The organism is Paenibacillus germinis (assembly GCF_013141785.1).
Classification (GTDB): Bacteria; Bacillota; Bacilli; order Paenibacillales; family NBRC-103111; genus Paenibacillus_E; species Paenibacillus_E phytorum.
This window is the reverse complement of the sequence record NZ_WHOC01000198.1, coordinates 172,104-218,880: the sequence shown is the minus strand read 5'-3', so window position 1 is coordinate 218,880 and position 46,777 is coordinate 172,104. Positions and strand designations below refer to the sequence as shown.

Annotated in this window: 46 protein-coding genes; 36 read left to right on the top strand and 10 right to left on the bottom strand. The window is 46.3% G+C overall.

All coding sequences use genetic code 11. From position 1 onward, the window contains the following. Positions 1 to 69: 69 nt before the first annotated feature. The 6 genes from GC102_RS38885 (at position 70) to GC102_RS38860 (ending at position 5,296) form a co-directional block, all read left to right on the top strand. The gene (locus GC102_RS38885; protein ID WP_216628308.1) at positions 70 to 318 is read left to right on the top strand and encodes an NUDIX hydrolase; all 249 of its coding nucleotides are present in this window, start codon (positions 70 to 72) and stop codon (positions 316 to 318) included. 179 nt (positions 319 to 497) lie between these two features. Then, on the top strand, positions 498 to 1,031 hold the full coding sequence (locus GC102_RS38880; RefSeq protein ID WP_171694260.1) for an NUDIX hydrolase: 534 nt from the start codon (positions 498 to 500) through the stop codon (positions 1,029 to 1,031). 329 nt (positions 1,032 to 1,360) lie between these two features. Then, entirely contained in the window at positions 1,361 to 2,209 is an 849-nt protein-coding gene (locus GC102_RS38875; RefSeq protein WP_171694259.1) for a GNAT family N-acetyltransferase, read from the top strand. 104 nt (positions 2,210 to 2,313) lie between these two features. Further along, complete coding sequence (locus GC102_RS38870; protein ID WP_171694258.1) at positions 2,314 to 2,778, top strand: HAD family hydrolase; 465 nt, start codon at positions 2,314 to 2,316, stop codon at positions 2,776 to 2,778. 461 nt (positions 2,779 to 3,239) lie between these two features. Beyond that, complete coding sequence (locus GC102_RS38865; protein WP_171694257.1) at positions 3,240 to 4,685, top strand: FAD-dependent oxidoreductase; 1,446 nt, start codon at positions 3,240 to 3,242, stop codon at positions 4,683 to 4,685. 14 nt (positions 4,686 to 4,699) lie between these two features. Beyond that, the gene (locus tag GC102_RS38860) at positions 4,700 to 5,296 is read left to right on the top strand and encodes a TetR/AcrR family transcriptional regulator (protein WP_171694256.1); all 597 of its coding nucleotides are present in this window, start codon (positions 4,700 to 4,702) and stop codon (positions 5,294 to 5,296) included. Between the two features lie 283 nt (positions 5,297 to 5,579). On the opposite strand, the gene hmpA is transcribed toward GC102_RS38860, so the two are convergent. Together hmpA and GC102_RS39920 are read right to left on the bottom strand one after the other, a co-directional pair. Then, positions 5,580 to 6,794, bottom strand: coding sequence for an NO-inducible flavohemoprotein (hmpA, locus tag GC102_RS38855; RefSeq protein WP_171694255.1), 1,215 nt, complete (start codon positions 6,792 to 6,794; stop codon positions 5,580 to 5,582). Between the two features lie 540 nt (positions 6,795 to 7,334). Beyond that, entirely contained in the window at positions 7,335 to 7,622 is a 288-nt protein-coding gene (locus GC102_RS39920) for a hypothetical protein (RefSeq protein WP_246321371.1), read from the bottom strand. A gap of 11 nt (positions 7,623 to 7,633) precedes the next feature. Between GC102_RS39920 and GC102_RS38850 the strand changes: the two genes are divergently transcribed. Both GC102_RS38850 and GC102_RS38845 read left to right on the top strand, forming a co-directional pair. Next, positions 7,634 to 8,902, top strand: a complete 1,269-nt coding sequence (locus tag GC102_RS38850; protein ID WP_246321370.1) for a hypothetical protein — start codon at positions 7,634 to 7,636, stop codon at positions 8,900 to 8,902. A gap of 41 nt (positions 8,903 to 8,943) precedes the next feature. Continuing rightward, positions 8,944 to 9,681 (top strand): metallophosphoesterase family protein, encoded by a 738-nt coding sequence (locus GC102_RS38845; protein WP_171694253.1) that lies wholly within the window; start codon positions 8,944 to 8,946, stop codon positions 9,679 to 9,681. 49 nt (positions 9,682 to 9,730) lie between these two features. On the opposite strand, the gene GC102_RS38840 is transcribed toward GC102_RS38845, so the two are convergent. Further along, entirely contained in the window at positions 9,731 to 10,366 is a 636-nt protein-coding gene (locus GC102_RS38840) for an FMN-dependent NADH-azoreductase (protein ID WP_171694252.1), read from the bottom strand. A gap of 226 nt (positions 10,367 to 10,592) precedes the next feature. On the opposite strand from GC102_RS38840, the gene GC102_RS38835 reads away from it, so the two are divergent. The 4 genes from GC102_RS38835 (at position 10,593) to GC102_RS38820 (ending at position 13,647) form a co-directional block, all read left to right on the top strand. After that, positions 10,593 to 11,627 carry an agmatine deiminase family protein gene (locus GC102_RS38835; RefSeq protein ID WP_171694251.1) on the top strand — a complete coding sequence of 345 codons (1,035 nt, stop codon included), beginning with the start codon at positions 10,593 to 10,595 and terminating at the stop codon, positions 11,625 to 11,627. Positions 11,628 to 11,632: 5 nt separating this feature from the next. After that, positions 11,633 to 12,508: an N-carbamoylputrescine amidase gene (gene aguB / locus GC102_RS38830; protein ID WP_171694250.1), complete on the top strand. Its 876-nt coding sequence runs from the start codon at positions 11,633 to 11,635 to the stop codon at positions 12,506 to 12,508. 79 nt (positions 12,509 to 12,587) lie between these two features. After that, on the top strand, positions 12,588 to 12,818 hold the full coding sequence (locus tag GC102_RS38825) for a LysE family transporter (protein ID WP_246321364.1): 231 nt from the start codon (positions 12,588 to 12,590) through the stop codon (positions 12,816 to 12,818). Positions 12,819 to 13,212: 394 nt separating this feature from the next. Beyond that, positions 13,213 to 13,647, top strand: coding sequence for a YkvA family protein (locus tag GC102_RS38820; protein WP_171694249.1), 435 nt, complete (start codon positions 13,213 to 13,215; stop codon positions 13,645 to 13,647). A 279-nt stretch (positions 13,648 to 13,926) separates the two neighbouring features. Here the strand turns inward: GC102_RS38820 and GC102_RS38815 are convergent, their stop codons facing one another. Then, positions 13,927 to 14,997: a branched-chain amino acid aminotransferase gene (locus GC102_RS38815; protein ID WP_171694248.1), complete on the bottom strand. Its 1,071-nt coding sequence runs from the start codon at positions 14,995 to 14,997 to the stop codon at positions 13,927 to 13,929. A 126-nt stretch (positions 14,998 to 15,123) separates the two neighbouring features. Here GC102_RS38815 and GC102_RS38810 point away from each other — a divergent pair, with 126 nt between their 5' ends. Together GC102_RS38810 and GC102_RS38805 are read left to right on the top strand one after the other, a co-directional pair. After that, complete coding sequence (locus GC102_RS38810) at positions 15,124 to 15,999, top strand: LysR family transcriptional regulator (protein ID WP_171694247.1); 876 nt, start codon at positions 15,124 to 15,126, stop codon at positions 15,997 to 15,999. 102 nt (positions 16,000 to 16,101) lie between these two features. Further along, positions 16,102 to 17,106 carry a TRM11 family SAM-dependent methyltransferase gene (locus tag GC102_RS38805; RefSeq protein ID WP_171694246.1) on the top strand — a complete coding sequence of 335 codons (1,005 nt, stop codon included), beginning with the start codon at positions 16,102 to 16,104 and terminating at the stop codon, positions 17,104 to 17,106. A 2-nt stretch (positions 17,107 to 17,108) separates the two neighbouring features. Here the strand turns inward: GC102_RS38805 and GC102_RS38800 are convergent, their stop codons facing one another. Together GC102_RS38800 and GC102_RS38795 are read right to left on the bottom strand one after the other, a co-directional pair. Next, positions 17,109 to 17,717 (bottom strand): PdaC/RsiV family protein, encoded by a 609-nt coding sequence (locus GC102_RS38800; RefSeq protein ID WP_171694245.1) that lies wholly within the window; start codon positions 17,715 to 17,717, stop codon positions 17,109 to 17,111. Positions 17,718 to 18,474: 757 nt separating this feature from the next. Further along, positions 18,475 to 18,642: a hypothetical protein gene (locus tag GC102_RS38795; protein ID WP_171694244.1), complete on the bottom strand. Its 168-nt coding sequence runs from the start codon at positions 18,640 to 18,642 to the stop codon at positions 18,475 to 18,477. Between the two features lie 297 nt (positions 18,643 to 18,939). On the opposite strand from GC102_RS38795, the gene GC102_RS38790 reads away from it, so the two are divergent. Further along, entirely contained in the window at positions 18,940 to 19,509 is a 570-nt protein-coding gene (locus GC102_RS38790; RefSeq protein WP_057304454.1) for a pyridoxamine 5'-phosphate oxidase family protein, read from the top strand. 12 nt (positions 19,510 to 19,521) lie between these two features. On the opposite strand, the gene GC102_RS38785 is transcribed toward GC102_RS38790, so the two are convergent. Continuing rightward, positions 19,522 to 19,914, bottom strand: coding sequence for an acyl-CoA thioesterase (locus tag GC102_RS38785; protein WP_171694243.1), 393 nt, complete (start codon positions 19,912 to 19,914; stop codon positions 19,522 to 19,524). A 199-nt stretch (positions 19,915 to 20,113) separates the two neighbouring features. On the opposite strand from GC102_RS38785, the gene fumC reads away from it, so the two are divergent. From fumC to dgoD, 7 genes are all read left to right on the top strand, one after another. Next, a complete protein-coding gene (fumC, locus tag GC102_RS38780) occupies positions 20,114 to 21,505 on the top strand; it encodes a class II fumarate hydratase (protein ID WP_171694242.1) in 1,392 nt (463 codons plus the stop codon). A gap of 666 nt (positions 21,506 to 22,171) precedes the next feature. Then, positions 22,172 to 23,515, top strand: coding sequence for an ABC transporter substrate-binding protein (locus tag GC102_RS38775; protein ID WP_376769443.1), 1,344 nt, complete (start codon positions 22,172 to 22,174; stop codon positions 23,513 to 23,515). Between the two features lie 95 nt (positions 23,516 to 23,610). Beyond that, complete coding sequence (locus tag GC102_RS38770; protein ID WP_171644436.1) at positions 23,611 to 24,495, top strand: carbohydrate ABC transporter permease; 885 nt, start codon at positions 23,611 to 23,613, stop codon at positions 24,493 to 24,495. Next, a complete protein-coding gene (locus GC102_RS38765) occupies positions 24,492 to 25,307 on the top strand; it encodes a carbohydrate ABC transporter permease (protein WP_171694241.1) in 816 nt (271 codons plus the stop codon). Before GC102_RS38770 ends, GC102_RS38765 begins: the two co-directional genes overlap by 4 nt. A gap of 113 nt (positions 25,308 to 25,420) precedes the next feature. Continuing rightward, entirely contained in the window at positions 25,421 to 27,175 is a 1,755-nt protein-coding gene (locus GC102_RS38760; RefSeq protein WP_312883505.1) for a sensor histidine kinase, read from the top strand. Beyond that, the gene (locus GC102_RS38755) at positions 27,172 to 28,788 is read left to right on the top strand and encodes a response regulator (RefSeq protein WP_171694239.1); all 1,617 of its coding nucleotides are present in this window, start codon (positions 27,172 to 27,174) and stop codon (positions 28,786 to 28,788) included. The genes GC102_RS38760 and GC102_RS38755 overlap by 4 nt, the downstream gene beginning before the upstream one ends. Positions 28,789 to 28,867: 79 nt before the next feature. Next, entirely contained in the window at positions 28,868 to 30,016 is a 1,149-nt protein-coding gene (gene dgoD / locus GC102_RS38750) for a galactonate dehydratase (RefSeq protein ID WP_171694238.1), read from the top strand. Between the two features lie 263 nt (positions 30,017 to 30,279). On the opposite strand, the gene GC102_RS38745 is transcribed toward dgoD, so the two are convergent. Then, the gene (locus GC102_RS38745) at positions 30,280 to 30,693 is read right to left on the bottom strand and encodes a hypothetical protein (RefSeq protein WP_171694106.1); all 414 of its coding nucleotides are present in this window, start codon (positions 30,691 to 30,693) and stop codon (positions 30,280 to 30,282) included. Positions 30,694 to 30,758: 65 nt separating this feature from the next. Continuing rightward, positions 30,759 to 31,175 carry a YtxH domain-containing protein gene (locus GC102_RS38740; protein ID WP_171694237.1) on the bottom strand — a complete coding sequence of 139 codons (417 nt, stop codon included), beginning with the start codon at positions 31,173 to 31,175 and terminating at the stop codon, positions 30,759 to 30,761. A gap of 261 nt (positions 31,176 to 31,436) precedes the next feature. Here GC102_RS38740 and GC102_RS38735 point away from each other — a divergent pair, with 261 nt between their 5' ends. The 7 genes from GC102_RS38735 (at position 31,437) to rsbW (GC102_RS38705) (ending at position 38,900) form a co-directional block, all read left to right on the top strand. Continuing rightward, positions 31,437 to 32,570: a PP2C family protein-serine/threonine phosphatase gene (locus GC102_RS38735; protein WP_171694236.1), complete on the top strand. Its 1,134-nt coding sequence runs from the start codon at positions 31,437 to 31,439 to the stop codon at positions 32,568 to 32,570. A 403-nt stretch (positions 32,571 to 32,973) separates the two neighbouring features. Beyond that, the gene (glgB, locus tag GC102_RS38730; RefSeq protein WP_171694235.1) at positions 32,974 to 34,878 is read left to right on the top strand and encodes a 1,4-alpha-glucan branching protein GlgB; all 1,905 of its coding nucleotides are present in this window, start codon (positions 32,974 to 32,976) and stop codon (positions 34,876 to 34,878) included. 7 nt (positions 34,879 to 34,885) lie between these two features. Continuing rightward, positions 34,886 to 36,070, top strand: coding sequence for a glucose-1-phosphate adenylyltransferase (locus GC102_RS38725; RefSeq protein WP_216628307.1), 1,185 nt, complete (start codon positions 34,886 to 34,888; stop codon positions 36,068 to 36,070). 61 nt (positions 36,071 to 36,131) lie between these two features. Further along, a complete protein-coding gene (glgD, locus tag GC102_RS38720) occupies positions 36,132 to 37,286 on the top strand; it encodes a glucose-1-phosphate adenylyltransferase subunit GlgD (RefSeq protein WP_171694234.1) in 1,155 nt (384 codons plus the stop codon). A 30-nt stretch (positions 37,287 to 37,316) separates the two neighbouring features. Then, positions 37,317 to 38,006, top strand: coding sequence for a hypothetical protein (locus GC102_RS38715; RefSeq protein ID WP_171694233.1), 690 nt, complete (start codon positions 37,317 to 37,319; stop codon positions 38,004 to 38,006). A 130-nt stretch (positions 38,007 to 38,136) separates the two neighbouring features. Further along, positions 38,137 to 38,469 carry an STAS domain-containing protein gene (locus GC102_RS38710; RefSeq protein WP_171644424.1) on the top strand — a complete coding sequence of 111 codons (333 nt, stop codon included), beginning with the start codon at positions 38,137 to 38,139 and terminating at the stop codon, positions 38,467 to 38,469. After that, positions 38,466 to 38,900, top strand: coding sequence for an anti-sigma B factor RsbW (gene rsbW, locus GC102_RS38705; protein ID WP_171694232.1), 435 nt, complete (start codon positions 38,466 to 38,468; stop codon positions 38,898 to 38,900). Before GC102_RS38710 ends, rsbW (GC102_RS38705) begins: the two co-directional genes overlap by 4 nt. 485 nt (positions 38,901 to 39,385) lie before the next feature. Here rsbW (GC102_RS38705) and GC102_RS38700 read toward each other — a convergent pair whose 3' ends face one another. Further along, complete coding sequence (locus tag GC102_RS38700) at positions 39,386 to 39,844, bottom strand: Dps family protein (protein WP_171694231.1); 459 nt, start codon at positions 39,842 to 39,844, stop codon at positions 39,386 to 39,388. 167 nt (positions 39,845 to 40,011) lie between these two features. Here GC102_RS38700 and GC102_RS38695 point away from each other — a divergent pair, with 167 nt between their 5' ends. The 7 genes from GC102_RS38695 to GC102_RS38665 all read left to right on the top strand — a co-directional run bounded on the left by GC102_RS38695 (position 40,012) and on the right by GC102_RS38665 (position 46,638). Further along, positions 40,012 to 40,467: a DUF948 domain-containing protein gene (locus tag GC102_RS38695; protein WP_171694230.1), complete on the top strand. Its 456-nt coding sequence runs from the start codon at positions 40,012 to 40,014 to the stop codon at positions 40,465 to 40,467. 14 nt (positions 40,468 to 40,481) lie between these two features. Next, positions 40,482 to 40,853 (top strand): STAS domain-containing protein, encoded by a 372-nt coding sequence (locus tag GC102_RS38690; protein ID WP_171694229.1) that lies wholly within the window; start codon positions 40,482 to 40,484, stop codon positions 40,851 to 40,853. Beyond that, the gene (gene rsbW, locus GC102_RS38685) at positions 40,850 to 41,308 is read left to right on the top strand and encodes an anti-sigma B factor RsbW (RefSeq protein WP_171644419.1); all 459 of its coding nucleotides are present in this window, start codon (positions 40,850 to 40,852) and stop codon (positions 41,306 to 41,308) included. The genes GC102_RS38690 and rsbW (GC102_RS38685) overlap by 4 nt, the downstream gene beginning before the upstream one ends. After that, complete coding sequence (locus GC102_RS38680) at positions 41,305 to 42,072, top strand: sigma-70 family RNA polymerase sigma factor (protein WP_171694228.1); 768 nt, start codon at positions 41,305 to 41,307, stop codon at positions 42,070 to 42,072. The genes rsbW (GC102_RS38685) and GC102_RS38680 overlap by 4 nt, the downstream gene beginning before the upstream one ends. A gap of 12 nt (positions 42,073 to 42,084) precedes the next feature. Further along, complete coding sequence (locus GC102_RS38675) at positions 42,085 to 42,894, top strand: PPK2 family polyphosphate kinase (protein ID WP_171694227.1); 810 nt, start codon at positions 42,085 to 42,087, stop codon at positions 42,892 to 42,894. Positions 42,895 to 42,994: 100 nt separating this feature from the next. Next, on the top strand, positions 42,995 to 45,778 hold the full coding sequence (locus GC102_RS38670) for a CHASE3 domain-containing protein (protein WP_171694226.1): 2,784 nt from the start codon (positions 42,995 to 42,997) through the stop codon (positions 45,776 to 45,778). Further along, complete coding sequence (locus GC102_RS38665; protein WP_171694275.1) at positions 45,748 to 46,638, top strand: CheR family methyltransferase; 891 nt, start codon at positions 45,748 to 45,750, stop codon at positions 46,636 to 46,638. Before GC102_RS38670 ends, GC102_RS38665 begins: the two co-directional genes overlap by 31 nt. The last annotated feature ends 139 nt before the right edge of the window (positions 46,639 to 46,777 follow it).

Genomic DNA, 46,777 nt, shown 5'->3' with positions numbered 1-46,777 from the left:
ATAGACGCCACTGTTGGCCATTTAATTAGTGTTGTTTCGAATACAGCGATCCATAAGTGGTAGGACGGTGTGACTGATGTTCCTACGAAGGTCATGTTCGATTTCGTGTGCAAAGCTGTGGGTGGAGAGTTAGCTACTTCTGATGAAACGAGCGAGTGCAGGTGGGTTCCAAAGGAAAATGTTCTGGATTTGATTACTTTACCCGCAATCCGCATGCGTTATGAAGCTTATTTGAACTTTAACGGCTCTGTGAATTATATGGAGTACGTCACTGCGACAACGTCAGAATGTAATGTCAAGCTTCAAAGGCGTGTTTAATTGTACGAGGGCTCGTGTATTAAAAATCTTTGCACTAACGGATAAAGATAGTTAAATACCAGAGGGGCTGCCGCGTGGCGGCCCTTCGCTAACTGGCAGAAATATTATTACATTTATTGGAAACAAGTGTAGAGCATTCAGTGGGGAAACCGGCTCTTTTAAGGAGGCTTGGTGATATTATGCAACTGATTAAAAGAATAACGGATAGTGATATTCTAGGTGGTGCCCCTGAATTTATGGACCACATATCTCGCTATGGATCAAGAGGTGTTTTAGTTGATAACATGTTGAACGTTGCCATGATGTATATGTCAAAATCTAAACTTTACAAGTTACCTGGTGGAGGGATAGATGAGGGCGAAAATACTGATGTTGCATTTTTACGTGAAATCAAGGAAGAAACAGGTTATGAAGCTGAAATTATTCATGAATTGGGCTATATCGAGGAACATAAAAAATGTAATAATTTTATGCAGTTTTCCTACTGCTATATAGCAAAAGCACATAATAATGCCAGTAAAACAAATCTTAGTGAAAGCGAAATACAACTTGGTATGGTGGTTAAATGGATGCCACTAGACAAAGCATTAGAAGTGATGAATTGCTCAGCTCTAAATTGTAATGATTATTCAACTAAATTTATGATTTTACGAGATATGACTATACTTGAAAATGCGGTGGAAAAATTAACGAGAAAAGTTAGTGAGGAGTAGATCGCTAATCTAACGAAGAACGTTTGTTCAGTAAATGTAATATAATTGAAATCTTATTTTCATACAGCATTAATGAATCGAGCCTATAATAAACCTGACCCCCTTTAGAATATAAAACTTAGACCCGCAGCCCGTAGCTGTGGGTCTCTTTTTGCAGGTGGCCAAACTAACGGGCAGAATACTTAAAACCCAAAATAACCACCTATAAACCAAAATTAAAGTTAAAATTGTTATCAGTATCCTATTTTGTTGGGGGTATGCCAATGCGAAGTATAGATAACAGAAATATTTTTACAACGCCCCATTAAAAACGGAGGAATCAAAGGCTGATGAATATAGCAGGTATCCGATACGAACACTTCAATGAAAAAGATTATAATGTCGCAAGAGAATTATTAAGCTTTGACGTCGATGAGGGTGAAGACATCCTTCGGGTGCTTGCCGAAGAACCGGAATTGTTTATTACCGCGTTTATTGAGGATAAGCTTGTTGCACTGGCTCAAGTGAACAAACCTGCATCTCAGTCCTATTTAACTGTGTTTGTCGCTCCACGGTTTCGCAGGCAAGGAATCGGTTCTGCAATGGTAAAGTATGCTGAGACTGAATTGCTGGCGGGTGGAACCCAAAAAGTCAGGAGTTCCTTTCGTGCTGGTCATCAATCATCTCTTGCGTTTGCGCACAAGCTCGGTTATGAGAAATACTTTTCATCGGCTTTAATGCAGCTAACAGGCAATCCCTTTCCCTTGGACGAGCTTCCGGTGAGGCTGTATACGGACGAAGACTATCTTGCCAGTCAATCGCTGTATGCCACAGCTTTTCATGAAATGCGCGTCCGAGTCGGGTGCTTTCCCGATTCTGTGATTGCCCAGCCCAGTGAAAAAGAACGAAGAGCATGGAAAGAGGATGCGGAAAACCGTTTTGTCTACGAAATAAATGGGAAAATCGTCGCTTATAGTCACCTTTCTGGTAATGAACTCAGCAGTATTTCCGTCCATACAGACTTTCAGGGGCTTGGGATTGGAAGAAAGTTTGTTATGTATTTGTGCAACGAGATCTATCAACGTGGCAGTGCAAAAGTCGACCTTTGGTGTGTTGTCGGGAATTATGCCAGAAATCTGTATGACAGCCTTGGCTTTAAAGAAAAGTATATTATGCAATTTATGCGGAAATCACTGTAATTTGTTGAACTAACGGGTACGGATAGCTGAAGGCGTACATCCTGTTTTCTGCCGATATTTATATGTTTAAAATGAAAGAATGAGAGAGCGAAAGGTGAGACGCTATGCATCTGCTTATTCCTGGACAAGAAAACCTACTAATTAATCATCTCGTTTTAGATTTTAATGGAACGATTGCTTTAGACGGACTGATCTTACCTAATGTTAGGGAGAAGTTGTTAGAATTAGAGAAACTACTTAAGATCCATGTATTAACCGCTGATAGTAACGGTAGTGCCGCTAGAGAATGTGAGGGACTACCCGTAGAGCTGCACGTTATCGGCCAAGATGATCAACGAGAGGAGAAAAGAAGATTTGTTCGTACGATTTCACCAGGTGTTGCTGTTTTGGGCAACGGGGTAAACGATGAACTAATGTTTCGTGAAGCCGATCTTTCAATCGCTGTAGTAGGGCAAGAAGGCTGTGCAACGGCGACATTAATGAGTAGTAAAATAGTCGTCACAGACATAATTGATGGATTGAATTTGTTGTTAATGCATCATCGGCTCATTCCAACGCTCAGAAAATAACCATTTTGTTTATTACTGACAAGTACACCACCAAAATGAAAGAGGTCAACCAGTAAATACTGGTTGACCTCATAATACGCCGAGGAACGATAGCTCTATAGGGTAGTCTACAACTTTTTCATACGGATTTAACTTAAGCAACACTTCAATTTATAAATATCTTTGAGATTAAAATGACCGGGATTCCTTGATAGATAAGGAGTCTCGGTCTAATACTTTATTATTACAGAGCAGTTGCGTTAACGGATTTTCGAAGCCATGGAGCAAACCTCCCATATTTTCACCTAAGGTCTATGACATTGCCTTACTTTGTCCTGTAAAAAAAAGGAATATAGCTTATTGACTTACGGAAAATAATCGTCTATTCTATTGTTGACTGATTCAGTCAATCTAAAATTCGAACGCATTTTTTTAGCTGAATATTGACTGATTAAGTCAATCGAAAATTAGGAGCGAATCATATGAAGAATATACAAAAAGAAGGCAAGGCGATCGTGATCGGTGGCAGCATCACAGGTTTAATGACGGCAAGGGTCCTCTCGTCGTATTACGAAGAGGTAATCCTTATCGATAAGGATGAGTTTCCTCATCATCCCGCAGATCGGAATGGCGCTCCGCATGGCTTTCATCCCCATAGGTTCACACAGCGTGGTAAAATGATTACGGAGCAGCTTTTTCCTGGCTATGAGGAAGAACTGGTGGCTCTTGGTTCACCAAGTTCATTAAATAAAACCGTTCATATGATGAATCAATATGGAACGGTAGCCGGACCTTATCAACGGAATGATATCAAGTTCAGCCGTGCTGTACTGGAGTGGGTGATTCGTGGACGTGTAAAGGAGATACCCAATGTACGGCTGCTAGCGGAGCATGATGTCATTGGGCTTCTTACAACTCCGAAATATACGGCTGTTACAGGGGTCCAAGTACGTAGGCGGGGAACAAGCAAGAAGAGCGAATTCTTGGCGGATCTTGTTGTGGATGCTAGTGGCCGTGCCTCCAAACTGACGCAATGGTTGAAGGAGTTTGGATATGATGTACCTCGCTCTGATCGGATGAAAGCAGCTATCGGATACAGTACGCGTCGATATAACGTACCTGCGCATTTGAAGCACCTGATTGAGAAATGGGATGTGATCAACATCATGGGCCAACCGGTCAAGGGAACATTTACGGGTGTATTTTCCTTTATAGAGAATCAGGTGGCTGAAATGCTGCTGTATCGTCCAGGTGGGCACTATCCACCAACGAATGCGGAAGATTTCGAACAAGAGGTCGCTCAGCTTCCTACCCCCATGATTGCAGAAATCTTGTGTGAGCTCGAACCTATCACCCCGCCTAAGGGTTTTCGCGTACCAGAACTGTACCGTCACCACTATGAGCAAATGGAAAGATGGCCGGACGGATTGTTAGTGTTGGGCGACGCTTTCTGTATCTATGACCCGATTTTTGGTCAAGGGATGACGGTTGCTGCCATAGAAGTGGATTTGCTAAACACCTTGTTGCAGGAGCGACAGAACAACCCTGAGCTTCATTTCGAGCAAAAGGTGCTCCGTAGGATACAAGAAAAGGTCATTACCCCTGCCTGGTGGTTAAATTGCGCGGCGGATTTGCAGTGGGATGGCGTCGAATATGAGGCAGGCACAGAACCACTCAAGGGAATTACTTTTGGCAGCAAGTATATGAATTTGATCCTGAAAGAGGGGACTGCGAATCATAATTTCAAGCTATTCGGTTTGTACTGGGGCGTTAATTCGTTATCATTGCCTCTGCATGAATTGTTTAATCCACAGATGGTCAAGTCGGTGCTTGAGGCATCGGAGGAAGGACAGCAACTACTCGCGGACCTGCTGAAAGAATACGAGCTGCCATTAGAAGAAGCATTAACTAAAATAATTCCAAGTTAGGAGTGAAAGACGTATTGTCTCCGTTGAATGAAGAACAACAGCATCATATTCGAGATGAACGCAGGGAGCAAATTATAAGCGCTGCGCTTAAAGTTTTTGCAAGGCGGGGGATTATTGGGACGAAAATGAGCATGATTGCCGCTGAAGCCGAGATTAGTCATGGACTGCTTTATCATTACTTTGCGTCTAAAGAAGAGCTTTTCACAACACTTGTTGAAAGAGCAATGATTGCATCGGATGAGGCTATGCAAAGTGTTTATGAGCTGCCTGGCTCGCCGATCGATAAAATCAGAGCGTTAACGCAAGATATGTTGGATGAAGGTGGTACGGACTACTTTCTGCTGATCCATCAGGCACGAACATCAGATGGAGTGCCTGAAAAGGTGTTGGAGTTGATGAAGCATTACTCGATGGACAATTACGTCAAGCAACTGCAGGCATTATTCCGAGAAGGACAAGAGCTCGGAGAGCTTGTGGATGACGATTTGGACGAAATGATTTCATCTTACCTATCGGTCCTCTCTGGTCTGATGGTGCTTAATGTGCAGAAGATTGGTGGCTACCAGCTTCCGAGTGTTGACGTGCTGCTGAGGATGATTGCTCCTTTATAGCGAAGAGTGACATGTCAAGTAAGGGCTGTTTTCAAGTAGATAAAATCTACTTGAAAACAGCCCGTTTTTTAATTCAATAAACAGCGGCAGTCTAGGACTTGATATTTTCTCGTCCAAGGCTGCCGTTTGTATTTTAAACAGGTCAGTCTAATACTTAATTTTCAAAAGTTGCCGATTCTACAATTCAAAAAGAGCACAAGATCAAAAACTCCAGTCTAAGACTTTGTTTTCCTTGAACAGGAGAACCTTAAACTGTAAAAAAGAATTCCAATCGCCCATCCGTTTACAAAGTGCCCGCAGGACCAAAAAATTCATAGTGGCGGTCCGTATCAGGTACACCCCATTCACGGAGCGCGTGGTTCACTGCTTTCATAAACGGTACAGGTCCGCAGAAGTAAAAGCTAGCTTCCGCAGTCGGTATAATGCTTTGGAGCCATGGCAAATCGATATATCCTTCTTTATGAAAAGCATGCTCGGCTGCATCGGCTTCCGTCGGTTGCTGATAGCACCAGGCAACAGTCACCTGCGGTTGCTGCTCGGCGAGTTCTTCAACTTCCCTGCGCAGCGCATGGTGCTGACCGTTCTGAGCCGCATGGATAAAGGTAACCTGACGATTCGGCGACATGGTTGGAAGGGAATGCAGCATGCTGATCATTGGTGTCAGCCCAACACCGCCGCTGATAAGTACAACAGGCCGAGTATCCTTTTGATCCAGTGTAAAATCACCAGCAGGCGCGGACAACCACAGCACATCCCCCTCTTGCACTTGCTTGTGCAGATAGACCGAAGCCTTGCCCGCAGGAATAGCAGGATTGTTATCCTCGCGTTTTACAGAGATCCGATAGTAAGGCTTCCCGGGTGCATGAGAGAGGCTGTACTGCCGAATATGAGTATGATCTTCCCCTGGAATCTGAATTCGGATACTTACATACTGCCCCGGTTCAAATGTTGCGAGTGCGCCCCCATCTTGGGGGGCCAGGTAGAAGGAAGTGATGACGTCGCTTTCTTTGTTTTTGCGTTCGACTCGGAACGGTCTGAAATCCTTCCAACCTCCAGGTTGTTGTGCAGATGTATCATACATCTCGGCTTCAATACTGATGAAAGCATCCGCTATGATCCCATAGGCTTCAGCCCAAGCTTGAAGAATTTCGTCGGTTGCTGCATCGCCAAGCACTTCTTTGATGGCTGCAAGCAAATGGTGGCCGACAATTGGATAATGCTCCGCCTTGACGCCCAGGCTGCGATGCTTATGGGCAATTTGTTTCACAGCAGGTAAAATGGCTTCGAGCCGATCAATATGGAGGGCTGCCGCATACACGGCGTTGGCTAGAGCGGTTTGCTGCCGGCCTTGTTTTTGATTCGCATGATTGAATATATTCAGCAGCTCGGGGTGATCTGTGAACAACCTGTCATAGAAACGTTTAGTTATCGTTACACCGTGAACTTCCAGTACGGGGACTGTCGATTTAATAACTCGGATGGTTTGCTCGGTTAACATAAAGGATCGCCTCACTTCACATTGATTAACTTGATGCCTTAAGTATAGTGAAAAAGAGGATGGAACCTGTGTGATTATAATCACAGGGAATAGCAACAATCTGTGACGTAGGCATGATGCTGAATCCGAGGTATACTGGATAAAATAAACAAATACAGGAGTACTTGTCGATGCCTGATTGGTCTTATCACGCGATATTTCGTCCGTTGCTATTTCGACTGCCGGGGCACATAGCCCGGAACTTGACCCTCCATGCGATAGGTGGATTAAGCCGCGTCCCAGGCGGAACGTTCGTGATCAAAACGATGGGTCACATGGAGCTGTCGCCGATCCTCGAGGATGAGCTGGCGGGGGTGCCGATTCAGTGTCCTATCGGCCTCAGCGGCACGCTTGATCCGCACGGGACCGCGCACAAGGCGCTGGCCCAGTTCGGGTTTGGCTTCATCGAGATCGGACCTGTGACGGTCCGAGAGGTACGCAATGACGCGCCGATCGAACGCGACGCTGAGTGTGAAGCCATCGTGTACCCCGATGGCTATGTCAATGAGGGCGCGGATGCGATCGTCCAGCGCCTGCGCAAGGGCACAGGGCATCGCCTGCCGCACTTCGTGCGGCTGCGGCCGATGCCGGGCAGTTCACCGCGCGAGGCGCTGATCGAGCAGCAGGAGCTGCTCGAGAAGCTGGCGCCGTACGCGGCGGGGTTCTACATCGATGGCCTCGCCGAAGGCTGGCCACCGGATGAAGCCATAGCGTACCTTCGCGAGGTACGCCAACTCGCACTAGCAGCGGCCCCGGGGAAGCCGCTGCTGCTCTACCTGCCGCAGCCAACTCCCCTCGGGATGCTGCGTGAACTCACCGACACCGCCGAGAGCTTCAGCGGTGTCGTCGTCGGCGAAGCGCTGCGCGAGCCGGGCACCCGCCGCGAACGCATCGGCGGCGGTGCGGAGGCGCTCACCGCGCAGCTGAGCCAGGTCCGTCTGCTCCGCGAGTCGCTTGGCGAGCGGAGCACGATTGTTGCGGCTGGCGGTGTTCATCAGCCGCAGGATGCTCTAGAGCTGTTGGCAGCTGGAGCGAATAGCGTCCAGCTGCATAGCGGGCTGGTGTACGCGGGGCCAGGGCTGCCCAAGCGAATCAACGAAGCGATCATTCATGATCGCATCAGGCAAACAACTGAGCCCCAGCCGCCTTCGTTTTGGGCTAATTGGGGCTGGATGAGCCTGCTGGGTATCGGCATGATGATCGGTGGTGTGCTCGCATGGCTTATTGCGTCCACAAGCGTCCTCTTGCCTTACGACGAAACTTTTCTTGGCGTGAGCCGAAGTGTCATAAATCGATTTAATGGGCATATTATACATTTCATGTCCCATGACCGCATTACTTTAGCCGGAACGATGATTTCAATCGGTATCTTTTATTATCAACTGGCTCGTCATGGCTTGCGTTGCGGGCTTCATTGGGCGCGAACTGCGGTAGTTACTTCGTGTGCTGTGGGCTTCAGCAGCTTTTTCCTTTATCTCGGCTATGGCTATTTTGATCCTCTTCATGCCGCAGCTGCGGCCGTGCTGCTGCCGATGCTGCTGCTGACCTTGCGCGGATTGAAAGATCATCCCTCCCGTAAAAAGCCAGGCGTGTTGAATGATTCTGTTTGGCTCAGAGCGCAGTGGGGGCAATGCTGCTTCGTTGTACTTGGATTTGGTTTAGCAATCGGAGGCTTGACGATATCTTTCGTCGGTATCACTACCGTGTTCGTACCGACAGATTTAGCCTATCTCGGCCTGACAGTCCAGCAGCTTGCTGCTTGGAACGATCACATCATTCCGCTCATTGCTCATGACCGAGCAGGATTCGGCGGAGCGCTCTTTTCACTAGCGGTAGCGATTACAGCCTCCGCTTTATGGGGGGTTAATCAAGGCGAGAGCTGGTTGTGGTGGACGTTTCTCTGGGGCGGTCTTCCCGGATTTGCGGCCGGTCTTCTGGTGCATGTTCACATTGGCTATATGGACTTCATTCATTTGTTGCCTGTTTATATAGCTGTTCTGCTGTATGTGGTTGGATTGTATCTGATGTATCCGTTTTTGGTTGGCAGAGCGGGCGGGGAGAAGCATTAATTCACGTAACGAAAAATATTAACATAAAGGCAGGTGGGTCGATGGAGAAACTAGCCATTATTTCAGATATCCATGGTAATATGCCTGCATTCGAAGCGGTTATGAAGGATATTCAGCATCGACATGTTACAGAGATCATTTGTCTAGGGGATTTAGTAGGGAAGGGACCGCATTCGGATCTCGCTGTTGATCACGTACGTGAAGCTTGCGATGCGGTCATTATGGGAAACTGGGATGATTTCATCGGTAATCCTACCGAAGATCCGGTTTTACTTTGGCAGCAGACTAGGCTTGGACGCGAACGGTTGACTTATTTGAAAGGGCTGCCTTTTTGCTATGAGTTCTGGATGAGCGGGAAGTTCGTGAGGTTATTCCATGCTTCGCCAAGAAGCGTATATGAACGTATTCAGCCATGGGACCAGATGGAAAGCCGTATGTCGATGTTTGAGTCCTCGGACTTGTGCGGGGAGCCTTTGCAAGCTGACGTAGCAGGCTATGGTGATGTTCACAACGCCTATTTGCAGATTCTTAAGGGTAAAATGCTTTTCAATACAGGAAGCGTAGGGAATCCGCTGGATTTAACGCAAGCATCCTATGTCCTTCTTGAGGGGAATTATCACAGCAAACAGCCCGCGGCGTTTAATTTACAACACGTGAGAGTGCCTTATGACATTGAACTCGCCGTACAGCACGCGAAGGATGAGCGGATGCCGGATTCAGAGGCCTATATCTTGGAATTGCGGACGGGTCAATATCGCGGAAAAAAGACGAAAGAGTAACAAAAAAGCTAAGTAGACCCTAAAAGGTTTACTTAGCTTTTATCATTTGTTAGAACGTTTTAGCTAAGGCTTGCGCACGGCTAATCGCGTCCTCTTTAATTTGCGGAGCCATGTCAGGTGACTGAGCCATTCCCTCAACAAAAATTCCTTGGAAATCCGTAATGCCGAAGAATGACATGATGACACTTAAATAACGATGTCCCATTTCCATAGCGGCAGCAGGTCCTTCCGAATAAACGCCGCCGCTAGCTTGGATATGCAGCGCTTTTTTGTCAGGCAGCAAGCCTACAGGGCCAGTTTCTGTGTACTTAAACGTCTTGCCAGCGATACAAATAGCATCAATATAGGCTTTCATAAGCGGTGGGAATGAGAAATTCCACATTGGCGTAACGAATACATATTTATCCGCTGCTACAAACTGATCCGTTATTTCGCCGAGTCGACCTACTTTTGTTTGTTCTTCCTTGCTCAAATCTGAGAATTGTTGACCGCCTCGCAATTTTCCCCACCCGCTGAATACGTCGGCATCAATGTGAGGCAATTGAATGCTGTACAAGTCCAGATGGATGACTTCATCATTAGGGTTTGCTTCCCGATAGGTATCAATAAAGGCTTTTCCTACAGCCATACTGAATGATGTTTGGTGGTCATGAGGATGTGCTGAGATGTGTAAAACAGTTGCCAATGTGATCCGCCCTTTCGTTGCATGTTAAAACCTTTATTAATGTTCATTAAAGGCAGACAAAGTATGCGTTGTGGATGAAGTTGGCTTTTAACGATTGCTAAATTTGTAAACCTATGTACATTGAGCATAAGCTCCTTTTGGTATATGATGAAAGACGGTGCATTTGACTTCAATATTTGCCCTTCATATGGCTGCCAACAAATTTATATAAAGTGAGATGGATGAGATGAAACCTAAGGATTTACACTATAGAATGCCAGCAGAGTGGACAACACACGAACGTACATTTATTTCTTGGCCCGTTCAATCTTCGATGGTTTATCCGGAGGATCATGCGGTTGTATCAAAAGGCTATGCAGATTTGGTCAAGGCCATTGCTGAGTTCGAGCCTGTGACAGTGATCGTGAACCCGGCGGATGCTGAGCAAGTAAAGGCTATGTTCGACGAGACGAACGTTGATTTTCTGATCATTCCGCATAACGATGCTTGGTTCCGAGATAACGGCCCAACGTTCTTGTTAAATGAACAGCAGGAAATCGCAGCTGTGAATTGGAAATTCAACGCGTGGGGCGGCAAATATGCGCCGTGGGATCTTGATGATAACGTGGCTCCGCAAATTCTAGCGCATCACGGTGTGAAGTGTTTTGACGCTCCGCTCGTCATGGAAGGCGGCTCCATTCATGTGGATGGAGAAGGTACGCTTTTGACAACGGAGGAATGTCTCCTGAACACGAACCGAAATCCAGATCTAAGCCGTGAACAAATCGAAGAGTATGTGAAAGACTTCGTCAACGTCGAGAAGATCATCTGGTTGAACAAAGGGCTGGACGGCGATGAAACGGACGGTCATGTTGATAATATTGCTTGTTTCGCGGCTCCAGGCAAAATCATTTTACAGGTCTGCAACGATCCATCGGATGCAAACTATGCGATTACTCAGGAGAATTTAGAAATTCTGCGCAATGCGACGGATGCTAAGGGACGTTCTTTTGAAATTATCCAGATCGAGCAGCCTCCTTTAACATTTTTTGAAGAGCAGCGTCTGACGCTGAGCTATTTGAACTTTTATTTCGTAAACGGCGGCATTATTTTGCCAGTGTTCGGCGGAACAGCGGAAGAGACAGATCGTAAAGCGGCAGAGGTGCTAAGCGCAGCTTTCCCAGATCGCAGAATCCGCACAATTAACGGCATGTCGATCATCAAAGAAGGCGGCAACGTTCACTGCACGACACAGCAAATGCCAGCTAGCAAGAAAGGGTGATTCCATTGAGAAAAGTTACAGTAGCAGCAACGCAAATGAGCTGTTCCGAAAATATAGAAGAAAACATTCGCAAAGCAGAGGCCTTGGTTCGCCAAGCAGCCGCGAAGGGCGCTCAAATTATTTTGATCCAAGAGCTGTTTGAGACACCGTATTTCTGCCAAAAAGAGAAGTCCGACTACTACCATTACGCGACGGAGCTGGAGAATAACAAAGCGATCAAACATTTCCGCGAAATTGCTAAGGAGCTTCAGGTCGTACTGCCGATAAGCTTTTATGAGAAAAAGAATTACGCGCGCTACAATTCGTTAGCTGTCATCGATGCTGATGGCGAGGTGCTTGGCCTTTATCGCAAAAGTCATATCCCTGACGGTCCGGGGTATGAGGAGAAGTTCTATTTTAACCCTGGCGATACCGGGTTCAAGGTTTGGAAAACACGCTATGCCAAAATCGGCGTAGGCGTATGTTGGGATCAATGGTACCCAGAAGCTGCAAGGGTAATGGCTTTGATGGGTGCGGAGCTGCTGTTCTACCCAACTGCTATCGGCTCTGAGCCGCAGGACGGTTCGATCGATTCTAAGGATCACTGGCAAATGTGCATGCGCGGTCACGCCGCGGCGAACTTGATGCCGGTTATCGCGTCGAATCGCATCGGTAAGGAAGAAGATGAGGAATCCAGCATCAACTTCTATGGTTCGTCTTTCATCGCAGGCCCGCAGGGCAATATGATTGAGGAAGCTGGCCGCAATGAAGAAACGGTGCTTGTTGCCGAATTCGATCTCGATCAGCTGGAAGTTCAGCGTATTGAGTGGGGCATTTTCCGCGATCGGCGTCCGGATCTTTACAAGAAAATTGCTACTTATGATGGTGAGCAGGTACTGTAATCGCAATGCTCATTCCGTTGTTGAAAGGAATTTTACTGGGGCTCTCGATCGCTGCACCGGTCGGGTCCATTGGTATTTTATGTATACGAAGAACGATCACATTAGTCAGTCAGGCATTGCTTCAGCTGTTGCCCTGGTGTTCGGGGTATTCGTAGGCTCCGCCTTATGGTGGTTTGCGCTAAGTACTGTGATTGGCATGCTTCGAGATCGTATTCATGTTACGGCTTTTCGCTGGATCAACCGAATATCGGGTGTCATATTAACCGTGTTTGTCTTGGTAGCCATCATAGGGCTGCTCCTTGGGGAGTAGCTCTTTTTTTGATGATTTCATTGTTGAACAAAAGCAAACGGAAACTACGATCCGCTATTTATCAAATATCCAGCCTTTTTGAGCGTAGAGGGAACATGGAGACGTTATTTTGCCGTTTTTGCCTTCATGAGAATTCGGGGTGTTAGAACTAGGTCGGAGAGAAGTCACTTTCCGGTCTAGTTCTTTTTTCTTCAAAGACGCCTTGCAAATGTCCTCAAATTTATGACAAAATCAACATAGATTCACTGAGTGATGGAGCAAGCTTAGAAACGTGAGTTTCTTGGCGTTAGGGAGAGCACACTAATGAAATAACAAAATGTGATTATCATCTGGGAATGCTTTATTTTTTTTGTATATGGGTTATATATATATAAATGATTGGAGTGATCGTGCGATGGACTCTTCCAAATATCAGAAATATTTCTCAACCGACGGCTTCTGGCTGAAACTGAAAAAGGGCGCCAAAAAGGCAGGCAGCAAAGTCATTTACAGCGGATTGCTGCTCTTCTACGCCGTAGAAAGTCCAAAAACACCGCTTAGAGCAAAAGTTCAAATCTACGGCGCGCTGGGCTATCTCATTTTGCCGTTGGATCTTTTGCCGGATTTGCTGCCGATTATCGGATATGTAGATGATTTAAGTGCTCTGGGGTTAGCCTTGGCATCTGTCGCAAGGAGTATCGATGACGATGTGAAGCGCAAAGCGAAGAACAAGCTGAGGGATTTTCTTGGTGATGATGTGATGAACAGCAAGGATATTATCGATATTGATGGGCAGCTTGTAGAGCAGAAAGAGAAGGAATCAGAGAGCGATGAGCAAGGAGTAAAATAGGGTGTTGCTGACTACTCCCCGGGCAGTTTGCAAAGCGTTAGCTAATCTAAGTAATTAAAGCTTCAGAACGAGCTAATGGTAGAGGATTTGTGCAGTAACTGGGTGAGTTGGATGCGACTACATGCATAAAGTGCATCAAATCATCGTATATTTTCTGTTTGAAGTAGTAATGATGTATTTTCTGTACATCAAATCTCCATATTTTACTCATTTAAATTAGAGTAGTCTCCAAATGAGAAAAGACACCCAAGAGGTGTCTTTTTTATTAACAGCTAGAATTCAGCAAGAAATCGTCCACCCGTAAGAATCCTCAATCCTTCCGTATTGAATCCCAGTAATCGTATCGTAAAGCCGACGAACCAGATCACCAATGTTACCTTGGTTAATCACCATGGGCGTACCGTTCCACAAGAGACTGCCAATAGGGGACACGACGGCAGCCGTACCTGTACCGAAAGCCTCCTCTAGAGTTCCGTTCTCATAGGCGAGAACAATGTCATCGATCGAAATTTTCCGCTCTGTAACCGGAATGCCCCACTCTTTCAGCAGGTGAATGATGCTTTTTCGTGTGATGCCATCCAGAATACTGCCGCTAAGGTTCGGGGTCACAACTTCCCCGTTGATTTTGAAAAAGACATTCATGCTGCCTGCTTCTTCTATATAAGTCTTCTCGATGGCATCCAGCCAGAGCACTTGAGCACAGTTGTGTTCTTTGGCGAGGGCTTGTGCTTTGAGGGTTGCAGCGTAATTACCAGCTGTTTTGGCACTGCCTGTACCACCTTGAACGGCCCTGGCATAATGGCTTTCTACAAGGATGTTGATGGGTTGAAGCCCTTCTTCATAGTAGGAGCCTACCGGTGACATAATGATTACGAACGAATAGCGCGATGAGGCGCGCACCCCTAAGCCGGCTTCGGTAGCAATCACAAAAGGACGAATATATAAAGAGGACCCCTTCTTTCTGGGCACCCACTCCGCATCCACACGAACGAGGGTTTGAATGGCGCCTACGACGAAATTTTCATCCATTTGAGGCATTTGCAGCCGGTCGCTGGAACGGTTTAGTCGCTGTGCATTTTGGTCAGGTCGGAATAGAACAATCTCATCCTTTTCCGTACGAAAAGCCTTTAACCCCTCGAACACGGCTTGCCCATAATGGAAAACCATCGCTGAAGGATCATGGGAAATGGGCCCATAAGGGATAATACGCGGATCATGCCAGCCTTTTCCTTCCTCGAAATCCATCATAAACATATGATCGGTAAAATGACGCCCGAACCCTAAGTCCTCTTCAAAACGGGGCTTTGCTTTACAACTCAGATTGTGTTCGATTCGAATCTGTCCATACATCGCCATCAACCACCTTTTCGAATGTGCTTTCTTGTTATCGTTACTATAGATAAATAACAATCATTGATCAATTGCGAATAATCAATTACCATCATAGTTAATAACTATGATCGGAGGCATACCAAGATGGAGCATCGATTGTTGGAATACTTTTTAGCGGTATGCGAAGAACTCCACTTCACGAAGGCAGCGGAAAAGCTTGGCATCAGCCAACCCACACTTAGCCAACAGATTCGTTTGTTGGAGCATCGGGTAGGATCCCCCCTTTTTCAGCGAATCGGAAAAAAGATTTACATCACAGAAGCAGGTGAGATCCTTCATAAACATAGCAGGAACATGTTCCATGAGTTGGATCAAGCTCAGGCGGCTATTAATGAGATCCAGGGTATGCAGCGGGGACGGCTGCGTATTGGTTGTTCCGGTAATCATTTGCTCACCGCGACGATTATTGCTTTCCATGCCCTCTACCCGAAGATCGAGCTATCTGTGACCGAGCTCGCTACCGAGGAGACGAAGGAGCGTCTGCTGAGCAACCAGCTTGACATCGGCGTGGTTTTCCTGCCTGATGAAGATGAACAGTTCCATTACATCCCGTTGTACAATGAACAGCTGCGGTTTGTTATTTCGGACAAACATCCGCTAGCACAGGCGAAAGCCATTCGTTTGGCGGACTTAGCCCAGCTTCCAGTCGCTATGCTCCAGAGAAAGTTTTATGTTCGGCAAATGATGGATGATTGCTGTGAGCAGTCTGGCTTTGAGTGGAAGCCGGCGATAGAGCTCTCAACCTTGGAGTCACTGCTTCAGATGGCCAAAAATAATGTAGGCGGAGCTATTTTGCCACAGTCCTATGTGGACAGTATCCGCAGCAGCGGCATCCGGAGTATCCCGATAATAGACCCGATTCCCCAGAAGGACGTCGGCATTGTTTATCGGAAGGATATGTTCCTGTGTAAGACAATGGATATGTTTATGAAGCAATTGATGCAGCAGTTTTTTTTGTAGACATAGGAAAGATAACAGAGCGCGGGAAATTGAAAGACATAAGACAGAAGACAGAAGACAAAACAGATTTAGGCATTTAACATGTAAAATGAGGGATGATGTATGGAACATATATACGTATACGCCTGCCACGAAGACGAGCAGGCGCTGTGCCAGTTAGAGCTGCGCACCTTACTGGGCGCAGAGGCAGTGCTTGGCGCGCGCTACGCGGTTAGCGCGCGTCGTGTAGAGCCGAGCCGCAGCCCGTTTCTGAAGCTGCGGCTGGATGTGTTGTTCGAGGCCGGCAGCTTGCCGGAGCTGGCCTCGATGGTGGCAACGTTGACCGTGCAGGGGTCAACGTTCAAGGTTGCGTTCGCGGAGACAGACGCTGCCGTCAGTACGGACCGCCAGCGCGAGGTCGCTCTCGAAATAGGCCGGCATCTTCGCGGCAAAGCCGAGATGCGACGGCCGGAGCAATGGTTCGCCGTGACGGAGCTGGGAGGCCGATGGTTGTTCGGCCACTGCAGCTACGGCGAAGCCGTGTGGCTTCAGCATCAGCAGAAGCCACAGAACTACTCCACCGCCCTGAGTACGCGCGTAGCGCGGGCGGTGGTGAACATTGCCGTGCCCATTGTTGCGGGCACGAAAGCCATTGACCCGTGCTGCGGCATCGGCACGGTTCTGGTGGAGGCGATGTCGATGGGGATCGACATCGTGGGCTGCGACATCAACCCGCTGGCGGTGCGCGGTGCGCGGGTGAATCTCGAGCACTTCGGCATGCCCAACGTGGTGAGCATCGCGGATATGCGGACCCTAGGCTTGGTAGGTGAGCATGTTTCGTCACCGACCAGCCTTGGATGCATAGGCGAGCAGGTAGTGGAATCACCGACCAGCCAGCAGGTCCGCTATGATGCGCTCATCCTAGACATGCCGTACAATCTCTGCTCGAAGCTGCCGGAGGACGAGCAGCTTCAAATGCTCCAAAGCGCCCGCCGATTAGCGAACCGCGCGGTTATCGTTACGACGGAGCAGATCGATCCGCTCATCGCGAAAGCAGGATTTCGCATCGCAGAGCGCTGCACCGTCAATAAAGGTAACTTCATCAGACAAATTATCGTCTGCGTCTAGCACTAATAAAGCATTTTACCAAGCGGTCCATCTTCAGTGATGATATCCTGGATGGCATACACAGAAATAGGAAAATACAAAAATCCATAGACATAAGCGGCCAGCTCATACACTTGAAAATAAATGACCAAAGCCTTATCGGCGATATAAAAATCCTGGTCGGGTCTAATACGATTAAATTCTACCAACAAAGGAATATCCCGAGTTTTAAGCTCAGCCTTAATAATGGCACTAAGCTTGGCAACATAATCGCTGCCGGGCTTAAACAGATCTTTGAGCGCATAGGCTTTGCCTGATTCCGTGTTGAAGGTCAGTGCGTTTTGGATCGTTAGTCCATGGGCTCCGCCCGAAAAAGCATAATTCCATAAGGTCAAGCTAAGGATACCGCGTTCATTCGTCTTAAGCTCATAATGAGCCGTCACGTCTGTCTGCGGATTTTGTGGATAGCCTTGCTCGCGAAGCTGCTTATTAACTGCGTTAACAATCGCTGTGTTCATTGCAAGCTCTGCCGTGTAAGGCGAATGCTTCACAACAGCTGGGTACAGTAGGTTTAATTTATCACGAAGCACTTTATACGTCTGTATACTAACGGGTTCATCTAATCCGTTCATCTTCATCATCCATCCATACGTTTTTGTTACAATTTATTCCGTGGGTGGGCGTTTGGTTCAATGTTCTTGGAGATGTTGGAGAATAAGAGTCTCGAAAGACTCCTATTGCGGAATAAAATACAACAAACAGAAGAATAGAAGCCCTAAAAGACTTCTATTTCCATCAAATTACCTACTATAACTCACTTTTTTTGAAAATAAGAGTCTCTAAAGGCTGTTATTTCGTTCAAAAGGGATGAAAACAGAGAAATAGCAGTCTCTGGAGGCTCTTATTTGGGGAAGCGCGGAGAGGTAGGGAGTAGAGGAAGGAAGAAAGGAAGGAAGGAAGGAAGGAAGGAAGGAAGGAAGGAAGGAAGGAAGGAAGGAATAGGCGATAGAAGTAGGAGTTAGGAAGTAGAAAGATGGAGGAGCGCAGCTGTGCTAGAGAAGTGGAAAAGTAATTGTGTGTAGAAGTGAGTAGTGCAAAGTGGAGTTGATCAGCAGAAGTTTGGTGAAGTGGTGCTGGACAAGGGGAGTAAAGAAGTAGAAGGCTAGACGAATGGGGTGCACAAGTGTGGAGAATTGGAGCAGTTAAAGCACTCTGATTGGTCGAATTTGGCAGCGAGGTTCACTCAGCTCATCCGCCTATTATCCTTTAATACCAAAAAAAAAAGCTCTTCCTCGGTCTCGATAGACCAGCAGGAAAAGCTCTTTTTGCAGTGCTTTATAGTTGTCTAACGGTGTTAATTCTTAATCATCTAAAATGATTTGCAGCGGATTACTCTTGTGAGGACGTATCTTCATTGGCGCTGGAGTTTGTTGCTGTACCTTGAAGCAAGGAGTTTAATTCCTCCACTTTTTGTTTAGATTCGCTATCTTCCGCGTTGGCTTGTGCGGCATTAATGCCATGGCTCACCACATCATCACTGCTGTTGGTCGTTGACATTTGAAATCACCTCCTCTAAGTTTCAGTTGATTAGTAAGTATAAGTTAACGGTGAACTTAAACTTAAGGCATCAACCCTGATAAACGCACTCGTCCTAAAGGACAGCGTAAGCCGTTTATCTTTGACTAACTAAGTATGTCTCTATTTTCCAGTAAACATACAGGCAGTTTATTTGATATTAGAATGTAACCGCTATTAATCATAGGTAAAGACTATAAAGAATGTCTATTCTAACTATTTCACAAATATCGTAAGGGAGAGCATAATAGAAGAAAATGGAAAGGTGATGATTTGCGTATGGGGAAATCATTTGAAGCGCTGCTGCCGGAGCATGAAGCATTTATCGAGAAGCAGCACATCTTCTTTGTGGGATCGGCACCGCTATCGGCGGAAGGACATGTTAATCTTTCTCCGAAGGGTCATGATGTGCTGCGTATTTTATCAGCGAATGAAGTGGCCTATTTGGACTTAACGGGGAGCGGGAATGAGACAAGCGCGCATCTGGAGGAGAATGGACGAATTACGTTGATGTTCACAGCCGTGGAAGGACCTCCGATGATACTGCGCCTGTATGGGAAGGGGCAAGTTGTTTTGCCAGGTACCCCAGAGTGGGAGAAACTGTCTCCGCGGTTTACGTTGCTGCCAGGAGCTCGGCAAATCATCGTCGTCCAAGTCCATGAGGTCAAAACATCATGCGGTTACAGTGTTCCCTTTTACACGTATGAAGGAGAGCGGAAAACCCTGCAGAATTGGGCGACGAAACAAGGCGAGCAAGGGTTGAATGACTATTGGCAAGCAAAAAACGTGACAAGCATGGACGGACTGCTGACGACACTCGGTCAAAAGTTATCCACAGACACTGTATAAGATCGCATTTTTTTAGTCAAAATGTTTCCGCAACACCTCCGGCGCTTCTCGGCTTTTACGCGTCGCGCTATCCATCGTTACGCTGGTGACAAGGGCATCAGCACATAGCTCGCCTTGCTTGTTGAAAATCTCTTGCTTCAGCACATAGCTGGAGCGTCCCATTTTGTCAGGGCGGCAGGTGACCGTTAATTGATCTCCTTGTTTGCATTCTTTTTTATAATTGATGGTGATGTTCACGGTAACAGTTTGAATCCCCATCGCGCCAAAGGTTTCATAGGATAGCTGGGACTGCTCATACCATTCCTCGCGCCCCCATTCTAGGTACTCCAAATATTTGGCATTATTGACGTGTCCATTCACATCAATTTCCGTTGATCTGACGATAATATCAAGTTTGGATTCCATGAAAATGAGCTCCTTCTTTTACACCTGGCATGGGCAGGTGTTTTTGTTCATTATAGCTCTCCTACGGGTGTGAAAACCAGTAAAAGGCTCATACTGCTCCATAATGTGGGCAAACTATGCCTTGCGTGTTTGGTGATGTCAGTAGATTGGTTAACTTATTTTATCTGTATATAAAGCTAGGTTCAGGAGGCGGTGCAAAATGGCGCAAGATTATCGCGTTGAAAAGGATACGATGGGTGAAATCAGAGTACCTGTGGATAAGTTATGGGGGGCTCAGACGCAGCGCAGCTATGAGAACTTTAAGATTGGCACGGAACGGATGCCGGTGCGGTTGATTGGGGCTTTTGCTTTGTTGAAAAAGGCCGCTGCGCAGGTGAACCGCGAGCTAGCCGGGTTAACTCCAGAGAAGGCGGAGGCGATTGCGCAGGCTGCCGATGAAATCGTGGAGGGCCGCTGGAACGACGAGTTCCCGCTCGTCGTCTGGCAGACGGGCAGCGGGACGCAGTCGAACATGAACGTCAACGAGGTGATTGCTCACCGAGGCAGCGAACTGCTGGGAGATGGCGGCGAACGCATACATCCCAACGATGATGTGAATCGTTCGCAGAGCTCGAACGATACGTTCCCCACCGCGATGCATGTCGCTGGCGTCATCGCGGTGGAGGAGGAGCTTTTGCCTGCGATGGAGCTTCTGCAGGCTACGCTCCAGAGCAAGATGACGGCCTTCGCCGACATCGTGAAGATCGGCCGCACCCACCTGCAGGACGCCACCCCGCTGACACTGGGGCAGGAGATCAGCGGCTGGTGGGCGATGCTGGAGCAGACGGCGCGCATGGTGCGCAGCAGCGTCGATACGATGCGCGAGCTGGCTATCGGCGGCACCGCCGTCGGCACAGGGCTGAACGCGCATCCCGAGTTCGGCGCGCGCGTCGCCGAAGCTTTGTCTCGCGAGACGGGCACGCGCTTCGTCTCAGCAGAGAACAAGTATCATGCGCTGACCAGCCATGATCAGATCGTTTACGCCCACGGCGCGCTGAAGGCGCTGGCGGCGAACTTAATGAAGATAGCCAACGATGTGCGGTGGCTATCTAGCGGTCCCCGCTGCGGGATCGGTGAAATCACGATCCCGGAGAACGAGCCCGGCAGCTCGATCATGCCGGGCAAGGTCAACCCCACGCAGAGCGAAGCGATGACGATGGTCGTTTGCCAGGTGATGGGCAACGATGCGGCCATCGGCTTCGCCGCCAGCCAGGGCAACTTCGAGCTGAACGTGTTCAAGCCCGTGATCATACACAATTTCCTGCAGTCCGTGCGGCTGCTGGCTGATAGTATGCGCTCGTTCAACGATAACTGTCTCGTTGGCATGGAGCCGAATCGCGAGGTGATTCAGCGCAATCTCGAGCAATCCCTTATGCTGGTTACAGCGCTCAACCCGTACATCGGGTATGAGAAAGCGGCCAGCATCGCGAAGCAAGCCCACAAAGAAGGGCTGACACTGAAGGAGTCAGCCGTGAGCAGCGGCTACTTATCGGCTGAGCAGTTTGACAGCTACGTGCGTCCGGAAGACATGGTGAGTCCAAAGGCAACGTGAATAGTAACCGGGGGAGACGGAGGGAATGTCTCCACACCACAAAAGAGGTTGGGACGCAGTTTAAGACTGCAGCTCAACCTCTTTTTGTGCCTGTCCCACCCGCACCCAACTGCAAAAAGTGCAGCAAATTCGAGATAATTTATCATCCTACGTAATAAAGATGCAAAAAGTACATCAAATTCAACTGAATTCGTCAATTTCGACTGTTTTTGGGGGGATTTACTGCACAGAATGCAGCAAAATCCCCAAAATACGCTCTATTCTACGAATTTAACTGCACAAAATGAAGCTTTTACTCGCAAAGCTGGCTTCTGAAGTGATTTGCAGGATCGGACGTTGGAGGTGGGTGCTTCGGATATATGGTGTGCAGTGTACCAGATGTAGGTTCCAGCAGGAATCTTTTATGGTTTGCAAGGTATCAGATGCAGGCTGCAGCAGATCTAATGTAGTTCACAGGGTTTCAGCAATCTTTTGCAATAGGCTTCAAATGTGGTTTGCATAGGTCTTCAGCTGTTTGTCACAGTTAGCCCAATAACCCCACCCACCGTTTCCCTTCACATGTAGTTATGCATGTTTAATTTTCGTTATATAACGGAATATAAGAATCAAGTACTCTTAGATATGTAAGCACATACATTTAAGATTACCTGGGAGGTCACATATCAGATGAAAAAATCATTGAAACAATGGGTCGGTGTTGGAACCACAGTTATCATGGCAGCAACGGTTGTTGCAGGATGCGGGAGCACGCCAGAGACGATGAAACAGCCAGCAGCTTCACCAGGTGCAACCGCCGCTAATGCGAAGCCTTTTGCAGGAAAGACGATCTCTTTAGTAGCAGCGAACCATCCTTGGGCAGATGCAATCAAGCCTTTGCTGCCTGACTTCGAGAAGGAAACGGGGATCAAGGTTAACGTTGAGAGCTTTTTCGAGGATCAGCTGACACAAAAACTAACCGTACAATTTACATCCGGTTCTGCGACACCAGACGTTTTCATGTATCGTCCGCTTCAAGAGGGCAAGCTTTTCTATAAAAATGGTTGGGTTCAACCGCTGGATGATTATGCTCAAAAAGCAAAGGACTATGACTTCGCTGATTTTGCTAAATCAGCTGTTGGTTCCACAACTGTAGATGCGAAGCTAGCTGGTATTCCGATTATTACTGAGCAAGAAATTTTGTACTACCGCAAAGATCTGCTGCAAAAAGCTGGTATTGCGGTACCGAAAACGTTAGATGAGCTGCAAGCAGCAGTTAAGAAGCTGCATGATCCGAAGAACGAAATGTACGGTTTTGTGGCTAGGGGCCAACGTTCACCGCTAGTTACGCAAGTATCTTCCTTCTTATACTCAGAAGGTGCGGACTTCACGAATGGCGATAAAGCGACGATTAACACGCCAGAAGCGATCAAAGCATTTACAACGTACGGCACTCTACTTAAGGATTATGCACCTCCAGGCGTACTCAATATGTCTTGGCCGCAAGCTTTCGGTATTTTCGCTCAAGGGAAAGTTGCTTTCTTAACGGATGCGAACTCACTGTACAAAAATGCGACAGATCCAGCGAAGTCCCAAATCGCCGATCAAGTTGGTTTTGCAGCAATTCCTGCGGGTAAAGCAGGTTCCAAACCTTACAGTATTACATCTTGGGGTCTTGCAATGAATGCCAAATCGGGTAATAAAGATGCGACTTGGGCATTCATTCAATGGGCAACAAGCAAAGATATCGTGTTGAAAACACAGCAAAAAGGGAACCCAGGCGCTCGTGCATCGGTATGGGATAAACCAGAAGGTACGACAGGCTTCCCAGCTGATCTTGTTCCTATCATTAAAGAAAGCTCCAAAAACGGTGTTGACCACGACCGTCCAACAGTAATTAGTGTAGGTGAAGCTCGTGATGCCGTTGGTGAAATCGTACAAAAATTAATGACTGGTGAAACGAACATTCAGCCAGTAGCAGACAAAGCGAATGCAGCTTTGCAAGCGATTATGGATAAAGATAAAACGAAATAAATACAGCACGATTGTTAGCAATGAGGGTCATCTCAAGTGGCCCTCTTCACCCTTTGCATAAGGGTACAATTTCATCAGGAAGGGTGAATGAAGTCATGCAATACAGTTGGTTTAACCGCAATTTAAAATGGATTTATACACTTCCGGCGGTCATCTTCGTCCTGTTGATGATGTTGTTTCCAATCATCTATACATTCCGAATTAGCTTCTATGAGTGGAGCATGTCCGCAACAACACCGCCACTTTTTGTAGGGTTGTCGAATTATATCGCCTTATTCAAAGACGAACGCTTTTGGCATGCCACAGGTTCAACGTTCTACTTCACAATCATGGCCCTTGGGCTTGAAGTTATCCTGGGGATCGCGATTGCCTTGCTGCTGTCGAGGGAATTCAAAGGCAAAAACATCGTAAAAACGGTATTCCTGCTGCCCATGGTAGCAACACCGGTAGCTATGGGCTTGGTGTGGATGCTCATCTATGAGCCGACCATTGGGGTAGCTAATATGATGCTCAAATCGATGGGGTTGAAGCCTTTACTATGGCTAGCCTCACCTAATCAGGTTATACCTTCCTTGGTTATTGTAGACGTCTGGCAATGGACACCAATGATTGCTCTGATTATTATGGCAGGCTTAGCTACACTTCCAACCGATCCTTATGAGGCGGCAGATGTGGACGGTGCAACCGCATGGAGAAAGTTCGTTTCCATTACGCTGCCCTTGCTGAAACCAACGATCATTGTAGCGGCGATGCTGCGCTTAATCGATGTGTTGAAGACGTTCGATATTATTTATGCGACCACACAAGGCGGACCGAATTTTGCTTCAGAGACATTGAACTTGTATGGCTATGTGCTCGGATTCCAATACTTTAAGTTGGGTATGGCTTCATCGTTACTTGTTATCTTCTTTGCTCTGGTGATGGGACTGACTTTATTTATGATATGGATGCGCAAACGATTGGAGGGAACCTCATCATGAAGCCAAAGAAGGGCTTAAGATTTATACAAATGCTGCTAACGTTCCTAGTCCTAATCGCTTTTGGTTTTCCATTTATCTGGATGTTATTGGCTTCTTTCAAGACACAATCACAGATTTTATCGACAGGCGATATCTTCTTTTTCAAACCGACTTTTCATAACTATGTCAGTGTGTTCAAAGAGTACAATTTCATGAAGTTTATTTGGAATAGCTTCCTTGTTGCAGCTGGATCAACGCTTTTGTCCCTCATTTTAGGGCTTCCTGCAGCGTATGCAATTGCAAGACATCACCTTCACAAACTGGGACTTCTCATCTTAGTTGCGAGAATTATTCCGGGAATCACATTCTTGATTCCTTGGTTCATCCTGTTCTCCAAGATCCATTTGGTAGACACGTATACAGCTTTAATTCTAAGTCATATGCTTGTTGGATTACCGTTTATTATTTGGATTATGATTTCATTTTTTGAGGCACTTCCTACGGAAATCGAAGAGTCTGGGCTTATCGATGGATGTACGCATCATCAAGTGTTTCTGCGCATTATTTTACCTATCTCAGGACCAGGTGTCATTACAGCATCGTTACTCTCCTTCATATTTTCGTGGAACAATTTTATGTTCTCGGTTATCTTGGCAGGGGACAAAACCAAAACATTACCGATCGCTGTGTTTAACTTTATGTCCTATTCTGAAATCAACTGGGGTGCGCTGATGGCAGCGGCTTGTATCATTACACTTCCGGTTCTGATCATTGCTTTAGTGTCTCAACGCTACGTGGTCAGCGGACTTTCTGCTGGTGCAGTTAAAGGCTAATAACGAAGACATAACGATACGAGGGTAGTCGTTACCTTTTCTTTGCATGACTTCTCTCGTATAGTTAACTCTAAGTTAAAAAGCTTAGCAGAAGCATGGAAGGTGAGCCCAGCGTGCCGTATAAACTTAATATTTTCAGCAAAATTCTCATTCTATTGGTTCTACTCCTTATCCCTATTGTGCTGCTCTACAGCTATACGAATCGGATAACGAATAACGTTGTTCAAGACCAGATTCAGTCATCGAATTTAAACCAGCTGTCTTTCTTCATGCATCAATTGGATGGGGACGTGGAGCGATTAGCGATGTCTCCCGTTATTCTTGGCAGCGATCCTTACATAAGGGAATTTATCGACAGGAATGAGTCGCCTGATTATGACATGCTGAAAGAACAGTCGCGTATTATACAAAAACTTAGCCTTCAAAGTGTCTCCAGCGGATGGGTGAATGAACTGACCATTGCCATTCCACATGGGAAGCAAGTGTTATCTTCCAGTATTTTTGTGAATGGGACGGATACTTGGCCTTGGGATAGTCCGATAAAGCGAACATGGACGTATGAGGAACGCAAGGGTGACAATGGGGTAGGGTCGTTCGTTAGGGAAATTAGTGAGCCGATACGTGCCCAGGTTGCCGGTCAAGCTAATGTGCTTTATCAAGTAAGGTTCAGCGTGCAGAATATGATTCAACTGCTGGATGTGTACAAGCAAGATAAACGAAGTGATCCTTTTTTGGTTGATGGGCAAAATAGGGCGGTTTTCAATAGCTCGTCGAATCCGTCGATTACACATACAATCCATGAAAGATTGGCTGGTCAAAGCTTACCGCTTACCGGCCAAGTTCAATTTGAAATCGCCAATCAACAGTATTTGATCAGCTTTGTCAAATCGGAACAGTTGGATTGGTACTTGGTTGATTATGTACCGGTGCAGAAGATACTTTCGCCTATTACGATGACGCGTAAATTGTTTTACGTCTCTATTGCTCTGCTGCTTGTGATGAGTATTCTGGCTTCTTTCTTGCTGTATCGTAACGTACAAATTCCGATTGGCAAGATGATTCAAAGTGTACAGCAAGTGAAGCGAGGCGATTTATCAGCTCGGATCGCGTATAGAGCCAAAAATGAATTTGATTTCCTCATCCAACGATTTAATGAGATGGCCGAGCAAATTCAAGTGCTTGTAGAGGATGTTTATGCGGAGAAAATACGTTCACGTGAAGCGACCTTGAAGCAGCTGCAATCGCAGATTCACCCGCATTTTCTGTATAACTCCTTATTCTTCATTATCAATTCAGCAGAGATGGAAGATAAAGAATCAGTCGTAGCCATGTCGCAGAATTTAGCTGAGTTTTACCGTTACACGACGAGAGTCGAAAAGCAAAGCGTGCGGTTGCGAGATGAGCTGGATTTGGTAGGCCATTATTTAACGATTCAGAATCTCCGTATACACCGGTTGAAATATGAAATAAATGTGCCGGAAGAGATGTTGGACGAGTGGGTTCCCCGACTTATTTTGCAGCCGCTAGTAGAGAATGCCATTGTCCATGGGATTGAGCGCAGCGCAGAGGGTGATCGAATCACGATCACGGGTGAGCAGAAAGATGGTTGGAACCGACTGATTGTTGAAGATAACGGCGGAGGGCTGGATGAAGCGGGATTAGATAAGCTGCTTAAACAGCTGGAGGCTCCAATGTCCGATGAGATTGGCTGTGGAACATGGAATGTCCACCACCGTTTGTATTATCAGTTCGGGGAAGGCTCCGGACTTACTTTTGAACGAGTACATGACGGTGGTTTAAGGGCCGTACTGACTTGGAAACACAACTCGCAGGAGAGTGATCCAGCCACCGAGGTGATAAAACGATGATTCAACTATTGATTGTCGATGACGAAGCGCATGTCGTGGATCGGCTTCAGTCTACGATTGACTGGGCATCTATCGGGATTGAGCAGGTTTTTAAGGCGTATTCCGGTAAAGAAGCGCTGGAGCTGCTCGAACAAATGTCGATTAATATCGTGATTACGGACATTCAGATGCCAGGTATCTCCGGTTTGCAATTAATTGCTGAGATCAACCGTCGTTGGGCGAAGACCAAGTGCATTCTCTTGTCCGGATACTCGGACTTCAACTATGCCAAAGAAGCGATTCTTCAGGGCTCGGAGGATTATTTGCTCAAGCCTGTCACGGAACAAGCTTTACTGGCTACAGTCAGCCGAGTGATGGAAAAGCAGCAGAAGGAATGGGAGACCGTCATCTCTACGCAGCGTCTTACGTATACTCTCAAGGAAAACCTCCCTCTACTAAGGGGGAATTTATTGAATGATTTACTTCAAGGGCACAAAATATCGGAACATTCGCTTCGAGAAAAAATGCAGATTCTAGAGCTCCCTGATTACCATGAGCATGCTTGCGTATTGATGATGGTTCGGTTGGAATCGAATTTTCTGGAATATGATACCGGTCATTTATCGTTAATGGAATATGCGATTAGCAATATGGCCGACGAATTATTTGCGGAGAAATTCGATAGCTGGCATACGAAGGATGCTCACGATTATTTGGTTTTTGTGATGAAGCATAAGCAGGAAACACCCGACAAGGAAGATGCTGCTTGGCTGGAACGCACGGCTGCTGATCTCCAATCGGCCGTGAACAATTATTTAAAAGGCAAAATTTCCATCCTTCTGAGCAGTTGGGGCGAGTTCCCGGCCGAAATAAATGCGCTATACAATAGCTCGCTTAGCGCCTTTCGCAAACGTATCGGGAGTGAGCACGAGCTGTTCATGCGGCTTGGCGATGAGTCTGTTCAGACCGAACTATCAGCCTTGCAAAGGCTATATGAGCCGCCAACACTCAATCATTTACTGGAAGCAGCAAGATGGGAAGATACAGAGGAGAAGCTGTCTCTGATATTTGATGAAATGGAAGTTAGATTTTCGGAATCTCAGGAACATCTATTAGAAGTTTATTTCTCGATCGCATCCGCTTTTGCTTATATTGCACATAAGAATGGCCGACAGCTGCATCAGCTCATTGGCGGTGATTACGAACGAATGATGGAAGGTATCCCTTTTCGTACGGTGAATCAGCTGCGTGAATGGTCGATTCGTTCTTTACAACGCATGAAGGAGGATATGGATCAAGAAAGGCAGGACAGCCGTTCAACGCTAATCAAGGATATTAGGTCTTTCATCGACCAGCATCTGGCTAGCGACGTCTCCTTACAATCGATTGCCGATCATGTGTACATGCATCCGGTTTATATATCGAAGATCTATAAACTTGAAACGGGTGAAAATTTAAGCGACTACGTCAATCATGCCCGGATGGATAAGGCTGCGTATTTGCTGAAGAATGGTCAGGATAAGATTTATGAAATTGCCACACAGCTTGGCTATCAACGCCCACATTCCTTTAACCATGCGTTCAAGAAGCATTATGGCATGACTCCGCAAGAGTACCGAGATCAATATTCGTAGTGAACAAATCGTGCTGATTGGTGAGAGGAGTTTGGTCTTGCCCAGCGAATTCAACAAGGGATAGAGGAGGACGATAATCATGAAAATTACGAAGTTGGAACTGTTTAAGGTGCCACCAAGATGGTTATTTCTGAAAATCGAGACGGATGAAGGCATTACGGGATGGGGAGAGCCCGTCGTAGAGGGTAAGGCGGATACGGTTGCAGCAGCGGTGATGGAAATGAGCGATCACATCATTGGCAAGGATCCGATGCGGATCGAGGATATGTTCCAAGTGCTGTACCGCGGCGGCTTCTACCGCGGAGGACCGATCTTGACCAGCGCAATCTCAGGCATTGAGCAAGCACTCTGGGACATTAAGGGCAAATTCTACAATGCGCCCGTCTATGATCTGCTTGGCGGCGCTTGCCGCGACAAGACGCGTGTCTATTCGTGGATCGGCGGGGACCGCCCGAGCGACGTAGGTCAAGCGGCGAAACAGCAGGTCGCTGCTGGATTTACGGCGGTGAAAATGAACGCCACCGAGGAAATGCACTACATCGACTCCATTAGCAAAGTCGATGAAGCTATTGCGCGCATTGCCGCGGTACGCGAAGCCGTCGGCAAGGACGTTGGCATCGGCATCGATTTCCACGGCCGTGTGCACAAGTCGATGGCCAAAATCATCGTCAAGGAACTAGAGCCGTACCGGCCAATGTTCATTGAAGAGCCTGTTTTGCCTGAAAATAATGAAGCGCTTATAGAGATCGCTCGCTACACCTCGTGTCCGATTGCCACGGGAGAGCGGATGTATACGCGCTGGGGCTTCAAAGAGCTGCTGGCCCAAGGAATCGTGGACATTATCCAACCCGATCTATCCCATGCTGGCGGCATCTTGGAAACACGCAAAATCGCCGCGATGGCAGAAGCCTACGATATTGCAATTGCGCCTCACTGTCCGTTAGGCCCTATCGCTTTGGCAGCATGCCTACAGCTGGATACGTGCTCTCCGAATGCCTTCATTCAGGAGCAAAGTCTCGGCATTCACTACAATCAAGGCAGTGATTTGCTCGATTATTTGAAAGATCCTTCTGTATTTAAGTATGAAGATGGCTTTGTGGCTAATCTAACAGCTCCAGGTCTTGGTATCGAGATCAATGAAGAGAAAGTACGAGAAATGGCTGCTATTGGCCACAACTGGAAAAATCCAGTTTGGCGTCAAGCCGATGGTACAGTAGCCGAGTGGTAAGTGAAACAGCAGGAAAGAGCATGAAAGAGCATGAAAGAGCATAGAAGAGCCTCAACTCCAATTTCATGGAATTGAGGCTCTTTTTGTTTTTGTATAGGAATTTATGATTTTCGCAATCTGTGGATATGGTGCTTTATCTGCATGGACTCGCGGGATGATCTGCCGAAAGTCGATTTCCGACTTCTCAGACTCAGTTGTCGGGCTTCGGCTCGCATAGCTCTGGCTGTAAGCGCGGTTTTCGCGCTTATTCGTTTATCCTTGAGCTACTGAATCGGATCAGGAATCATATTCTTTTCCAGCAGTTCGCTATTCGTCTTCATATGCTTCATTTCATTACCCAACTTCTTCATCTCATCCATATCCTGCGCCATGGAGCCATTGTTGGCTTCTGCCAAGGATCTGCTGGCTGATCCATTACAGAGTCGCTCTAGTTCAATTAGCTTGTCCAATGCTGTTCGGCGAACTTGCAGAGGAACGAATTCATTCTCTTGAAAGTCGGCCTCATGGAAATGAACAGTTGTATTCCCGTGTTCAGAGGTGAATGTGGTTAACGTAAGCGGGTAGGCGGTTGATGTGGCATCGTGATAAATATCGAATTTATAGACCGATTTCTCCGTGTACTCGATACGTTCCAACCCCAAATCGGTTAACTGTTGATGCAAGGTGCCTTTATCCATCGTAATCTACTCCTTTCAAGCAAGAGGAAATCGTTAATCCGTCCTTACGAATCTATGTGATACCTTTAGTGTTGGTTGTTTTGGTAATTCGTTTTGGCAGCCTGTAAAGACTCATCTACAAGCTGTTTGCTTTCTTTGGCCTTATCAGCGGCCTCAGAAGCTTGATGGCTAACGGAGTGGGCCATATCCTTTGTTTTCTCACTGACTGCTGATGCAACTTCCTGCGTCTTCTCACTAACAGCTGACGCGATATCTTGTGTTTTATCACTTACGGTCGAGACAAAATCCTGTGTTTTCTGACCTACAGCGGAAGCCAATTGGCTTGTTTTATCATTGAACGTGCGATACGTATTCGACAAGTCTTCACGCAGCTCCGACCCGGCTTTAGGGGCTAATAACAATGAGGTTATCGCGCCTACAGCGCCGCCGATTACTAAACCTAACAATAGTCCGCCTTTGTTTGTTCCGACTGCTTCACTCATGAGTCATCTCTCCTTTAGTTTGGGTGTTGTGGTGTTGCCATGCTTCATACTAGGATGTAACCTTCTTTCTTTTATTTGAAACACAAAAAGCTCATTTTTATTTCCGTTTCATTATATAAGCGAGGAAGCCCAGGCATCCTTGTGATTGAATTTTTTTAAAATGGGTAGTAGATAAAATAAACGATCAACATGTTTGATAATAAATTATGGTAAACTACGATGAGGGTTTCCGTTAACTTTTACCCGAAAGGGGTTTGAGAAATGAGTATTGTGATAGTAGACGATAACGCGACAAATTTACTTATTATTGAAAAAATCCTGCTTAAAGCCGGTTACACCGAGTTAGTTATGGTGTCTTCTGCGAGAGAGCTGTATCAATTATTAGATATGGATTCACCAAGCACGGTTGAAGTGCCGGTTGATTTGATTTTGATGGATATGATGATGCCGGAAATTGATGGGGTCGAAGCTTGTCGAACGGTTCAAGCCGACGAAAGGTTTCGGGATATTCCGATTATTTTCGTGACAGCGATGGGGGATTCCAATAAACTTGCTGAAGCGCTGGATGCCGGGGCACTCGATTATGTGATGAAGCCGATTAATAAAGTAGAGCTGCTTGCGCGTATTCGATCTACGCTCCGCTTGAAATATGAGAAGGATTGGCATAAAGAGCGGGACAAGCGGATTAAGTACGAGCTTGATTTGGCTAAACAAGTGCAGCTTAGTGTACTGAGCAGCCCCATTAAGGATGAGCATATCCAGATCTCAGCGGTCTATAAACCGTCTTCTGAGCTCGCGGGTGACTTCTATGCCTGGTATCCGATTGGACCCAATCGGCATGGGATCATTTTGCTGGATATGATGGGGCATGGCATTTCGTCTTCGCTTGTCTGCATGTATATTTACTCTGCTCTGAAGGATACCATCACGAACATTTGTGATCCTGAAGGTGTGATGCGTGAGCTGAATGGGCGGATGAATCAGCTGCATCAATCCGATAACCTGATTAATTACTATTTTACGGCGATTTATATGGTCCTTGACACGGAACGGCGTACGATTGAGTATGTGAATGCCGGACATCCTGCAGGCATCGCCCTTCTGGATGGTGAAGTGAAATTGCTGACAGAAGGCTGTTGCGCCCTTGGCTTTTTTGAGGGGATTGAGATTACCAAAGGTGTTATTCCCTATGAGAAGGATGCCCGGATTGTCTTATTCACTGACGGCCTGTCGGAGTGGCTCGATGATGAACAGGAGGACGGCATCACCAAAATCATGGGAAGCTTGAAGGCGACGACGACGCACGATCCCGATGGCTTGGTTGAGCGTATTTATCCTTATGCCAAAACGGGTTCTCCACAAGACGATATGTGCTTGGTTATGATAACAACGTAGTAGTTAGCGATGAAAAACATCGACTCAAGCAGCAGATAGGCGAAGATTGATCTTTTCCCGCATCTGTAAGGATGTTTTACATCGTTAAAGGGGCTGGTTTCCGGCTTATCCCATCCGTTAGCGATGAAAGACATCGTCTCAGATAGCCGATTGGCGAAGAATGGCCATCTCCCACAACTGTAAGCATGTTTTACATCGTTAAAGGGGCAAATTTCCGGCTTACCCCATCCGTTAGCGATGAAAAACATCGACTCAAGCAGCAGATAGGCGAAGAATGGTTTATAACAAAAAACGCACAAGTTTTATCCCAAATAGGGAATAAAACTTGTGTGTTTTTTGTTTCAATAGACCCGAAGGCGTGTAATAAGGAGTATTAGATTCCAACACGTTGGGAGGAATTGGGATGGCGACATTGGCATCGGAAGCCAGTTCAGACGCTTTGTATTTGTTACATGAGGGTACGCAGTATCAAAGTTATCATTTTCTGGGTTCCCATGTGGAAGAGCGCAGTGGTCAGATGGGGGTTAACTTCGCAGTTTGGGCGCCAAATGCCAAGCAGGTTAACGTTTCAGGCAGCTTCAATGGATGGGATGGCAGCAATCACCAGATGTCGCTAGCAGATGGCGTATGGACGCTGTTCATTCCGGAACTCGGTGAAGGCACACTATATAAATATGAAATCGTCACATTAGACGATGAATGCTATCTAAAGTCAGATCCTTATGCGTTTCATTCCGAGCTTCGGCCCGGGACGGCTTCCATTGTTACCTCATTGGAAGGTTATGAATGGCAGGACGAGGAGTGGCTGGCGAACAACACGTCAAACCAATTCTTACAACAGCCGCTCCTGATCTACGAGGTGCATTTGGGCAGTTGGAAGCGCAAGGAGGACGGCGGATTCTACAGTTATGTGGAATTAGCTGACGAGCTAGTCGAGTATGTGCATGAACGGGGCTATACGCATATTGAGCTGATGCCGTTAGAGGAACATCCTCTGGATGCGTCTTGGGGCTATCAGGTAACCAGTTATTTCTCGGTTACGAGCCGGTTTGGATCGCCGAAGGACTTCATGTACTTCGTTGATCGTTGCCACCAGAAGGGGATTGGCGTCATTATGGATTGGGTGCCCGCACATTTCTGCAAAGACGCTCACGGCTTGACCCGATTCGATGGGACACCGCTTTATGAATATGCAGACAGCCGAAAAGGTGAACATCCTACTTGGGGGACACAGGTATTCGATTATGCGAAGCCGGAAGTTCTTAGTTTCTTAATCTCCAATGCCCTATTTTGGATGGATGTCTATCATATTGATGGTTTAAGAGTAGATGCCGTTTATAGCATACTTACGCTGAATTTTGATCGAGAAGATGAAGATCGTATTGTGAATGAACAGGGCGGCGATGAGAATCTCGAAGGAATTGCCTTCCTCCAGAAGCTGAATGCCGTCGTATTCTCCAGGTATCCCAATGCACTGATGATGGCGGAGGATACGAGCTCTTATCCAGGCGTAACCGCTCCCGTCGAGAATGGCGGATTAGGCTTTAATTACAAATGGAACTTAGGCTTTACATGGAACACGCTTGCGTATATGAAGAAAAATCAGGAAGAACGCAGCAGTCAGGAAGATCAATTAACGAATTCACTGCTAAATGCTTGGGATGAGAATTATATTATCCCCTATGCGCATGATGAAGTGGTTCACTCCAGTAAATCCCTTCTCGGTAAAATGTCAGGTGATGACAACTGGCAGCGTTTCGCCAATTTGCGAGTGCTGTACATCTATATGATGGGTCATCCGGGTAAAAAACTGCTTTTCATGGGAAATGAATTCGGTCAGATCGATGATTGGAATTCGGAAGCATCGCTGGAATGGGATTTATTGAAATTTGAAGAACATCAGCAATTTGAGCATTTTGTGAAAAATATGAATCACTTCTACATAGCGGAGAGAGCCTTATGGGAATTGGATTATGAACCGAGCGGCTTCGAACCGATTAACGCTGAGGATAAAAGCGATGGACTGGTGTCTTTCATTCGGAACGCTGAAAACGACGATGAACATCTCGTCATCATGTGTAATTTCAAACCAGAGGCTCATGAGGGATATCGACTAGGGGTGATGAGGCCCGGGCGTTATCAGGAGGTCTTTAATAGTGATAAGCAAGAATACGGCGGATCGGGCGTGACGAACGACAGTACGCTAGTCTCCGAAGAGTGGACATGCCAAGATTGTCCATATAGCATAACCGTAACAATACCTCCCCTTGCAGCAATCGTACTCAAATATATTCCAGCGAAAGGATGAGATGATTATGAAAAAGCAGGAATGTGTAGCTATGCTATTAGCTGGCGGTGAAGGTACTAGACTAGGTCCTTTAACTAAAAATATCGCTAAACCGGCTGTTCATTTTGGCGGAAAATATAGAATTATCGACTTTACCTTGAGCAATTGCCGTAATTCCGGTATCGATACGGTCGGTGTACTGACGCAGTACAAGCCAGCTGTTTTGAATGCCCATATTGGCAATGGGGAAGCCTGGGGCATGGCGAGTGAAAGCGGCGGCATCTCCATTCTGGAAAGGCAAGTTGGCGCTCCTAATGCTTATTCGGGGACAGCGGATGCCATTTATCAAAATATAGCCTACCTTCGTGCACATGATCCAAGCTACGTGTTAATTATTTCTGGTGATCATATTTATAATATGGATTACAGAGCTATGTTCGAGCATCATAAGGCATCTGGTGCCGATGCGACGCTTTCGGTTATTCCAGTGAGATGGGAAGAAGCAAGCAGGTTCGGCATTATGAATACGGACGAGCATCACCGAATTACCGGATTTGCTGAGAAACCGATCAAACCTGTTAGCAATCTGGCTTCCATGGGTGTGTATATATTTAATTGGGATGTGCTGAAGGCATGTCTGGAACAAGATGCGAAAGAAATGACATCTAGTCATGATTTTGGTCATGATATTATACCTGGACTGCTGGCGGCAGGGGCCCATTTATCCGCATATCCGTTTGAAGGGTATTGGAAGGATGTTGGTACGATCGAAAGCCTCTGGGAATCCCATATGGATTTACTTGGTTACACGCCAAGGCTGCAATGGGATCACGATACATGGCCTGTGCTGACCCAAGAACGTGACCATCCGAAAAGCCATGTCGCCCTAAGTGCCAGAGTGAACAATGCGATGATAGGAGACGGCGCAGCCATTCATGGTAATGTAAGTCATTCCGTTCTATTTGATGGCGTTAGGGTTGGTGAAAATAGTAGGATCCTGAACAGTGTCATCATGCCGGGTGTTCAGATTGGAAAAAATGCACTTATTCTTAATGCCGTTATTGGAGAAGGATCCATTATTAAAGATGGAGCTATTGTTGGTAAGCCAGGTGGTGCAGAGATTATTGCAATAGGTGAGAAAACAGTGGTAGGACGCCATTATCCAGCTGTGATACCTGCTAAGCTGACGGATACGAGGCTGAATTTCGGTTAATCGGACGTAGTAAATGCTTACGATGCTAGTCTTGCTAAAGCAAGACTCTTAGGAGGAGTGTATGATGAAAAATGTTCTTGGCATGATCAATCTCATGAATGAACAGGATGATTTATCAACGCTTACACGCAATCGTTGTGTCGCTGCTGTGCCTTTTGCCGGTCGGTATCGACTGGTCGATTTCGCGCTTTCCAATATGAGCAATTCCGGTATTCAGAAAGTCGTCGTTCTGGCCAATTCGAAGGCGGATTCGCTGCTTGAACATGTGGGTGACGGGCATCACTGGGGTTTAGATGCTCCGGATGCAGGAGGGGTCTCTATTCTCCCTCCTTTCTCCCTATGGATTGATCCCGCGAGTGATACGCGAACCTTCGACTATGGTGATCTCCTTCATTTGTACAGTCATCTCGAGTATTTAAAGTCGTGCACCGAAACCTATATTTTGCTTGCGCCTAGCAGTGTTATTTATCGTTCTAATTTCGAAAATATGGTCGATTACCACCTCAGCAGTGGGTCGGAAATTACGGTCCTTTTTAAACATTTGACAGAGATTGACCGTCATGCTCATATTGGTCGCGCTTACAACTTGGAGATGAATGATCAAGGCCGCGTGACCAGCGCCTCTCCCACCTATCACGCACTGCCGAGCTTAACACCGCAGAATATCGATTTGGACACGATGGTTATGGAGCGGAAACTACTGATCGATCTCATTGAGAAGAGCTTGAAGCGCGGGAGCGAGATCTATCTGAAAGAGGTCATCTGGGCTCATCTAGCCGATATTCATGTACAAGGCTATGCCAATCATGGGTATATGGCAATTATGGATTCCATAGATAGTTACTATGTGCACAGCATGGATCTTCTGCAACCGCAAGGCTGGAAGCAATTCATGATTAATCAAGAGTTTGTCTATACGCGGAAAGAGGAAGAACAAGCAACGGCCTGTAACCATGACGCGCTGATCCGCAATTCGTTCGTCGCTCATGGCTGCCGGATTGAAGGCTATGTGGAGAACAGCATCTTGTTTCCAGGTGTGACGGTAAGTAAAGGCGCCAGTGTTAAGAACAGTGTCATCATGCATGACTGTGAAATTGAAGCAAGCGTGTATTTGGACCGAGTTATTTTGGACAAGCAGGTCGTAGTGGAGCAAGGAGCCGTGTTATGCGGTCAGTACGCACACCCCTTTGTGGCTGAGAAAAGTGGAGTGATCTAATCCAAAAGTGCGAGAGTAGGAGGATCAGATATGAACGTAATGTTACGTGATAAAGGTGCTAAGCTGCTAACACACATAATAGGCTACCGCAGCCGTGTCTATAAGCTGGCTTTGTTCTTTCTAGTCGTTATTCTAGCGATGAGTATCGTCAGATGGACAACTTCTGAACAAATCGGTGAACCGGAAATCATCCTTTCACCGGGGATCATCACTCTGAATCCGGAAGGAGCAGATAACACTTTCGTCCCCGTCCTGCCGCCTACTCTTGCAGCTGCCCAAGCGGAGTCTAGCAGTGATATAGGTGCTAATTTACAGGAGGCTGAAGCTAACTCATCGGTTCCTATGCTCAATAGCCTAGAGGGAATCTCACTTTATGATGATACAGAGTCAGTCATTGCCAAGAAAGGGTACCCACTAACGTTTGTCCAGGATCCCAACTTTGTAGAAGCCTTTACGTATGAATACCCGGATATGAATATTGGCTTCCAAGATGATATCGTGACTTTTGTTCAAATTCCAGCCAAGGTTGGGCGCGTTCAAATCAATGATCAACGGATACCGTTGACGATAAAGGATGTGAAGCGGCTGCTAGGAGAACCCGATTATGTGGCGGAGGATGGTATCGTCTTTCAGCGGAGAGAAGCATTAATTAAGCTTTTTATTGAACCAGAGACACAAGAACTGATATCCATCGATTATTATCATCTTTCAAGTACCTAATGTCTGCAGCTGGCCCTATGGTCAGCTTGAAGGCATATGAAGGGAGATCATCCTATTTAAGGCAAAGCTTGTGTAAATGGTAGAGCCTTGTTACTATTTAGAGAAAGAATAACGTAAGGGAGTGTGGCTAATGTCAGCAGAGAAGTTCCAAGTTGATCAGGAAGAATTGGAGAAATCTATACAGCTTCGTATCAGTGGGGAGCTCGATTTGGCTGCGGCCTTAACGTTCCGTCATGCGCTCGAAGCGGTTGTTCATCGGGCGGATAAGGCGTTAATCCTCGATGTGGGGCAGTTGAGGTATATTGATAGCACGGGGATTGGTATTGTGGTCTCGGCTTTGAAAATTCGGGATGAGTTGAAAGCGCCGTTCACGGTCAGTAATATCCCGGCTGGCATTAAGCGGCTGTTTGATCTTACGGGAATCTCTGGATTCCTGAACGAAGGGATCGAAGGAAGCGCATGAATGTGATTCGTTTACAAATACCCGCGGCAGCGGAATACTTGGATATTGTAAGACTCAGTCTTTTTGGGGTTGCTACCAAGTTAGGTTTCTCTTATGAGGATATCGAGGATATGAAGGTAGCGGTTTCGGAGGCTTGCAACAATGCTGTACTTCACGGGGAACCGCAGAGTGGCAGTGGGCAAATCGAAATTAGCTATGAGCCCGGAAACGACAGATTGACTGTGAAAGTGAAAGATGATGGCACAGGCTTTAATTATCAAGAACGCGACGAGCATACGGTGCCTTTGTCAGGGGCTTCGCCCAGCGAGCTAGAGTCTGGAGGCCTCGGGATTTATCTCATGCAAGCGCTGATGGATGAGGTTACCGTGAACACAGACCGAGGAACCGAAGTCACGCTCGTCAAATATGTCCAAAACAAAACCATGGATTGACGGGGAAACCGCCGATCCGTGGTTTTTTGTTAAGCTAAGTGAGATTGTGTATACAAGTATAAGCTCTCAGGAAGAGACTATTTTCTCCTACATTTTTGTTTTCTGGTTTTTGGGTAAATGGCCAATCAGATAGGCAAGTTGTACAACGTACAACAATTTCCTTGATTTCTTCTTGAAAAGCTCAGGATGTTGTAGTTTATACAACAATTAATCCCTTTTGTAGGCTGTAGAGCTACTTTAGGCTGGAATTGTTGTATTTTCTGCAACAATCGCGTGGAAAATGCGAATTAGCTTGCTTATTGTTGTACAGAGTACAACATGTGTGCGGGTTGGCTCGCTGCATGTTATACAAAGAACAACATGTAAAAGAATTAGCTTGCCTATTGTTGTACACGATGAGCAAGCGAATATACTTTTCGGCGGCATAACTTGCTTGCACCAACCGTTACAGCACTCACAACCAAGTAGGGCCTAAGCCGGTGTTTTTATTTGCCAAGATACGCATCCAGCATCCAGCTGTGCTTCTCAAGCGATGAGCGAATCCCGATGAGCAGATCGGCTGTCGGTTGATCCTTTTGCTCTTCAGCAAGTTCAATTCCCTCTGTCAGCTCCGAGCAAATGCGGGTGAAATCACTTACCAGCTGCTTCACCATTTGCTCAGCCGTCTCCTCATTTTTAGCTTCCTTAATGGACGCTGTGGCCAAATGTTCCTGCAAGGTTGCTGTCGGAATCGTACGAAGAGATAGCATTCTCTCTGCGATAACGTCTAGATGCAAGGCAACCTCTGTATATAATTCTTCGAATTTGATATGTAGAGTAAAGAAATTCTCGCCTTTCACATACCAATGGTAGTTATGCAGCTTCATATAGAGAACCGAAAAGTTAGCGACCTGCTTGTCAAGAATCTCTGTAATCGGACTTGCTTTCGTTGCAGCTTTGACCATTGTAAAATCCCTCCACTTAATTAGTATGGTTGTGCATACGTGTAAGTACCCTGCCTTATGCCTCTTGAAACAGAAAGGAAAGTAAATCGAAAAATTCTACATAAATTGTTTCAGATGCCAAGAACAGGGGTAAGCAATAAGTAATTAAGCAGATAGGGGTGATTGAAATGTTAGTACAAATTAGTGCGATCATTGCAGCCGTTGCGTTTGTGTTCCTTGTCTTCTATTTGATTCAAACTTTGAAATCACTGAAAAACTCATTAGATGAGATCACATTAACGATGGGCCAAATGAAGGATGAAGTCACACAGATCAGTTCGGAAGTACAGGACGTTATTCTCAATACCAATGAGATGGCCATAGATGTGCGTGTGAAGCTGTCGAAGCTTAACCATTTGTTCAGCTCGGTTAACGATGTAGGGCAAGTGATTCACGAGTTAACATCGTCGGTGAAACAATCAGCTGCGAGCTTAATCTCAGCTGTTAAACAAACGAATTTAACCCAACAAACTCAGCCGCTCAGTACGAAATGGAAGACGATTTTGCAAGGTGCTGCCATCACGTATGAGATGTTGCAAAAAATGAAAGCCAAAAAATCACCGCAAACCGGTGTTTCGAAATAGAGAGGGGTCATCTTGTGAACGCTATACGTAAATTTACGGTCTACAAACAATCGAATGGGAAAGAAAATATCATATACTTAAGTGGAGAACTTGATTTATCTGCTGCATCGGAGCTAGCCACCGTACTTGACTCGGTTGTTCATAAAGGAAATGAGATTCTAACGTTGGATTTAAAAGAGTTACGTTATATTGACAGTACCGGAATTGGTATGATTGTCTCCGTGCTTAAAGTTAGAGCTGCGATGAAGGCAGCCTTCCGTATTCATCACATCCCTGCCAAAATCCAGCGATTATTCGAACTAACTGGCATTGCTCGCTATTTGGTAGATCGTGAAGACCAAAGTCAAAACAAAGGTGTAACAGAAAGGAAAGAAGAAATCATATGAGCCCATACATTGGCCTTACGATACCAGCAAAGGCGGAATATCTAGATATTGTTCGACTCACTTTATATGGCGTTGCCACCAAAGCGGGCTTTTCCTTCGAAGATATTGAAGACATGAAAGTTGCTGTGGCAGAAGCTTGCAACAATGCGATCCTGCATGCTTACTCTCATGACCAGTCAGGAAGCGTAGAGGTTCAATTTGAGCACAGCAGCGGCTTTTTGAGAATTTCTGTGAAGGATGAAGGCAATAGCTTTAATTATGTTCAAACAGATGCCGAAGCTGCCTCGCTGCACCATAAATCCATCAGTGAAGCGACGGTGGGGGGACTAGGTTTGTTCCTGATGCAAGCTTTAATGGATGATGTACAAGTATTGACGCATAGCGGTAAAGGAACCGAGGTTATTCTGACGAAGCAACTGGCAAGCCAGCTGAATAGAAAAGAGGAAATGGTATGAATGCGAATGCATCATCCTCGAAACCGTTATATGAAATGTATTCGAAAATGAAGATTTATCGGGAAACCGCATGTCAAGAGACGGCTACGGCGCTGCTGCTGCACTATGAACCCATTGTTCGTATGGCAGTAGGTAAGATGTCACGGAGCCGTCCTGATTTATATGAGGATTTATTTCAAGTTGGACAGATGTCGATGCTGCGGCTTTTTGTACAGTATGACAGCACCATGGAGATTCCGTTTGAAGCCTATGCAATGAAAAGCTTAATTGGTCACTTGAAAAATTATTTGCGTGACAAGTCATGGTACATACAGGTTCCAAGACGAATTAAGGAGAAAGGTTCGCTTGTCCAGCGTGCCCTGGATGAACTGACTGTGAAACTGGAACGTTCGCCGAGTATCGATGAGATTGCGGCTTATTTAGAGCTCAGTCCGGAAGAAACGATTGAGATTCTGGCAGGCCGCGATTATTATAATTACACATCACTGGATACTCCGCTCACGAGTGATGGGGATAGTGCGACCATTGGCGATATGATCGCCGGTCCAACGGATGACTATCAAACCCTCGAGAGACGTATGGATCTTGAAGAGGCGATGACTTGTTTGAAAGAGGAAGAACGTAAGGTTATTGGTCTTATTTATCATGAAGGACAATCGCAACGGCACATTGCCGACCAATTAGGGATTTCTCAGATGAGTGTATCCCGGATTCAGAAGCGGGCGATTGATAAGCTGAAGACGGTCTTAAACCAGAGCACATAAGGAGGCTACCCGATGTCGGGCAACCATTTTCAATTGGAGTACGGGAAGAAAGTACGCTTAGAAAGCATTGATCCTAATGAAACCGGAGCCCTTCACGATCGTGAAGAGGCCGAACCGAATATAGAACGTCTGAGCGAACGATTAGAAACCTTGCAAAATATCTTGTATGCCGAGAAGAAGCAGTCTGTTCTTTTTGTGATTCAGGGCATGGATTGCAGCGGCAAAGACGGCGTCGTTAAGCGTGCACTCGGAAGACTCCATCCACAGGGCTTTCAAGTAAGCAGCTTCAGAACGCCTACTGAAGAGGAATCCGCTCATGATTTCTTGTGGCGCGCTCATAAGGTTGTGCCTGCCAAAGGAATGATCGGGGCCTTCATTCGGTCTTATTATGAGGATGTACTGATAACGCGAGTACACAACTCGATTAACGATTCAGAAGCGAAGAAACGATTCAAGCACATTAACCGATTTGAGAAATTGCTGGAGAGCAGCGGTGTGAAAATCGTTAAGATTTTCCTGCATATCTCCAAGGATTTTCAACTGGCAAAGCTGCGAAATCGGATAACGGATCCAACGAAACGTTGGAAATTCGACAAGAATGATCTCGTGGAGCGAGAATCCTGGGACGAATACCAGAAAGCTTATGAAGATGTGTTTAAGCAGTGCAGCACACCTTCTGCTCCGTGGTATATCGTGCCTGCTAATCATCGCTGGTACCGAGATTGGGGCGTTCTGCAAATTGCTGTAGAAGCGTTGGAAAGCATGAATTTAGCTTATCCAGAATCCGATCCGGAGCTCGATCAGTTGCTTGATCAGTTATAGAAGCAAGCTCAAACTATCTCTCTAGCTCTCTTAATGTGGTATAGTGAGAATAGTAGAATGTTAACATAACATTCTCTACGAACTGTACTAGGAGGCAAACATGTTTAAATCTATTCCTATCAACATAAAGACGAAAATCACGCTAGGATATGTCTGTATTATTCTATGTTTAGGGGCTGCCCTCTTAGTTGTGAGTGATCGAATAACCTCTCTTCAGAAAGAAGTAGACTACATATCCACGCATGATATTGAAGTGCGCGATCTCCTTAACGTTATACAGAAAAACATGATCGATATGGAAACGGGGATGCGAGGCTACGTCATTACTGGGGATGAGCAGTACCTGGATTCCTATGAGGCCGGCAGCCGAGCCTGGCTCGATAATTATAATAAGCTTCATCTTTTAATAAGTGATAATCCTGCACAACAGAAAAGTTTGGAGCAGATCAAGCCAACGATTCAGAACTGGATCAAGAATGGTGGCGATAACGTTGTTAAGTTGAAAAAAGAAAACAATACAGCAGCCATTAATGATTTTTTTAAACAAAATTCAGGAAAAAAATTGATGGATCAGCTGCGCACGCAGTTTGATTCCTTTCTTAGGGTTGAACAGCAGTTAACGGCTGCAAGAGTCGATCAATTAGCAAAAAGCAACTATAATCTTAGAGTTGTTCTTTTTACCGTTTTGGGCATTACTTCTATTTTTGCGGTTCTGGTGGCTGTATTTTTGTCCAATTCAATAACTAGCACGATCAATCGAGTCATTAAGACTATTCGAGATATTACAGCTGCTGAAGGAAATCTAGATGCAAGAATTGAAGTGAGAACCAATGACGAGATAAGAGTGCTGGCAGAAGCAACGAATGATTTGCTGGCAAGCTTAGACAAGCAAAACTGGATTCAAACCAATATAACCGAAGTATCAACCTTGTATCAGGGGATTAACGATATCACGGAATTGAGTGAAACCTTTGTGAGTAAGCTAGCTCCTATGCTGGATGCCGTCTATGGTGTTGTTTACCTCCGTAATAACGTTGGAGGCGAGACTCGGTATGTGAAAATAGCAGGATATGCGGCATCCGGGGTGGATCCCTCAACGGCTAGCTTTCGATTAGGGGAAGGCTTAGTCGGTCAATGTGCCATAGATAAGCGGATTTTCCTGATGGACAATCTTCCGGAGAACCATGTTAAACTAACGTCAGGTTTAGGCGTTTCCACACCTCGAAGCTTACTTGTTGCTCCTATTATGGTGGAAGGCAAAGCAGAGGCAGTTATTGAATTAGCTTCACTTCAACCCTTCCAATCGAAGCATCTTACGTTGGTCGATTCGCTGCAAGAGAAATTCGGAACGGCGATTACGAGTGTACGAAGCCGAATGGAAGTAGAGCGTCTGCTTTCGGAGTCACAGATGTTGGCGGAAGAACTGCAGGCACAATCGGAAGAGCTGCAGACACAGTCTGAAGAACTCCAGATGCAGCAAGAACAGCTGCGGATGACGAATGAGTTCCTAGAGGAACAGAACCATTTCGCGGAGCAGAAAGCGTTAGAGTTGAAGAAAGCAAAAGATGAGCTGGAAGATTTCTCGCTTAAGCTTCAGACGAGTTCGCGGTACAAGTCCGATTTTCTGGCGAATATGTCCCATGAGCTGCGAACACCGCTCAATAGCATAATGATTTTGTCGCAAATGCTTGCGGAAAATAACGGTGACATACAAATGTCGGAGGTTGTGGATTATTCACGTGTCGTTTATGCCGCAGGCAATGATCTGCTCGCGCTGATTGACGATATTCTTGATTTATCCAAAGTAGAAGCGGGTAAAATAGAAATTATGACGGATGAGGTCAATGTGACCGAAATACCGCAATTAATGAAGCTGATGTTTGACCCTGTAGCGGATAAGAAGGGGCTCGATTTCGAGGTCATTTTGGAGCCGAATGTGCCTAATGTGATTTTGACGGATGGCCAACGCATGCAGCAAATCGTGAAGAATCTGTTATCTAACGCTTTTAAATTTACTGAGCAAGGCTCTGTAACTATGAAAATCGCGCTCGCTGACCCTTCTCGAGTCAAAGAGTTGCTTCATAGAGATCCGGAAGAAACCGTACTGGCTATTTCGATCACAGACACTGGAATAGGTATCCCGATCGATAAGCAGCAGGTTATTTTTGAAGCGTTCCAGCAGGTGGACGGTACAACGAACCGTCAATATGGCGGAACGGGACTTGGTTTATCGATATGCCGCGAGTTTACGCGTTTGCTTGGTGGATCCATTGTCGTGAAAAGCGAGCTTCACAAGGGCAGCACGTTCACCCTCTATGTGCCTAATGCGCGTGAATTGGAGCCTGAGGTCCAAGAGAATGATCATCCGCGGGGGGAAATTGCAGCAGCTAGCGAGGAATTGAAACTAGATACAACTGTAACAGTTTCGACGGAACCAAGTGCCTTAATAGCTGAGCAGCAAATGGCTGAACCCATTAGCTCAGATTCGCAATTGTTTCACGGTAAAAGAGTGCTTCTCGTAGACGATGATGCGCGTAATGTTTTCGCGCTTGTCACAGCACTTGAGACGAAGGGAGTTACCGTGGAGATTGCTGATCACGGCAAGCATGCCCTGGAGCTTTTATCCGTAGATTCCGACTATGACCTTGTGTTAATGGATATTATGATGCCGGTCATGGGGGGCTATGATGCGATGAAAGCGATTCGCGGTCAGCTGCAGCTGCATGATTTACCTATCATCGCACTAACAGCGAAAGCAATGAAGAGTGAGAAAGAGAAATGTCTGGAGTCCGGCGCTTCCGACTATATCACCAAGCCGCTGAATATGGATCAGCTATTCTCGCTTATGCGGGTATGGTTGACGAAGCAGGTGAAGAAACATTGATTCACCAGTCCTTAGATAATTACTCCGAATTAGAAGAATTGCCCTACGATGAGCTGCAAAATATCGAGATTAATCTGCTCTTGGAAGGCTTATATCAGATGTATGGGTTCGATTTCCGCCATTATGTGCGTTCATCCTTACGCAGGAGAATTCTTAACCGCATGAAAGCAGAGAAATTGCCATCCATCACAGCGCTGCTAGAAAAAGTCTTGCACAAACCCGGCTTCGTGGAACAATTACTGAACGACATGTCGATCCGAGTGACAGAAATGTTCAGAGATCCAAGCTTTTTCAGCGCTTTTCGTAATCAGGTGGTTCCCGAGCTTAGGAAGTATCCTGAAATTCGGATTTGGCATGCAGGCTGTGCCACCGGAGAAGAAGTCTATGCGATGGCGATCCTGATGCAGGAAGAAGGCTTGGCTGAGAGAACGAAGATTTATGCGACAGATATGAACGAGAAAGCGATTGAGAGCGCGCAAAAGGGCGCTTTCCCGCTGAAACAGATGCAAGTCTATACGAAGAACTACTTGGAATCTGGCGGGACCAAAGCCTTCTCCGAGTACTATACAACAGACCATCAATATGCTTACTTTCAGCCGCTGATGAAAGAAAATCTGATGTTTGCGCAGCACAATCTCGTCACGGACGGCTCCTTTAATGAATTCCATGTCATCCTGTGCCGCAATGTCATGATCTATTTCGATACGAAGCTGCAGCAGCAGGTGCACAGCCTATTTCATGGCAGTTTAATTCCAGGTGGATACCTAGGCTTAGGAAAAAAAGAATCCATCCTTTTCGTGCCCGAAGGCGTACAATATGATGATTTCATACCGCAGGAACGTATTTATCGTAAGAGATAGTTTTACTGGACACTCTCCGTTGGAGAGTGTTTTTTGTTTAATGCCCGACTTGTAATCGCGCAGCCCCAACCCTTGCGGAACGTAGATTCCTTATTTTGCTCGAAACCGCGTATTTCATGGTTTCGCGGAACGAGGATCC

What these genes read in the sequence shown, in the direction of transcription:
- GC102_RS38880 (WP_171694260.1), top strand. Translation starts at nt 498, where the DNA reads ATGCAACTGATTAAAAGAATAACGGATAGTGATATTCTAGGTGGTGCC.
- GC102_RS38875 (WP_171694259.1), top strand. Translation starts at nt 1,361, where the DNA reads ATGAATATAGCAGGTATCCGATACGAACACTTCAATGAAAAAGATTAT.
- GC102_RS38870 (WP_171694258.1), top strand. Translation starts at nt 2,314, where the DNA reads ATGCATCTGCTTATTCCTGGACAAGAAAACCTACTAATTAATCATCTC.
- GC102_RS38865 (WP_171694257.1), top strand. Translation starts at nt 3,240, where the DNA reads ATGAAGAATATACAAAAAGAAGGCAAGGCGATCGTGATCGGTGGCAGC.
- hmpA (WP_171694255.1), bottom strand. Translation starts at nt 6,794, where the DNA reads ATGTTAACCGAGCAAACCATCCGAGTTATTAAATCGACAGTCCCCGTA.
- GC102_RS38850 (WP_246321370.1), top strand. Translation starts at nt 7,634, where the DNA reads ATGCTGCGTGAACTCACCGACACCGCCGAGAGCTTCAGCGGTGTCGTC.
- GC102_RS38845 (WP_171694253.1), top strand. Translation starts at nt 8,944, where the DNA reads ATGGAGAAACTAGCCATTATTTCAGATATCCATGGTAATATGCCTGCA.
- GC102_RS38835 (WP_171694251.1), top strand. Translation starts at nt 10,593, where the DNA reads ATGAAACCTAAGGATTTACACTATAGAATGCCAGCAGAGTGGACAACA.
- GC102_RS38825 (WP_246321364.1), top strand. Translation starts at nt 12,588, where the DNA reads ATGTATACGAAGAACGATCACATTAGTCAGTCAGGCATTGCTTCAGCT.
- GC102_RS38820 (WP_171694249.1), top strand. Translation starts at nt 13,213, where the DNA reads ATGGACTCTTCCAAATATCAGAAATATTTCTCAACCGACGGCTTCTGG.
- GC102_RS38815 (WP_171694248.1), bottom strand. Translation starts at nt 14,997, where the DNA reads ATGTATGGACAGATTCGAATCGAACACAATCTGAGTTGTAAAGCAAAG.
- GC102_RS38810 (WP_171694247.1), top strand. Translation starts at nt 15,124, where the DNA reads ATGGAGCATCGATTGTTGGAATACTTTTTAGCGGTATGCGAAGAACTC.
- GC102_RS38805 (WP_171694246.1), top strand. Translation starts at nt 16,102, where the DNA reads ATGGAACATATATACGTATACGCCTGCCACGAAGACGAGCAGGCGCTG.
- GC102_RS38800 (WP_171694245.1), bottom strand. Translation starts at nt 17,717, where the DNA reads ATGAACGGATTAGATGAACCCGTTAGTATACAGACGTATAAAGTGCTT.
- GC102_RS38795 (WP_171694244.1), bottom strand. Translation starts at nt 18,642, where the DNA reads ATGTCAACGACCAACAGCAGTGATGATGTGGTGAGCCATGGCATTAAT.
- GC102_RS38790 (WP_057304454.1), top strand. Translation starts at nt 18,940, where the DNA reads ATGGGGAAATCATTTGAAGCGCTGCTGCCGGAGCATGAAGCATTTATC.
- GC102_RS38785 (WP_171694243.1), bottom strand. Translation starts at nt 19,914, where the DNA reads ATGGAATCCAAACTTGATATTATCGTCAGATCAACGGAAATTGATGTG.
- fumC (WP_171694242.1), top strand. Translation starts at nt 20,114, where the DNA reads ATGGCGCAAGATTATCGCGTTGAAAAGGATACGATGGGTGAAATCAGA.
- GC102_RS38775 (WP_376769443.1), top strand. Translation starts at nt 22,172, where the DNA reads ATGAAAAAATCATTGAAACAATGGGTCGGTGTTGGAACCACAGTTATC.
- GC102_RS38770 (WP_171644436.1), top strand. Translation starts at nt 23,611, where the DNA reads ATGCAATACAGTTGGTTTAACCGCAATTTAAAATGGATTTATACACTT.
- GC102_RS38765 (WP_171694241.1), top strand. Translation starts at nt 24,492, where the DNA reads ATGAAGCCAAAGAAGGGCTTAAGATTTATACAAATGCTGCTAACGTTC.
- GC102_RS38755 (WP_171694239.1), top strand. Translation starts at nt 27,172, where the DNA reads ATGATTCAACTATTGATTGTCGATGACGAAGCGCATGTCGTGGATCGG.
- dgoD (WP_171694238.1), top strand. Translation starts at nt 28,868, where the DNA reads ATGAAAATTACGAAGTTGGAACTGTTTAAGGTGCCACCAAGATGGTTA.
- GC102_RS38745 (WP_171694106.1), bottom strand. Translation starts at nt 30,693, where the DNA reads ATGGATAAAGGCACCTTGCATCAACAGTTAACCGATTTGGGGTTGGAA.
- GC102_RS38740 (WP_171694237.1), bottom strand. Translation starts at nt 31,175, where the DNA reads ATGAGTGAAGCAGTCGGAACAAACAAAGGCGGACTATTGTTAGGTTTA.
- GC102_RS38735 (WP_171694236.1), top strand. Translation starts at nt 31,437, where the DNA reads ATGAGTATTGTGATAGTAGACGATAACGCGACAAATTTACTTATTATT.
- glgB (WP_171694235.1), top strand. Translation starts at nt 32,974, where the DNA reads ATGGCGACATTGGCATCGGAAGCCAGTTCAGACGCTTTGTATTTGTTA.
- GC102_RS38725 (WP_216628307.1), top strand. Translation starts at nt 34,886, where the DNA reads ATGAAAAAGCAGGAATGTGTAGCTATGCTATTAGCTGGCGGTGAAGGT.
- glgD (WP_171694234.1), top strand. Translation starts at nt 36,132, where the DNA reads ATGATGAAAAATGTTCTTGGCATGATCAATCTCATGAATGAACAGGAT.
- GC102_RS38715 (WP_171694233.1), top strand. Translation starts at nt 37,317, where the DNA reads ATGAACGTAATGTTACGTGATAAAGGTGCTAAGCTGCTAACACACATA.
- GC102_RS38710 (WP_171644424.1), top strand. Translation starts at nt 38,137, where the DNA reads ATGTCAGCAGAGAAGTTCCAAGTTGATCAGGAAGAATTGGAGAAATCT.
- rsbW (WP_171694232.1), top strand. Translation starts at nt 38,466, where the DNA reads ATGAATGTGATTCGTTTACAAATACCCGCGGCAGCGGAATACTTGGAT.
- GC102_RS38700 (WP_171694231.1), bottom strand. Translation starts at nt 39,844, where the DNA reads ATGGTCAAAGCTGCAACGAAAGCAAGTCCGATTACAGAGATTCTTGAC.
- GC102_RS38695 (WP_171694230.1), top strand. Translation starts at nt 40,012, where the DNA reads ATGTTAGTACAAATTAGTGCGATCATTGCAGCCGTTGCGTTTGTGTTC.
- rsbW (WP_171644419.1), top strand. Translation starts at nt 40,850, where the DNA reads ATGAGCCCATACATTGGCCTTACGATACCAGCAAAGGCGGAATATCTA.
- GC102_RS38680 (WP_171694228.1), top strand. Translation starts at nt 41,305, where the DNA reads ATGAATGCGAATGCATCATCCTCGAAACCGTTATATGAAATGTATTCG.
- GC102_RS38675 (WP_171694227.1), top strand. Translation starts at nt 42,085, where the DNA reads ATGTCGGGCAACCATTTTCAATTGGAGTACGGGAAGAAAGTACGCTTA.
- GC102_RS38670 (WP_171694226.1), top strand. Translation starts at nt 42,995, where the DNA reads ATGTTTAAATCTATTCCTATCAACATAAAGACGAAAATCACGCTAGGA.
- GC102_RS38665 (WP_171694275.1), top strand. Translation starts at nt 45,748, where the DNA reads ATGGTTGACGAAGCAGGTGAAGAAACATTGATTCACCAGTCCTTAGAT.